54 protein-coding genes and 2 tRNA genes (1 of these 56 running past the window's edge) are annotated in these 57,671 nt (G+C 41.0%); 35 read left to right on the top strand and 21 right to left on the bottom strand.

The genetic code is table 11. The features are described 5' to 3' along the window. A protein-coding gene (gene mtgA, locus ACK4EX_RS09675) for a monofunctional biosynthetic peptidoglycan transglycosylase (protein WP_409772244.1) crosses the window boundary here: on the top strand, positions 1-437 show its 3' portion. It extends 262 nt beyond the left edge of the window; only the last 437 of its 699 coding nucleotides appear in the window; its start codon lies off the left edge, out of view; the stop codon is at positions 435-437. Between the two features lie 33 nt (positions 438-470). Here mtgA and ACK4EX_RS09670 read toward each other — a convergent pair whose 3' ends face one another. Genes ACK4EX_RS09670 through ACK4EX_RS09630 form a run of 9 tightly spaced genes read right to left on the bottom strand, consistent with a single transcriptional unit; the run spans position 471 to position 9,025 of the window. Next, positions 471-1,247: an MBL fold metallo-hydrolase gene (locus tag ACK4EX_RS09670; protein ID WP_409772242.1), complete on the bottom strand. Its 777-nt coding sequence runs from the start codon at positions 1,245-1,247 to the stop codon at positions 471-473. A 6-nt stretch (positions 1,248-1,253) separates the two neighbouring features. Further along, a complete protein-coding gene (gene ribB, locus ACK4EX_RS09665; protein WP_409772240.1) occupies positions 1,254-2,399 on the bottom strand; it encodes a 3,4-dihydroxy-2-butanone-4-phosphate synthase in 1,146 nt (381 codons plus the stop codon). Next, a complete protein-coding gene (locus ACK4EX_RS09660) occupies positions 2,365-3,540 on the bottom strand; it encodes a glycosyltransferase (RefSeq protein ID WP_409772238.1) in 1,176 nt (391 codons plus the stop codon). The genes ribB and ACK4EX_RS09660 overlap by 35 nt, the downstream gene beginning before the upstream one ends. Before the next feature lie 4 nt (positions 3,541-3,544). After that, positions 3,545-4,489: an isopenicillin N synthase family dioxygenase gene (locus ACK4EX_RS09655; RefSeq protein ID WP_409772236.1), complete on the bottom strand. Its 945-nt coding sequence runs from the start codon at positions 4,487-4,489 to the stop codon at positions 3,545-3,547. After that, positions 4,467-5,168 carry a hypothetical protein gene (locus ACK4EX_RS09650; protein WP_409772235.1) on the bottom strand — a complete coding sequence of 234 codons (702 nt, stop codon included), beginning with the start codon at positions 5,166-5,168 and terminating at the stop codon, positions 4,467-4,469. Before ACK4EX_RS09650 ends, ACK4EX_RS09655 begins: the two co-directional genes overlap by 23 nt. Positions 5,169-5,181: 13 nt before the next feature. Beyond that, positions 5,182-5,991 carry a M48 family metallopeptidase gene (locus ACK4EX_RS09645; protein ID WP_409772232.1) on the bottom strand — a complete coding sequence of 270 codons (810 nt, stop codon included), beginning with the start codon at positions 5,989-5,991 and terminating at the stop codon, positions 5,182-5,184. Continuing rightward, on the bottom strand, positions 5,988-6,926 hold the full coding sequence (locus ACK4EX_RS09640) for a hypothetical protein (protein ID WP_409772230.1): 939 nt from the start codon (positions 6,924-6,926) through the stop codon (positions 5,988-5,990). The genes ACK4EX_RS09645 and ACK4EX_RS09640 overlap by 4 nt, the downstream gene beginning before the upstream one ends. Before the next feature lie 50 nt (positions 6,927-6,976). Further along, the gene (locus ACK4EX_RS09635; protein WP_409772228.1) at positions 6,977-8,005 is read right to left on the bottom strand and encodes an endonuclease/exonuclease/phosphatase family protein; all 1,029 of its coding nucleotides are present in this window, start codon (positions 8,003-8,005) and stop codon (positions 6,977-6,979) included. 12 nt (positions 8,006-8,017) lie between these two features. Continuing rightward, positions 8,018-9,025, bottom strand: a complete 1,008-nt coding sequence (locus ACK4EX_RS09630; RefSeq protein WP_409772226.1) for a tetratricopeptide repeat protein — start codon at positions 9,023-9,025, stop codon at positions 8,018-8,020. Between the two features lie 202 nt (positions 9,026-9,227). Here ACK4EX_RS09630 and ACK4EX_RS09625 point away from each other — a divergent pair, with 202 nt between their 5' ends. The 8 genes from ACK4EX_RS09625 (at position 9,228) to ACK4EX_RS09590 (ending at position 14,838) form a co-directional block, all read left to right on the top strand. After that, a complete protein-coding gene (locus ACK4EX_RS09625; protein ID WP_409772456.1) occupies positions 9,228-9,662 on the top strand; it encodes a SufE family protein in 435 nt (144 codons plus the stop codon). Positions 9,663-9,674: 12 nt separating this feature from the next. Next, the gene (locus ACK4EX_RS09620; RefSeq protein WP_409772224.1) at positions 9,675-9,998 is read left to right on the top strand and encodes an SUF system Fe-S cluster assembly protein; all 324 of its coding nucleotides are present in this window, start codon (positions 9,675-9,677) and stop codon (positions 9,996-9,998) included. A 15-nt stretch (positions 9,999-10,013) separates the two neighbouring features. Further along, on the top strand, positions 10,014-10,517 hold the full coding sequence (locus ACK4EX_RS09615; protein WP_409772222.1) for a DUF2480 family protein: 504 nt from the start codon (positions 10,014-10,016) through the stop codon (positions 10,515-10,517). A 176-nt stretch (positions 10,518-10,693) separates the two neighbouring features. Next, complete coding sequence (locus tag ACK4EX_RS09610; RefSeq protein ID WP_409772220.1) at positions 10,694-11,467, top strand: alpha/beta fold hydrolase; 774 nt, start codon at positions 10,694-10,696, stop codon at positions 11,465-11,467. Next, positions 11,464-12,069, top strand: coding sequence for an SIS domain-containing protein (locus ACK4EX_RS09605; RefSeq protein WP_409772218.1), 606 nt, complete (start codon positions 11,464-11,466; stop codon positions 12,067-12,069). The genes ACK4EX_RS09610 and ACK4EX_RS09605 overlap by 4 nt, the downstream gene beginning before the upstream one ends. Before the next feature lie 112 nt (positions 12,070-12,181). Next, a complete protein-coding gene (locus ACK4EX_RS09600; protein ID WP_409772215.1) occupies positions 12,182-12,580 on the top strand; it encodes an START-like domain-containing protein in 399 nt (132 codons plus the stop codon). Positions 12,581-12,652: 72 nt separating this feature from the next. Further along, the gene (locus tag ACK4EX_RS09595; RefSeq protein ID WP_409772212.1) at positions 12,653-13,192 is read left to right on the top strand and encodes a phosphatase PAP2 family protein; all 540 of its coding nucleotides are present in this window, start codon (positions 12,653-12,655) and stop codon (positions 13,190-13,192) included. Continuing rightward, the gene (locus tag ACK4EX_RS09590) at positions 13,189-14,838 is read left to right on the top strand and encodes an ArnT family glycosyltransferase (protein ID WP_409772210.1); all 1,650 of its coding nucleotides are present in this window, start codon (positions 13,189-13,191) and stop codon (positions 14,836-14,838) included. Before ACK4EX_RS09595 ends, ACK4EX_RS09590 begins: the two co-directional genes overlap by 4 nt. Before the next feature lie 3 nt (positions 14,839-14,841). On the opposite strand, the gene ACK4EX_RS09585 is transcribed toward ACK4EX_RS09590, so the two are convergent. From ACK4EX_RS09585 to ACK4EX_RS09565, 5 genes are all read right to left on the bottom strand, one after another. Further along, positions 14,842-16,884 carry an ATP-binding protein gene (locus ACK4EX_RS09585; protein ID WP_409772208.1) on the bottom strand — a complete coding sequence of 681 codons (2,043 nt, stop codon included), beginning with the start codon at positions 16,882-16,884 and terminating at the stop codon, positions 14,842-14,844. Between the two features lie 36 nt (positions 16,885-16,920). Then, positions 16,921-18,681, bottom strand: a complete 1,761-nt coding sequence (locus ACK4EX_RS09580) for an ABC transporter ATP-binding protein (protein ID WP_409772206.1) — start codon at positions 18,679-18,681, stop codon at positions 16,921-16,923. A gap of 102 nt (positions 18,682-18,783) precedes the next feature. Further along, on the bottom strand, positions 18,784-19,716 hold the full coding sequence (mdh, locus tag ACK4EX_RS09575) for a malate dehydrogenase (RefSeq protein WP_409772203.1): 933 nt from the start codon (positions 19,714-19,716) through the stop codon (positions 18,784-18,786). A gap of 97 nt (positions 19,717-19,813) precedes the next feature. After that, a complete protein-coding gene (locus tag ACK4EX_RS09570) occupies positions 19,814-21,079 on the bottom strand; it encodes a DASH family cryptochrome (protein ID WP_409772454.1) in 1,266 nt (421 codons plus the stop codon). After that, complete coding sequence (locus ACK4EX_RS09565) at positions 21,079-21,225, bottom strand: DUF2256 domain-containing protein (RefSeq protein ID WP_409772200.1); 147 nt, start codon at positions 21,223-21,225, stop codon at positions 21,079-21,081. The genes ACK4EX_RS09570 and ACK4EX_RS09565 overlap by 1 nt, the downstream gene beginning before the upstream one ends. 127 nt (positions 21,226-21,352) lie before the next feature. Here ACK4EX_RS09565 and tsaE point away from each other — a divergent pair, with 127 nt between their 5' ends. The 9 genes from tsaE (at position 21,353) to ACK4EX_RS09520 (ending at position 28,903) form a co-directional block, all read left to right on the top strand. Beyond that, on the top strand, positions 21,353-21,775 hold the full coding sequence (gene tsaE, locus ACK4EX_RS09560) for a tRNA (adenosine(37)-N6)-threonylcarbamoyltransferase complex ATPase subunit type 1 TsaE (RefSeq protein ID WP_409772197.1): 423 nt from the start codon (positions 21,353-21,355) through the stop codon (positions 21,773-21,775). Then, positions 21,768-22,976 carry an alanine dehydrogenase gene (locus ACK4EX_RS09555; protein WP_409772195.1) on the top strand — a complete coding sequence of 403 codons (1,209 nt, stop codon included), beginning with the start codon at positions 21,768-21,770 and terminating at the stop codon, positions 22,974-22,976. Before tsaE ends, ACK4EX_RS09555 begins: the two co-directional genes overlap by 8 nt. A gap of 41 nt (positions 22,977-23,017) precedes the next feature. Continuing rightward, on the top strand, positions 23,018-24,157 hold the full coding sequence (locus tag ACK4EX_RS09550; RefSeq protein ID WP_409772194.1) for a glycosyltransferase: 1,140 nt from the start codon (positions 23,018-23,020) through the stop codon (positions 24,155-24,157). Positions 24,158-24,161: 4 nt separating this feature from the next. After that, positions 24,162-24,629: an ATP-dependent zinc protease gene (locus ACK4EX_RS09545; protein WP_409772192.1), complete on the top strand. Its 468-nt coding sequence runs from the start codon at positions 24,162-24,164 to the stop codon at positions 24,627-24,629. 14 nt (positions 24,630-24,643) lie between these two features. Then, positions 24,644-25,549 (top strand): 30S ribosomal protein S6--L-glutamate ligase, encoded by a 906-nt coding sequence (gene rimK, locus ACK4EX_RS09540; protein WP_409772190.1) that lies wholly within the window; start codon positions 24,644-24,646, stop codon positions 25,547-25,549. Continuing rightward, positions 25,549-26,244, top strand: coding sequence for an RsmE family RNA methyltransferase (locus ACK4EX_RS09535; RefSeq protein WP_409772188.1), 696 nt, complete (start codon positions 25,549-25,551; stop codon positions 26,242-26,244). The genes rimK and ACK4EX_RS09535 overlap by 1 nt, the downstream gene beginning before the upstream one ends. Before the next feature lie 182 nt (positions 26,245-26,426). Beyond that, positions 26,427-26,500: transfer RNA gene (locus ACK4EX_RS09530), tRNA-Asp, on the top strand. A gap of 129 nt (positions 26,501-26,629) precedes the next feature. Further along, positions 26,630-28,351, top strand: coding sequence for a lysine--tRNA ligase (lysS, locus tag ACK4EX_RS09525; RefSeq protein ID WP_409772185.1), 1,722 nt, complete (start codon positions 26,630-26,632; stop codon positions 28,349-28,351). A gap of 96 nt (positions 28,352-28,447) precedes the next feature. Further along, complete coding sequence (locus ACK4EX_RS09520) at positions 28,448-28,903, top strand: DUF962 domain-containing protein (RefSeq protein WP_409772182.1); 456 nt, start codon at positions 28,448-28,450, stop codon at positions 28,901-28,903. Here ACK4EX_RS09520 and ACK4EX_RS09515 read toward each other — a convergent pair. Together ACK4EX_RS09515 and ACK4EX_RS09510 are read right to left on the bottom strand one after the other, a co-directional pair. Beyond that, positions 28,897-29,748 (bottom strand): lysophospholipid acyltransferase family protein, encoded by an 852-nt coding sequence (locus ACK4EX_RS09515; protein ID WP_409772180.1) that lies wholly within the window; start codon positions 29,746-29,748, stop codon positions 28,897-28,899. The two genes, ACK4EX_RS09520 and ACK4EX_RS09515, sit on opposite strands and share 7 nt — an antisense overlap. 15 nt (positions 29,749-29,763) lie before the next feature. Continuing rightward, entirely contained in the window at positions 29,764-31,230 is a 1,467-nt protein-coding gene (locus ACK4EX_RS09510; RefSeq protein WP_409772177.1) for a GWxTD domain-containing protein, read from the bottom strand. 127 nt (positions 31,231-31,357) lie between these two features. Here ACK4EX_RS09510 and ACK4EX_RS09505 point away from each other — a divergent pair. From ACK4EX_RS09505 to ACK4EX_RS09495, 3 genes are all read left to right on the top strand, one after another. Next, positions 31,358-31,446 (top strand) — tRNA-Ser (locus ACK4EX_RS09505). Between the two features lie 64 nt (positions 31,447-31,510). Continuing rightward, positions 31,511-32,239: a hypothetical protein gene (locus ACK4EX_RS09500; protein ID WP_409772174.1), complete on the top strand. Its 729-nt coding sequence runs from the start codon at positions 31,511-31,513 to the stop codon at positions 32,237-32,239. Further along, a complete protein-coding gene (locus ACK4EX_RS09495) occupies positions 32,236-33,132 on the top strand; it encodes a hypothetical protein (RefSeq protein WP_409772172.1) in 897 nt (298 codons plus the stop codon). The genes ACK4EX_RS09500 and ACK4EX_RS09495 overlap by 4 nt, the downstream gene beginning before the upstream one ends. On the opposite strand, the gene ACK4EX_RS09490 is transcribed toward ACK4EX_RS09495, so the two are convergent. Both ACK4EX_RS09490 and ACK4EX_RS09485 read right to left on the bottom strand, forming a co-directional pair. Beyond that, the gene (locus ACK4EX_RS09490; protein WP_409772169.1) at positions 33,127-35,334 is read right to left on the bottom strand and encodes a PKD domain-containing protein; all 2,208 of its coding nucleotides are present in this window, start codon (positions 35,332-35,334) and stop codon (positions 33,127-33,129) included. The genes ACK4EX_RS09495 and ACK4EX_RS09490 overlap by 6 nt on opposite strands. 71 nt (positions 35,335-35,405) lie before the next feature. Further along, a complete protein-coding gene (locus tag ACK4EX_RS09485) occupies positions 35,406-35,864 on the bottom strand; it encodes a hypothetical protein (RefSeq protein ID WP_409772166.1) in 459 nt (152 codons plus the stop codon). A 145-nt stretch (positions 35,865-36,009) separates the two neighbouring features. Here ACK4EX_RS09485 and ACK4EX_RS09480 point away from each other — a divergent pair, with 145 nt between their 5' ends. The 5 genes from ACK4EX_RS09480 to ACK4EX_RS09460 all read left to right on the top strand — a co-directional run bounded on the left by ACK4EX_RS09480 (position 36,010) and on the right by ACK4EX_RS09460 (position 42,111). Beyond that, positions 36,010-36,723 (top strand): hypothetical protein, encoded by a 714-nt coding sequence (locus tag ACK4EX_RS09480; RefSeq protein ID WP_409772164.1) that lies wholly within the window; start codon positions 36,010-36,012, stop codon positions 36,721-36,723. A gap of 55 nt (positions 36,724-36,778) precedes the next feature. Continuing rightward, on the top strand, positions 36,779-37,912 hold the full coding sequence (locus ACK4EX_RS09475) for a lycopene cyclase family protein (protein WP_409772163.1): 1,134 nt from the start codon (positions 36,779-36,781) through the stop codon (positions 37,910-37,912). A gap of 173 nt (positions 37,913-38,085) precedes the next feature. After that, entirely contained in the window at positions 38,086-38,985 is a 900-nt protein-coding gene (locus ACK4EX_RS09470) for an OmpA family protein (protein ID WP_409772161.1), read from the top strand. Positions 38,986-38,987: 2 nt separating this feature from the next. After that, positions 38,988-40,232, top strand: a complete 1,245-nt coding sequence (locus ACK4EX_RS09465) for a bifunctional folylpolyglutamate synthase/dihydrofolate synthase (protein WP_409772160.1) — start codon at positions 38,988-38,990, stop codon at positions 40,230-40,232. Then, entirely contained in the window at positions 40,222-42,111 is a 1,890-nt protein-coding gene (locus tag ACK4EX_RS09460; RefSeq protein ID WP_409772158.1) for an HAD-IIIA family hydrolase, read from the top strand. Before ACK4EX_RS09465 ends, ACK4EX_RS09460 begins: the two co-directional genes overlap by 11 nt. A 330-nt stretch (positions 42,112-42,441) precedes the next feature. On the opposite strand, the gene ACK4EX_RS09455 is transcribed toward ACK4EX_RS09460, so the two are convergent. Further along, positions 42,442-43,557 (bottom strand): TolB family protein, encoded by a 1,116-nt coding sequence (locus tag ACK4EX_RS09455; protein ID WP_409772156.1) that lies wholly within the window; start codon positions 43,555-43,557, stop codon positions 42,442-42,444. A 112-nt stretch (positions 43,558-43,669) separates the two neighbouring features. Here ACK4EX_RS09455 and ACK4EX_RS09450 point away from each other — a divergent pair, with 112 nt between their 5' ends. From ACK4EX_RS09450 to ACK4EX_RS09425, 6 genes are all read left to right on the top strand, one after another. Further along, a complete protein-coding gene (locus tag ACK4EX_RS09450) occupies positions 43,670-44,851 on the top strand; it encodes a glycosyltransferase (RefSeq protein WP_409772153.1) in 1,182 nt (393 codons plus the stop codon). Then, positions 44,826-46,088: an ABC transporter permease gene (locus ACK4EX_RS09445; RefSeq protein ID WP_409772151.1), complete on the top strand. Its 1,263-nt coding sequence runs from the start codon at positions 44,826-44,828 to the stop codon at positions 46,086-46,088. The genes ACK4EX_RS09450 and ACK4EX_RS09445 overlap by 26 nt, the downstream gene beginning before the upstream one ends. A gap of 3 nt (positions 46,089-46,091) precedes the next feature. Next, on the top strand, positions 46,092-47,252 hold the full coding sequence (locus tag ACK4EX_RS09440) for a glycosyltransferase family 4 protein (RefSeq protein ID WP_409772149.1): 1,161 nt from the start codon (positions 46,092-46,094) through the stop codon (positions 47,250-47,252). Further along, positions 47,249-47,854, top strand: coding sequence for a ribonuclease HII (locus ACK4EX_RS09435; RefSeq protein ID WP_409772146.1), 606 nt, complete (start codon positions 47,249-47,251; stop codon positions 47,852-47,854). Before ACK4EX_RS09440 ends, ACK4EX_RS09435 begins: the two co-directional genes overlap by 4 nt. A gap of 181 nt (positions 47,855-48,035) precedes the next feature. Then, positions 48,036-48,509 (top strand): RDD family protein, encoded by a 474-nt coding sequence (locus ACK4EX_RS09430; RefSeq protein ID WP_409772143.1) that lies wholly within the window; start codon positions 48,036-48,038, stop codon positions 48,507-48,509. Then, positions 48,506-49,471: a hypothetical protein gene (locus ACK4EX_RS09425; protein WP_409772141.1), complete on the top strand. Its 966-nt coding sequence runs from the start codon at positions 48,506-48,508 to the stop codon at positions 49,469-49,471. Before ACK4EX_RS09430 ends, ACK4EX_RS09425 begins: the two co-directional genes overlap by 4 nt. Positions 49,472-49,903: 432 nt before the next feature. On the opposite strand, the gene ACK4EX_RS09420 is transcribed toward ACK4EX_RS09425, so the two are convergent. Further along, positions 49,904-52,978, bottom strand: a complete 3,075-nt coding sequence (locus ACK4EX_RS09420) for a DUF2723 domain-containing protein (RefSeq protein WP_409772138.1) — start codon at positions 52,976-52,978, stop codon at positions 49,904-49,906. 464 nt (positions 52,979-53,442) lie between these two features. Then, positions 53,443-54,837, bottom strand: a complete 1,395-nt coding sequence (fumC, locus tag ACK4EX_RS09415) for a class II fumarate hydratase (RefSeq protein ID WP_409772137.1) — start codon at positions 54,835-54,837, stop codon at positions 53,443-53,445. 159 nt (positions 54,838-54,996) lie between these two features. On the opposite strand from fumC, the gene ACK4EX_RS09410 reads away from it, so the two are divergent. The 3 genes from ACK4EX_RS09410 to ACK4EX_RS09400 form a co-directional block, all read left to right on the top strand. After that, positions 54,997-55,443, top strand: a complete 447-nt coding sequence (locus ACK4EX_RS09410; protein WP_409772136.1) for a DUF2214 family protein — start codon at positions 54,997-54,999, stop codon at positions 55,441-55,443. A gap of 16 nt (positions 55,444-55,459) precedes the next feature. Further along, positions 55,460-56,137 (top strand): endonuclease III domain-containing protein, encoded by a 678-nt coding sequence (gene nth / locus ACK4EX_RS09405; protein ID WP_409772133.1) that lies wholly within the window; start codon positions 55,460-55,462, stop codon positions 56,135-56,137. A 65-nt stretch (positions 56,138-56,202) separates the two neighbouring features. Next, positions 56,203-57,671, top strand: a 1,469-nt coding sequence (locus ACK4EX_RS09400; RefSeq protein ID WP_409772131.1) for a hypothetical protein, incomplete at its 3' end; no start/stop codon positions are given.

Below are 57,671 nucleotides of genomic sequence, written 5' to 3'. Positions count from 1 at the left end.
TTGAAAAGGCTATTGAACATAACAAGCGCAATATTCGTCGAAAGCGTGGAGCAAGCACTATCAGTCAGCAATTGGCTAAAAATCTTTTTCTTTGGCCCGGTCGAAGCTGGATTCGCAAAGGATTAGAAGCCTATTTTACTGTACTCATTGAGCTCTATTGGCCAAAAAAGAAAATTCTTTCAACTTACCTAAACGTCGTTGAAATGGGTAAAAACACTTTCGGGATAGAAGCTGCCGCTCGTAAATACTTCCGAAAGTCAGCAAGGCAACTCACAGCCGTCGAAGCCGCACAGATCATCGCCATACTTCCGAGTCCACGCCGATGGAGTGCAAATCCACCGGGGCCGTATGTTCAGCGTCGGGCAGCCTGGATACAACGACAGATGCGATTGTTTGGCGGGCTGATGTATCTTGAGCTAAATGAATGTTGTTATTAAACAACTGCCGATAATTTCTCGTATTGAACTCACTCAGCACTCTACAATCAAACCATCATATGCCAAAGATATATTAGCTGGAAGTAAGCGACTTACCTCTTCCTCCAGCCCCATATCGTGTGAAATGTGGGTTAGGAAAGTATGACTTGCCCCTACCCTCTTTGCCACATCGACTGCCTCATCGAGGGTAAAATGTGAATAATGTGGCTCTTTTCGCAGTGCATTGAGCACCAAATATTCAGATCCTTTTAAAAGATCATATGTCTTATCGGGAATTTGATTGGCATCGGTTATATAGCTAAAATTACCCACCCGGAAACCTAAAACAGGCCAATGACCATGCAACACAGGCAAGGGAATGACCAGAATTCCCTCTATTTCAAAGGGCTTCTGACCATCGATCTCTACCGCTGTGAGCTCAGGAGCTCCCGGATAGCGCTCTGCATCAGAGGCAAAAGCATAGGGAAACTGTTGGCGCACGGCTTTTAATACTCTACTTGTACCATACATCGGCATCGGCCTTTTTTGATTGAAAATCAATGGCCTGAGGTCATCAATCCCTGCGAGATGATCCATGTGTTCGTGGGTGAGAAGCACAGCATCTACCCGATCAAGCTGGTTTACCAGCATTTGCTGACGAAAGTCTGGACCAACATCGATTTGGAGATGAATATCGCCCACAACCATATGCACCGACGCGCGGGTTCGACGGTTGCGCGGATTGTGAGAGGTGCAAACGGGACACTTACAACCAATTACGGGTATTCCTTGCGATGTACCCGTACCCGTAAAAATGACCTTGCACCTCATCAGCGATTAAACATCAAAAGTTGTGTTATCCACAATTTCGAGCCCGTAGCCTACTACGCCGACGCGTTTTATGGGGTTGTTGGTCAGTAGTTTAACTTTTCGAATTTTTAAAAATCGCAATATCTGAGCTCCGATGCCAATATCGCGCGCATCGCGCGTAAAAGAGGGTTTGGTGTGCTCTGATTTTTCTTTGTAATATTTTATTACATCCAGAAGGTTATGCGTTGGATTGTTTGACTGATTTAAATAGACTATGGCACCTTTACCTTCTTTTGAAATGCGCTTAAGCGCTTTGTGCAACTGCTGAGAGGGATCAGCAAAAATGAGCGAAAGCAGATCAGCACCTGCAAGAGCTGAATGTATACGCACCATTACAGTTTCATCTTCTGTCCACTGGCCCATAGTGAGAGCCATGTGAATTTGGTGATTGGTGGTTTGTTCAAAAGCATAAAAGTGAAAAGGCCCGTATGGAGTCTGAATGTCAAAATGGTCGATCAATTGAATAAGCGACTCGTTTCTCATTCGATAGGCCACGAGATCTTCGATCGAGATGATTTTCAAATCGAATCGCTCAGCTATTTTTATCAACTGGGGCAGCCTAGCCATCGTGCCGTCGTCGTTCATGATCTCTACGATTACGCCGGCAGGTTTAAGCCCTGCTAATCGAGCTAAGTCTATAGCTGCCTCGGTATGACCCGTACGGCGCAATACGCCTCCGGGCCGTGCACGAAGGGGGAAAATGTGACCCGGGCGGGCAAAGTCTTCTGGCTTGCTGTTTTCATCGACCAGTGCGAGGATGGTGCGTGCCCTATCAGCAGCCGAAATCCCGGTGGTATTTCCACGTCCTTTTAAATCGACCGAAATGGTAAATGCCGTGTGATGTGGGTCAGTATTGTGTGTAACCATAGGAGGTAGGTCGAGCTCGTCGCAACGACTGTCAAGTAAAGGCACACAGATCAGGCCTCTGCCATAAATGGCCATGAAATTGATCATTTCAGGAGTTACCTTTTCTGCTGCCGCCACAAAGTCGCCTTCGTTTTCTCGATCCTCATCGTCCACCACGATCACTACTTTTCCCTTGCGAATGTCTTCAATAGCCTCTTCTATCGTATTTAACTTAGGCTTGGTTTCTGCGGGTGGGTTGCCAGACATTAGATTTTACGCCTTTGATATATTGAATAAGTCCTGTAAGCAGAGCAAAGTTCATATTCACAAAGTGATAGATAAAGACTGCAACTGCGAATTTTTGTTTCTTTTTTGAAAAAATCCTCCCCAAAAGACTAAAAAGTAAAAAAAGAACAGCCATTAACAGCGTAACACTGTAAAGTTTTTTTGTAGTAAAAATCACCAAAAGCAAATTGGAAGCCAGAGCTAGTAAGAACAGCACAGGTGTAATCCACCTCAAACCTTTATGCGACCAAAACACAAAGGCTAAATGCGCATTTGAATGAATGCATCGGAAAAAGTGGAAGAAATTCTGAAAATTGCCAATTGAAATTCTTTTCTTGCGTTGAAATTCCTCCTCGGGAATTGTGCTTACATCTTCATATCCAATAACTTCTGGGTGTAAATACGCTTTAAAGCCGTTGCAATATAAATGGAGAGTTTGAAAAAAATCTTCCATGTAGAAGTTTTTGGGGATTTGCTTAAAAAGTTCCTTTCTTATGGCATAAAACCCTCCTTCCAGACCCATCGGCAGTTGCCATAAAGCTGATTCGCGGTGACGAACAGTATTTTCCCAGGTTCGATAATAGTTTTCCTGCAGAGCTATGCCATGGGCGCTTTTTACCACAAAATGCAATGTACCCCCTACAGCTCCCAGTGTGGGTTGAGAAGTGAGCAGTGCCACAGCCTTTTTTATTGAGTCAGCCTCATGCAAAACATTTGCGTCTGTGCATACCAGTATATCAGCTGTACTATCAGCGGCAAGTTTATTAATGATACCGGCCTTGCCGGTACGCTGCTCAAAACGCACCAGTCGAATGGAAATGCCGTTTTTTTTACTAAATTCTTCAACAATTTCATCGGTGCGATCAGTAGAGGCATCTGAGCCAACCGTCACAGTGAGCAGCTTAGCAGGGTAAGTAGTTTGAATTAGAGACTGTAACTTTGATGCAATTACAACCTCTTCGTTGTGTGCTGCAAAGATGACTTCTACCTTTGGCCATTCTTCACATTCGGCCAATTCAGCAATTTTTTCAGCTGGTAAGATTTTCAGCAGCCAGCTGTATCCTTTGTAAGTGTAAAATACAGAGGCTAACGAACCCCAAAACAAAACTTCCGGCAGCCACATCAGGCTATTTCTTCAATCCGATTTCGCGCAAGCGCTCATCGAGATATTCACCTGCAGTGATGTCGTCGTAAGCCTTGGGACGATCGTCAGAAATACACTGAGGTAAACAATTCAGTGGCATTGACGATATCGGATGCAGAAAGAATGGGATCGAATATCTTGGCTCGTGCCACTCTTCTCTTGGTGGATTTACAACGCGATGTGTCGTGGAGCGCAGCACATTGTTAGTAAGCCGCTGGAGCATATCTCCAACATTTACAATAATTTGTTCCGGCAAAGCAGTTACAGCGATCCATTCACCTTTTTTATTCAGTACCTCAAGCCCAGCAGCAGAAGCCCCCATCAAAAGGGTAATAAGATTGATATCCTCGTGTTGGGCTGCGCGAACAGCATCTTCAGGCTCTTGTGTGATTGGCGGATAGTGAATAGCTCTAAGAATGCTGTTTCCATTGTGTACATATCGATCGAAGTACGTTTCTTCTAAACCTAAATAAAGTGCAATAGCCCTTAAAATTTGTATGCCTGTATTTTCGAGCGTTTTATACACTTCACGTCCTACCTCATTGAATCCTTCAATTTCGGTCACTTCTACATTCGGTGGGTACACTTCACCCTCTACCGGCTCAGTAATCCATTGACCAAACTGCCAAAATTCCTTTAAGTCCCCTTTATTAAATCCCTTAGCATGCTCTTTGCCAAATGGGGTATAGCCACGTTGCCCCGCCAAACCAGGGATTTCATATTTTTTTTTGACCTCTTCAGGCAGCGCAAAAAAGGCCTTTACTTTTTCATAGAGTTTGTCGCGCAGCTCATCGCTAAGTCCGTGATTTTTAACGGCTACAAAACCGATTTCTTCGTATGCCTTGCCAAGTTTTTCGACAAATGCTGCCTTTTGAGCCGGATTGTTAGATAAAAATTCTGCTAAATCAACTGTCGGAATTGCTGTCATACTTCGATGTTCCATTTAAAGCGTGTTCATCTAAATCGATATATCCAAATAGAAAGAGCAGCAGGCTCAACCCATAAAACAACATCGCTAAAGGCACCAAAAAGGGAACTTTTTCTCGAAATGTGCAGAATCCCAGTAAATGATTTGAGATAGACAGCCCAAAAAGCCCCCCGATTATGTAGAATTTTTTCTTTAACTCTGATCTATAGAGAAAAGTGGTAAAAGACATCAAAACAAAGGAAACGACAAAGATGATAAATATGAATCGGTTTGATTGTAAACCTTTTAAGATATAGAGATAAGACAAAAAACCGTTTATAACAGCGACAATTATTCCTGTTAAAACGTTTTTCTTTTTCCATTCAGCGCGGATCAAAGGCAAAATAGCCAGAAACAAAAAGGCTGCAGAATACGAAAACATGGGAATATCAAACCTACAAGGATCGTACTGCGGACTAATCATCATTAGTACATTTCCGAAGAGAAAAAATGTAAAGGATGACGAGAGAAAAATGTTTATTAGCGTATTTTTATTAAAGTAAAAATTGTATAACAAAACAGACAGTGGAATTAGTAATTTGGTAAAAAACAGCAATGAAAAATCTTTAGCTACAGCTTGGGCCGCCACATGAGCAAGCAGCACTGCTGCGTAGATCTTAATAAAATCCTTGATTTTCAATGACTACTGAATTTTAAGGTTTATAATATTTCATAGCTTCAGGAATCTGAGCATTTATATCTCTGATTCTCCGTTCGTTTGAAGGGTGGGTACTTAAAATCTCAGGAGGTTTCTGACCACCGCTTAGATTCGACATGCGTTCCCAGAATTTTGGAGCTTCTCGCGGGTCATATCCCGCCATAGCCATAAAGATGAGCCCCAATCGATCAGCCTCACTTTCGTGCAATCTAGAATATGGAAGTATCGCACCTAAAGTTGTTCCAACACCATATGCACCTAAAAAGATGGCCTGTGTCTCAGCTGGTTTGTCACGCAGCGCAACAGCGAGCGCCATGCCCCCAAATTGCTGTAGCATGGCTTGTGACATGCGTTCATTGCCGTGCTGAGCAATGGCATGGGCAACTTCATGCCCCATCACCACTGCCACGCCTGTTTCATCTTTACAAATCGGAAGAATTCCGGTGTAAAAAGCTACTTTGCCTCCTGGCATGCACCACGCATTCACTACATCGCTTTTTATGAGAATAAATTCCCATTCAAATCCATTTAAAAGCTGTGACTGGCCATTGGCATTTAGATATTCTTCTACAGCTTTCTGAATACGGCGACCTACGCGCTCTATCATCTGGGCTTCAGGTGTGCCTTTGATTACTTGTTCTTTTTGTTTAATCTGCTGATATTGTGAAAAACTCAAAGCATTAAGCTCCGAGGCAGGTAAGAAAGCTAATTGCTTCCTTCCGGTAAGAGGCACTCTTTTACAAGTAACGGTAGTAAGAACGAGAATCAATATCCATATAGGTACCTTTTTGATGCGTTTTTTCATCGAATTCGGGTTTGATAAGAGTTTTCTAATCGAATTTGCTGATCGCCGTCTTCTTTTCTAAATACCATAGTCACTACATACAGATTGGCAGCTACCTCTGAAGCCGGAGTTTTGGGAAGTTTGAATCTCAAAGGTGTTTGCTGCAAGCCAAAAATGTCGCCGGCATCAAAACTTCTGCCGAAAATATTGATGGTATCGAGCAGGAGACCCGGAGCAAAAGCCACTGAATCAGTTGAGAGCAATACCCGATAGTGCATCACGGGATCCCCCTTACGCACTACTACACGCGATGTATCTCTCAGCGATTTAACGTCTAATGCATAAGAAAGTCTTCCATTTGAAATTTCAGTAACCCCTGGAAGTGGCTGTGTGCTGAAATTTACTCCACCTCCGTAATCTTTTGGTTCAAAATCGCCTAACAAATAAGATGTGATGTAAAAGGAAGATGTGTAGAAAAAATCCAAAATTTTCACCTTGGCCCGCACTTCATAGTAATCGCCCTTATCAGCCACCAAGTGATTTACTCCAACATTGGGAGAACGGTTTGAAACAAGGTCAATTTTTTCGGCCAGATCTAAATCGACAAATTCATTGTTGAGATGTAAAGCTGGAACAGGAGGTTTTTTGAAAAAAGTATTGATAACGCTGTCAGTCACTCCGGCTTTGTAGGCTACATTATTTTGAGAGGGAATATTCATCATGAATATCCTACCGGGCAGATAATCGTTGTAAACTTGAAAAAGAGCAGCAGCGCCTCCAGAATTCGGATCATTCGGACCAAAAGTATTGGTAAGTAAAATAAAGGTCTTTTCTTCAATCGGCAGGCTTAATAAAGGATCACCATTGGCATCGTCATTTGAGCTTTCTCTTTTACAGCTTGTAAGAATTAGTAAAAAAGAAAAAAATAATAATGATATTTTCGTGACAGATTTCATCTATAATGCGTATTTAAGGCAAAAATGCAACACTGAAGCAATTTTACAAATCATTTTTTCAATATCACATCAATGTAAACAGGCAGGTGATCGCTAAATCCTCCATTGAATTTAAAACCGATAAATTGCCTGTAAGGCATTTTGCCTGGATAGCGATTGTCATCTTCCAGCAAAAAATCAGCTTTAAAAACATTTGCCCTGCCTTCAGCCACTTGCAGTTTTCCTAACCCATCCATCAAAGGCTTAGAAACGATGATTTGATCCAAGAATCCCCACCTGCCTTGAAAACGGTGGCTGCCCTCCCCTGCCGGCATATCAAGCATGAGGTTAATCAATTGTACTTCCCGATCAACCTTTCTACCAGCACCTAAAATTTTCGACAAACTGATATCTTCAGGCTCGTCATTAAAGTCGCCCATTATCAATACATTGGCACTCTTTACCACAGCCATTATACTGTCAGTTTTAGTGCGAAGCGTACGGGCAGCGGCAATTCTGTTGGGTTCACTGGCGGAAGCACCCCCCAATCTAGATGGCCAGTGGTTTACAAAGATGTGCACGGTATCAACTCCGGCCAGTAAGCCTTTTACATATAAAATATCTCGTGTTGCGAAATCAGGCTTGTTATCCACTCGTACTCTCAAAGGCTCTGAATACAAAAGTGTAAAAATTCCGTCGCGATAGAAAAGACCAACATCAATACCCCTGCGGTCAGGCGATTCATAATGAACTACCTGGTACTTACCGTCACGTATGATGGGATGACGTGCCAACTCTTCTAAGACCAATCGATTTTCAATTTCACAAAAACCAATAATAGCTGGCAACTGACCTGCGCCTACAGCGCGAATCACTTTGGCAATTTTAGAGGTCTTCTCCCGCCAGCGGTATTCCGTCCAACGATAGTTGCCTTCTGGTGTGAAGTCGTTGTCGTTCTTCTCTGGGTCGTCATATGGGTCAAAAAGGTTTTCAACGTTGTAAAACATGACCCTGTACAGTTCACCCCGTGCTGCCTGGCCGTAAGAATTGAACGCAACTACGACCAGGCTGATAAAGAAAATAAGATGCTTTTTTCTCACCTACTTTTTCTTTTAATATCTGCCAAATCGCTTAAGGCTTTCAGCCGCTGGGGTGTATTCTGGATTGAGCGTAAGTGCGTGCGTGTAGTCTTCGATTGCGGCTTTCGCATTGCCAAGCATTTCATTTGTATAACCACGGCCGTAATACGCCTTAAACGACTCCGGATTTGCTTTCACTGCTTTGTCGAAATATTCACGCGCAATGGAGTAATTTTTCGTCTCTACATGAATAAATCCCATGTTAAAGTAGCTATCTTCATCTTTAGGATTAATCATTGTAGCCTTAGTAAACATATCCATGGCCTCATTAAACTTTCCAAAGCGCATGTAGGCGTAACCAAGTTTGTAAATCAGGTCATGTCTATTTGGGCTGTAATCCAAAGCATTCTGTAAATATTTGATCGCTAGCGGATCACCTTTTGCTGTAAGAAGCACTCCCATCATATCAAGCGCGTCAACATAATCTTCTTTGATTTCAATAGCTCGCTGAATCGACAGCAGTGCGCGGTCTGTATCACCATATAAATCTCTAATTACTACACCCATCATAAAGTGTGCATTCGCATTCGTCTTGTTTTTTTCTAAAACTACTTTAAGGTGTTCCATAGCAGCTTCTAAATCTTTTACAGCAAGGTATAGTTCAGCTAATCGCATCCTGCACACTTCGTTATTTGGGTCCTGCTCCACACACTTAAGCCAGCTGTCGCGCGAAGCGCGCGTTCTGTTGAGCACGTAATACACATCTCCCCGTATCAACTGCACTCTTATGTGATTAGAATCGAGCAGCCAAGCTTTGTCGATATCTTCAAGTGCTTCCTTAAACTTTCGTTCATCCAGATACATGGAAGCCCTCTCGGCCAGATACACGGCATTTTCTGGATTTTTTTCAATCAAAGCCGTCAGACTATCAATAGGAGTTTTCGGTTGTACAACAGTCTCTTCAGCTGTTTCATGATTGCTTTTGCAAGCCTCTATCGCAAGAACAACAAGTGTACTCGCTAGTAGCAAATATCGATTCATATTACAAAGTTCTCGACTCTAAAAAAAACAACAATATCAATATATAGATTTTAAAACTTTCTTATCAATAGTCCGAATTTTGAAATTATTCAAATTTTATCCTACTCAAACCCGATAAGACAATATTTCTTACCAATTCTTTTGTGAATAATGACATTTGGGACAATCAGGCGACCGACCTATTTTTGTAGAAAAATTCGACATGCCCTCCATTGCTGAAGTTCAAGAAGAAATAGTTCAAGAGTTCGAAATGTTTGACAACTGGGAACAGAAGTACGAATACATCATCGAGCTCGGCAAAGAACTTCCTCTCATCGACCCTAAATACAAAGTTGACGAAAACCTCATCAAAGGCTGTCAAAGTCGCGTGTGGCTACACGCCTACCTCGACGATAATGGTCGAATCCGCTACACAGCCGATAGCGATGCAATAATCGTAAAAGGCATAGTAGCCCTTCTGATACGCGTTTTCGACAATCAATTGCCTCAAGACATAGTAGATGCAGACATTCACTTTATAGAAAAAATTGGCCTTAAACAGCACCTATCACCTACACGAGCCAATGGTCTATTGGCAATGATCAAGCAAATGAAATATTACGCACTAGCTATCAGCCAACTCACCCAACCTAGCTAAATCAATACTGCTATGCTTACCGACGATCAAATGCAAGAGCTTGCCGACCAAGTGGTAGAAGTTTTGCGAAACATCTACGATCCCGAAATTCCTGTCAACATATACGATCTGGGTCTCATTTACGACCTTAAAATAAGCGACCACGGCGAAGTGGACATTCTCATGACACTCACCTCGCCAAACTGCCCGGTAGCTGAAACATTACCTACAGAAGTACAAGAAAAAGTACGTACCCTCGACGTGGTTACCGATGTAAAAGTGCAAATCACCTTCGATCCTCCCTGGCACAAAGACATGATGAGTGAAGAAGCCAAGCTCGAACTCGGAATTTTCTGAAGTACAAAACCACCTATGGAAATAATTCAAAATAAAGTAGCCGAGAGTGGCCTGATCAATCTCAGCCTCAAAGAACTCCTCTATCAGGCTGATGTCCAAGTACTCGACATCGCCGGGTGGCTTTATGAAGGCATCATTTTGCGCGAAGACGACTTTAAGTCACACATTCGATCATACCTTTGGTCTCGACATTCAGGTCGCACAGTAGTGCTCACTTGCAGCTCCGATGCTATCGTGCCTATGTGGGCCTGGATGCTCATATCCAGCAAATTAGAAGAGCATCAAGCGCGCTCGATTTACTCCGACCCACAAGACCTTGAAAAAACCAAACTGCTCGCTGCTATCGCCGATCTACCTTTAGAGCCCTATAGAGGTCAACGCGTGCTCATTAACGGCTGTCAGCATCCCGCCATCACGCCGGCTGCTTTTGCCGCCATTACCCAAAGACTACAAACAGTCGTTCGCTCTCTTATGTATGGCGAGGCTTGCTCCAACGTACCAATCTTCAAAAGAAAATAAATTTTTTCTAATTTCATTTAGGCGTGCCATTATTAAAGCGTATACGCGCTCTCTTATAAATCCGGTTTTAGTTACACAAGACGGATTCAGCTGGCTTCGTCTGGATTTATCCAACTTCCATTACTCCCCGCAAGGCTCACTGCGTTCGCCATTACATTTGCCCACCATTCTTTTCAATGATGAAACTTTACAGCAAAATTTATGGGTCAGGCAAAGCTCAAAAGCTCATTGTTCTGCATGGCCTATTTGGAATGGGCGATAATTGGGCCTCTCTTGCGCGTCGTTGGGCAGAAGAAACGCAAATCGAAGTACACCTACTTGACATGCCTAATCACGGTCGATCATACAAAACCGAACACTTCGACTACGAAACTATGGCTGCCGACGTATTGGAATACCTTGAAACAAATCACTTAACACCCTCCAACTTACTCGGTCACTCAATGGGCGGCAAAACCGCCATGCTTCTGGCCACCTTGCGCCCAGATGTAGTGGAGCGACTCATCGTGGTGGATATAGCCCCGCGATACTATCCCGTACATCACACCCTCATCATCGATGCTCTGCGTTCGCTTAATCTCAAAACCGATAGCCGCTCCGATGTCGAAGAACAACTCGCACAAAAAATTCCCCAACCCGACATCCGGATGTTTCTACTCAAAAGCCTACACCGCACCCCCGATGGCTTTGAATTTCGATTCAACCTCGACGTGATAGCTGAAAAAATCGAAGAAGTAGGCCGCGCCTTACCTGAATACGCAATTTATCAAGGCCCTACCCTCTTCATTCGCGGCAACCGCAGCGATTACATTCGCGACGGCGATATCCCCCTCATTTCGAAACATTTTCCTAATTCCCGAGTTGAAACAATCAGCGATGCCGGTCACTGGGTTCATGCCGAACAACCCGATAAAGTTTTTAACTTAGTTGCTCAATTTCTTACGGAATGAACAAAGACATCCAAACATATTTACATAACTCCCTAAATGCTATAAATCTAATTCCTCTTGATAAGGTAGCTGATCTGGCCGAAGCCATCTTGTACACTTACAACGAAGGGAGTACTATTTATACAATGGGCAATGGCGGTAGCGGTGCCACAGCTTCACACGTAGCAGGCGATTATGTAAAAGGGGCCTCCTTCGGCCTGGAAAAACGTTTCCGATTCATTTGTCTGAACGACAATATCCCAGCCCTAATGGCTATTTCAAACGACATCAGCTACGAAGCCATCTTCGAAGAGCAACTCAAAAACTTCGCTCGACCCGGCGATTTAGTGATAGGTCTCTCAGGTAGTGGCAACTCAAAAAACGTTGTAAATGCACTCCAATGGGCCAAAAATCAAGGCATAAAAACGGCTGCACTCACCGGTTACAAGGGTGGACAATGCGCCCAAATAGCCGATATCAGCATTCACATTCCAGTTGCTGACATGGAAATTGTTGAAGACCTCCACATGATGACGTTTCATGCCATAAAGCGATATATCACTAACACCCTTCTTGGCGAAAATCCGGGCATGGGCGCTGTTTACGACCAGCGAATCAAATAAATATTGATTTATTCACATTTTTTTGACCCAGGTTATTGTAGATTTTTTGATTTTTCTATATTCGGCCGATTTTTAATACCAAAACTAAACTGTTTTTAAAAAAAGTTAGTCAATGGCTGAAGCTCAAAAAGTAAAATTTGAACTCGAATTTCCCGTGAAATGCTCAAAACCACTGCTGTTTCAATATCTCAGTACTCCCAATGGTTTGGCTGAATGGTTTTGTGACGATGTCAATAACAAAGGAGATAACTATACCTTCATTTGGGGCGATACAGAACAAAAAGCCAAAATGATCGGTAAAAGACCTGAACAGTTTGTTCGCTTCCGCTGGGAAGAAGACGAACAAGCAGGTAATAAATACTTCTTTGAGTTCAAACTAGTAGAAGACGAAATAACCAATGACCTCTCACTCTGGGTAATTGATTATGCGTACGAAGACGAACTCGAAGAGTCTAAAAAGCTATGGAACAGCCAGATAGGAGACTTACTTCACCTTCTTGGCTCCAACTAAATGACCTCACAACTCAAAATACCAATCTCATTTCTGGTTCCTTCGGCGGTCTTTATCGCAGTCACTCTTTTCTTGTCCCTTTTTTTCGACAAGGTCGAATTGCATCTGGCACTGAATAGCTGGAAGCATCCTCTTTCCGACGTTTTTTTTAAATTCATCACACACCTTGGCGATGGGCTTATCTTTCTGCCTTTTATCCTGTATTTTGGATTAAAAAAAAACCGGGAATATTTCTTGCTTTACTCCACTGCAGCAGTTATCACACTGATTGTAACAGCCCTTGGAAAATCCGTTCTTTTTCCAAACATTGATCGCCCCATTCTGGAAATTGGTGCTGATAAGCTTAAACTCGTAGAAGGAGTACGTATGCATAAAAAATACAGTTTTCCCTCAGGTCACACGATGGCCGCATTTGCATTTTGGAGTTTAGTAGCTGTAATCGCACCTAAAAAATTAGGCTATTTGTTTGCCCTCATAGCTATTTTGGTGGGAATCAGCCGGGTATATTTATCACAACATTTTATACCTGATGTGGCAGCTGGTGGTCTTTTAGGTATATTGATATCGCATTTTTGTGTGCGATTAGTCAACATTTTTAATCCAAAAGAATGAGATTTTTTAAAAATCTTGTTGTAGCTATTGCTGTATCATCATTGCTTTTCATTCCTTTTATTGGCAAAGTTCATTTATTTGATTGGGATGAAATAAATTTTGCAGAAATAGCCCGCGAAATGGTTGTTTCTGGCAATTATTTAAATGCACAAATCGACTTCCGACCCTTTACAGAAAAACCACCCTTTTTTATGTGGCTTCAGGCCATAAGCATGCATTTATTTGGAGTAAGTGAATTTGCGGCTCGTTTACCCAACGCCTTTCTTGGAATACTCGTTTCGGCTTTTTTGCTTTGGTTCGGAAAAAGAATTATTTCCCTTCAATTTGCTTGGATATGGGTTGTTATGTGGTGGGCATCTATTTTACCCCATTTGTACTTCAAAAGTGGAATAATAGATCCTTGGTTCAACTTTTTGATTTTTCTTTCTTTTATTAGCATAATTAGTCATTATCATTCCTATAATAAATCTTCAAAATCGATATCTAAACTTTTACTTGCAGGGCTGTTTAGTGGTCTTGCCATATTGACTAAAGGACCAGTCGCTTTACTTGTCATTTCTCTGGTAGCATTTGTTTATTGGATTTTTGAACGCTTCAGATGGTATTTACCGTTTTGGCATTTTATTGTCTATCTACTCACCAGCTTAGGTACATTTGGAGTTTGGCTCTTAATTGATTACAGCCTCAACGGACCCGAATTTTTAATTGAATTTACCATTCGACAATGGGAATTACTTACTACACCAGATGCCGGTCACAGAGGCTTCTTTGGTTATCACATTGTTGTACTTCTTTTTGGATGTTTCCCTGCCTCAGTATTTTTTACAGCCTGGTATTTTGACAAGAAAAACCGTCAAATATTTGACCTAATAACAAGAGATTATATTCGATGGATGTCTATATTATTTTTCGTTGTTTTAATTCTATTTTCCATAGTTAAAACGAAAATAGTTCATTACAGTAGTTTAGCCTATTATCCGCTCACTTTTATAGCTTCCATTCATATTTATCAAAACATTCGCCAAAAGAATTCATTTTCCTTATTTTCCAAGATATTATATGTTTTTATTTCAATGATCATTCTTATAACATCTTTAGTGTTTTCATTATTTCCTTATTTAAAATCTTTTCTCATTCTGAAAATTCAAGATGACTTTGCTAAAGAAAATTTACAGGCTGATTTCGTTCAATGGCCCTGGTTAGATTTTATACCTCCTCTGGCAGCTATTTTGTTTTTACTTTTAGGAATGCGTTTTTTAAAGAATAAGAAAAAAAAATATTTATATCTCACCTCTTTGTTACAAATAATTTGGATTCAAACAACCTTATATGCCTTTGTAGGAAACATTGAACGAATTTCACAAAGAGCAAATATTGAATTCTTTAAATCTCTTAAAAATAAAGATATATATGCAGCTACTTTCAAATACAAGAGCTATGCACAATATTTTTACACAGAGTGTAGCAAAGCGACTAATTCAAATAAATATAATCCCCTTTGGCTGGAAACGGGCAATGTAGATAAACCCGTGTATTTTTCCGTTAGAAAATACCACATCAAACAGTTTGAAGAATCGGTAAAAGATGCTGAATTTCTTTATTCAAATAACGGGTTTTATTTTTACGTGAGAAATCCTAAAAAATAAGATTTATTTAGGAAACTCTACCATTACGGTAGTTCCTACTCCAACAGTTGATTTTATGGAAATTTTCCCCCGGTGGTAGTCCACTATGCGTTTTACAATGCTCATACCTAAACCGTGAGAAGGCTCATTATTGGTTCCTTTTCTAGAAGCTTTGGTAAAGGCTTCAAACAGGCTGCCTAGCATTTTTTCTGGTATTCCAATTCCTTTATCTTCTATTTCAAGTTTTACTGCATCATCCATATTTTCTAATCTAATATCTATAGTGCTGTTATTTTGACTAAATTTTAAAGCATTACTCAGTAAATTTTGAATCAATCTTTTAAATAAAATTTTTTCAGTTTTTACATAGTTTTCACACTGTGTATAATTGATTTGTATTTTCTTTTGATCATAAATAAGTTTTAACTCTTCAATAGTTTGAACAATAACTGGATTTACATCAACATTCTCAAAATTTTTTTCGTTTCTGTTTAGCTCTGTTTTTACAAAATCAATAATGTCATTAATCACTTCATTAGAAGTATTTGTTAAGTCATTGAGATGGGTATCAAATTCTTCAGGTGTAATAGAATTATCTTTTCGCAATTCGTTTAATGATTTAATAGATAAAATAGGACCACGAAGATCATGAGCTACCATACCCATTATAGAAGATTTTTGAATGTTTGCTTTTTCGAGTTCATTATTAATTTTTTGTAGCTCTGAATTGTAGGATTCGATAATCACATTTCGCTGTTTAATTTTAGAATAGAAAAAGAGATACATTAAGATGGTAAATACCAAAACAGTGATAATGATGAGAAAAATCAATTTATTAAATTCTTCTTTTTGAAGTATCTTTTCTTGTTTTAACCTTTCATTTTCTAATTGAAGTGTATATTTTTGATCGATTAGGTCCATATATTTTTCAAAGAATTTTTTACTTCTGTTTATTTTTTCAAAATTTTTCGTTGCCTCTTCATAAATTTTAATGTAGTAAATCGATTTTACTTTATCTCTAGGCAGGTAATATTTTAATGCATTAAATGAAATATCAGCAATAATTTTGTGAATGTCATATTCCTGAATTTTATTGAAATACAGGTTCATGTAATTAAGAGCACTGTCGTATTGTTGTAAATTGAAATAAGTATTTATTAGATGGCCGGCGGTAATATAGGCATCCTTGTTATCAAATGTGGGTTGTATATTTATTTCAATGGATTTTTTTAAAAGTTCAATTCCTTCTTTTGATTTACCAGTCAAAATATATATCTGGCCTAAATTTCCGTAAAGTACGCCCTTAGCTTCATGTATAAAGCGAATTATTTCTTCATATTCATCTTCAAAATATCTACTTTTGTTTTTTAGTATGTATTTTTCAGAATTATCTATGTAATACTTACAAGTCAGAAAGTAATATTTTGCATTTTTATAATCGCCCATCTTCATGTAGCACAGGCCAATATTTGAGTAAATTTCTTGAAGGCGATTGAAAATATATGAAGAGTCAGGAAGAAAGAAGAAATACGGAATACTTTTAAAAAAGAATTCCGTTGCTTTCAGGTAGTTTTCTTGGCGATATAATATTTGTGCAGCCTGATAATTAGAAATAGAAAGTAACGAAGAATCTTGCATTTGTTCATAAGATGCGAATTTAAAAAATTCGTCAATGGCCTTATCTAAAGAATCAAAAAGTAAGAAGTAAATTCCGGTATATTGATTTTTTTGAATATCGAGATAATCATTATCAGTTATGAGCTTAGAATTTAAATCGAAGTAGTGAAATAATAGCGGTAGATTATTCTCTAAATAAGATTTTCGGATGTATAGAAAATTTTTTACAATTTCACGCTCATCCAAATAATCTGAATCTGGAATTTCATTAATTTTCTTAAGTAGCTGTTCAATTGACTTTTGATCACCAAAAGATCGAACAACAGAGATTCTTCTAATCAAATAGTTATTCAGACTATCATTGTTAGTAAGTCTATACTGTGCATTACTTGAAAAAGTTAATATATTAAGCAGAAAAACAATGTAAAAAGAATTTCGAAGACCTATCACATAGTTATTTTTTAAAAGTAATTATTGGTAAAAGTATTAAAACTTTTGAAGTTGAAACCATTTTTTATATAAACTATCGCCTTTTATTAATAGATCATCATGCTTACCTAGTTCTATAATTTTTCCACAGTCGATTACAGCGATTTTATCTACTTTTTTGATGGTAGATAGTCTGTGTGCAATAATGATCGATGTGCGATTTTCCATGATTTTCTCAAGAGCCAGCTGGATATAGTATTCTGATTCAGAGTCTAAGGAAGAAGTTGCTTCGTCAAGAATTAAAATAGAGGGGTTTTTTATGATAGCTCGAGCTATGGCAATGCGTTGTCTCTGCCCACCAGAGAGCTGAACACCGCGTTCACCCACTATTGTGTCCAATTTTTCAGGAAATTTAGAAATAAAATCCCATGCATAGGCCGATTTAGCAGCGTCAATAATTTCTTGATCCGTAGCATTAGGTTTGCCGTAAGCTATGTTTTCTCTGATTGTACCACCAAACAGCATTACCTCCTGTGGCACCACGGCAATGTGGCTGCGCACCTGCTGAGGACTGAGATTTCTGTAACTAATACCTTCGAGGGAAATCTCACCTTCGTAATTTTCATACAATTTGCACAGCAGAGCAATTAAGGTACTCTTTCCACCTCCACTACTGCCCACTAAAGCTACTTTTTCACCAGCGTGAATATCTAAATCGATGCCTTTAAGCACCTGTATATCTTTACGGCTCGGATAGGAGAAGGTGAGATTGCGAATCTGAATGTTACCTCTCACTGCTGCAGGCAATTGTACTATATGAGCTTTTGAAAAAGCATCTGTTTCTTTCTGATATTCAAATATTTTTAGCAATTCTTCAGTAGCTCCAATGGCTTTTTGGATGCGGGTATAGATGTCTGCCATTCCGCCGATGCTACCTCCTATAAAACCAGAATAAATCACAAAAGAAAACAACTGTCCGGTAGCGAGCTCGCCTTTAGCTATTAGTGTAGTACCCTTCCAGAGTACAGCCACCATCGCGCCAAAAAGTCCGAGGATGATAAAAGAGGCAAAAGCACCACGCCAAATACCGGTCTTAATAGCGGTATCGCGGGCATGATCTATTTCTTTGGAGTAGCGCTTCTCTTCAAACCATTCGTTTACAAACACTTTCACATTATAAATGCCTTGTAGGGTCTCTTCTAAAATGGTTTGTCCACCGGCTATTTCGTCTTGAACTTTCTTAGAAAGTGATCGTATATATCGCCCGAAATACATGGTAATTAATACAATAGGTGGCAAAATCGCGAGCATGAAAAGAGTCAATTTCCATGAAGTGTAAGTAAGCAATGCTACGCCTCCGATGATGATGAGCAACTGTCGAAGGAACTCAGCCAGTGTGGTCGTCATCGTTTCTTGCAGCACTACGATGTCGTTTGATAATCGACTGCTCAGCTCGCCTACTCTGCGTTCGTTGTAGAAAGATATTGGCAGAAAAATCAAGTGAGAAAAAGCTGCCTTGCGCAGAGCTGCAAGGGAGTATTCAGTAACTTGTACAAACAAAACGATTCTGAAAAATGAAAACAGCGATTGTAAAATCAATATACCCACCAGCAGCAAGCCAGTTTGGTTAATTGCCGTTGAAAAATCGGAGAGCTTAGAGGCATCGACTAAATCTCCAAGCAATTTCGGGAAAATCAGATTGGCACCGCTTGAAAGTACAAGAAAGAGCAGGCCTAACAGAAATCTCCAACGATAAGGACGAATATATGTGTAGAGTTGAAAAATTTTTTTAAAAGATGAGAATTTTAAAGCTTTCATAGAACCGATTCATCAACCTTTGTGAATAAAAAGATAAATGCAAATAAAAAAAGCCGCCAAGCAATATTGGCAGCTTTAAAAGTTGGTTTAATCTATCAAAATTTATGGATTCATATTGTCGAGTACGTCCATCATTTCCTTCACTGCATGGGCACTGGTATAGAGCAATTCCTTTTCATCTTCGTTCAGATTGAGCTCTATGATGCGCTCAATACCATTGCGACCGAGCACGACTGGTACGCCTACATAGATATCTTTTAGACCATACTCACCTTGCAACCAAGTGCATACAGGGAAAACTCTTTTCTGATTTCGCACCACAGCTTCTACCATCTGAGCGGCAGCTGCGCCTGGAGCATACCAGGCAGAGGTACCTAGCAATTTTACTATTTCTCCTCCTCCAAACTTGGTTCTTTCGATGATGGCAGTAAGTTTTTCTTCGTCGATTAACTCAGTTACTGGAATTCCACCTACCGTGGTGTAACGAGGCAATGGTACCATAGTATCGCCGTGTCCACCCATCAGCACTGCCTGGATGTCCTTGGGCGAAACATTCAGCTCAGTGGCAAGAAAAGCTTTATAACGCGCAGTATCAAGAATGCCCGCCATACCGAAAACCTTTTTGCTGTCGATACCCGCTGTTTTATAAGCACAATAGGTCATTACATCCAGCGGGTTTGACACTACGATGATGATGGTATTGGGGGAGTATTTTATGATGTTTTCAGTCACTGATTTTACGATGCCTGCATTAGTTGCAATGAGGTCATCGCGGCTCATGCCGGGCTTTCGAGGTAAACCTGATGTGATTACAACTACATCGCTATCCTTAGTGGCCGTGTAATCGTTAGTAACACCTGTAATTCGGGTGTCGTACATGTTAATAGGGGCAGTCTGCCACATATCAAGAGCTTTACCTTCAGCAAAGCCCTCCTTGATATCAAGTAAAACGATTTCTTCGGCTAGTTCTTTTTCGGCGCATACGTTAGCACAGGTAGCACCCACATTACCGGCTCCTATTACAGTGATTTTCATTTTCTAAAGTTTTAACGGATTTGCGCTCAAATGTAATTGAGGTTACACCTACAGGAAACGAATATTTTTTACATTTAACAAATTGTAAAAGACCTACCTATTCGAGCCAAAGTCGTTGATATGCTCCCTCGGGATCATACATTTCAGCTTGCCTTTTTACGTTAAACACCCGATTCCGTGGATCATTTCCGATGCCCGCCACATAGGTCCAGTTGCCGTAATTGCTGCATACGTCGTAGTCAATAAGCTGACTTTCAAACCACAAGGCGCCGAGGTACCAGTCTTGCTTTAAGTTGTGCACCAAGTAGCTGGCCACATTTTGCCTGCCTCTATTGCTCATGAATCCGGTGTAGAGCAGTTCTTTCATATTGGCGTTCACAAAAGGTTCATGCGTTTCACCTTGTCGCCATTTTTCAAAAATTTTGGATCTTTTTGGGGTATAATTTCTTGGAACTTTAAAAAATTTTCCCTTTGATTTCATAGCTGTGAAGAAAAAGAAATCACGCCAAAGCAATTCGAAAAATAACCAATATGTTGATGCATTAGATTCAACGTTTTCTTCATATTTTTTAATCTGCCAATAAATCGATCTGGCACTAATACAACCATGTGCCAAATAGGCAGAAAATTTTGACGAATAATCTATTCCAATTAATCCATTACGGGTCTCTTTATAAACCGATAATTTCTTTGTATTCCAAAAATAATGATTTAATCTCTGCCATGCTTCATGCTCACCACCTGCAAAAGGTAGAGCCGAGCGTTGGTCAAAAACGGCATTTTCGCTGATTCCAAGCTCACTAAGTATAGGAAGCTCTGTTTTTTCAATGTATTCGTCAGGAGTTTTGATAGTAGAAGGCTTAGATATTTCCTGTTTGATTTTGAGGTTTTTTTCTACTTTTTTTCGAAAGTCAGTAAAAACTTTTGGCAAATGAGAAATCGTAAAAGGCAAGTCAGTTAGGGCAATTAAAGTATGATCATCGAAACCAATCATTTTTATACCCAAATCAGCCACTTTCATTTCAATCTCCACCTCATCTTCTGTATAATATTTTGGGTAATAAATTGCAGATATTTTTGATTTTTTTTGAAGTTTTTGAATTTCAACTTCAGTAAAACCTTTGACGATATACAAATCGCTCCCCAATGCTCTGAGTGAATTGCGAAGGTTTTGTACTGATTCCAATAAAAATTTAGCGCGAAATTGCCCCATTCGGGGCCAACCCGTGTGTAAAGTTGAGTGATACCGGGAATCAAAACAATAAAAAGGCACAACCAGTAAACCGCTGCGAACTGCAGCATCTAAGGGTGCACAGTCAATTGTCCTCAAATTAAACCGATACCATATAAGTGCTATTTCCATCATTTAGCTACTGATTTTTTTGACATTCGGCAGCGATCGCTGCAGTATTTTACTTCGTTCCACACCTTTTCCCACTTCTTTCGCCAGGAAAAAGGTCTGTTGCAAACAGGACAGATTTTCGTTGGTAAACCGTGCTTTTTAATCATATATTCCGATACGCAATTACATCCATAAGGTTTAAAAATTTTAAATACAAAAACCGCGTTTTGTCGATTCACCTTCGTAAGTATTTTATACCGACCTTGTACCTTTGGGGCCTGCTTAAAAATTGGGATGATACATATCTATTCGCCCGAAGAATATGAAAAAGTAGCTGAAATCTTACTCACTACATACAAGCACATTAAGCTATGGTTATTCGACGGGCCGATGGGTGCAGGCAAAACGACCTTCATACGGGCGATAATGCATAAAGCCGGGGTAAAGGATGTAGTATCGAGCCCTACCTTTGCCATAATAAACGAATATGAAGGAGCCAATGGCGAACCTGTATATCACCTCGATTGCTATCGATTGTCTGGTACTGATGAGGCAGTACAAGCAGGCATCGACGAAATAGTGACCTCCGGAAAGTGGTGTCTGATCGAATGGCCAAAAATCATAGAACCTTTGTTTTGGGGCACAGCTCTTTTAATTACTTTTGAAAAAATGGACAATCACCGCAGTGTGCTAACCGAACTAAAGACGTATGAGTAATCCATCGCAGATGTGGGTTCCGGGATTTTCGATGATTCCTAAAGAAGAAATGCTCGAAATCCCATCCAAAGCGCAATCCTTATTTATAGGTATACCTAAAGAATCATGGCTTCAAGAAAAGCGAGTAGCTCTTACCCCTGAAGCTGTAAGGCTACTGGTAAATAATGGACACAGGATCCGCATCGAAACTGAAGCTGGTCAGGGCGCACGCTATAGCGATATGGATTTTTCAGAAGCCGGAGCCGAGATCGTATACGACGCCAAAGAAGTGTACGAGGCAGATGTAATTGTGAAAGTAGAACCCCCATCGCTTTCTGAAATTGAATTTTTCAAACCCAAACAGCTTCTAATTTCTGCCCTTCAGCTCAAAACGCGCAAACGCGAGTACTTCAAAAAGCTGATGGACAAAAAAATCACAGCTTTAGCGTATGAGCACATTAAAGATGAAGACGGCATAGTGCCCATAGTACGCTCCATGAGCGAAATAGCCGGTACCACGTCTATCCTCATTGCCTCTGAATATTTGAGCAATATGCGCGAGGGCAAAGGGTATTTGCTCGGTGGTATATCAGGTGTACCTCCGACCGAAGTACTCATCATCGGCGCTGGAACGGTAGGCATCTTTGCTGCAAAAACAGCTCTCGCTTTAGGGGCTATGGTTAAGGTTTTTGACAAGTCAATCACGCGTCTGCGACGTTTACAGGAAACGCTCAATCAACCTGTTTATACAAGCATTCTACAACCCAACATTTTGTCAAAAGCTCTAAAGCGAGCCGATGTAGCTATAGGTGCACTACGACCTGAAAAGGGCAGAACTCCCACCGTTGTAACTGAAGATATGGTCGAGAAAATGAAACCGGGCTCGGTAATCGTCGATGTAAGCATCGACAATGGCGGAGTATTTGAAACCTCTGAAATCACCACTCATGACAATCCTGTCTTTATTAAACACGGGGTAATTCATTATTGTGTACCTAATATCGCTTCACGCGTTTCGCGTACGGCTTCCTTTTCGCTCAGCAATGTTTTAGCTCCCTTACTTTTAGATATATCTGAAAAGGGAGGCTATCTCTCGGCGCTGAAGGCAAATCCCAATTTGCGTTCAGGTTTGTACCTATTTAATGGTATTGTGACAAATAAAGCCATAGGCGAATGGTACAATTTGCCTTACAGCGATGCTGAGCTCTTAATAGGATTTTAAGTAAACTTTCAAATTCCAAATCAAAGATTTTTAACAACTGGATGATTACAAATATAGAATGGTGGGTGCCTGCAGTGGTAATAGCACCGGCATTGTTGTTCCAATGGTATTTATTTTATGCTTTTTTTACTGCTAAGAAACGCTTTAGCAAGTCCAACTCCCATCTAAATTTACCCGTATCGCTCATCGTTTGTGCCCGGAATGAATTAGAAAACCTTCAAAAAAATCTACCCAAATGGGTAAGTCAAAAATATCCAGAACTGGAAGTGATCGTGGTAAATGACCGATCATGGGACGACTCAAGATTTTATCTCGAGGAGCAAGCCGCCAAGCATTCGAATCTTAAAATCGTTACAGTTCCAGATAACGATAATTATTGGACAGGTAAAAAACTGGCTCTCTCACTGGGTATAAAGGCCGCCAGGCACGACATTTTATTGCTTACTGATGCCGATTGTGCACCGGCTAGTGAACTTTGGGTTCAGCATATGGTGCAGGGCTACTCCGATCCAAATGTTGAGATCGTGCTCGGCTATGGAAGATACCAAAAAGAAAAAGGTCTGCTGAATCTTATAATTCGAATGGAAACCTTACAAACCGCTTGGCTATACCTCACGGCTGCCTGGGCCGGCTGGCCATTTATGGGCGTGGGGCGAAACCTATCCTATCGAAAAGAGCTTTTCTTCAGAAACAAAGGCTTTTACAAACACATGCACATAGCCTCAGGCGACGACGATCTTTTTATTAATGAAGTAGCCACCCGTCAGAATACACGAGTTATAATCCATCCTGAGGCAGTAACCATGAGCATTCCCAAAAAGACCTGGTCTGAATACATTTATCAACGTCGAAGGCATTTCTCAACCTCTTCGCACTATCGTACTGGCTCCAAAATTTTCTTAACTGCCTACCAGGTTTCAAGGCTTGTCATTTGGACAGTGACTGTTTTTTCCCTCGTATTACTTTCAATGGGAAATACCTGGTATGCAATTCCATTTGGTTTAGGCTTAACGTATTTTGTAAAACGCTGGTGGTCATTGATAAAACTTAGTAAACTCGGCGGTGAAGGAAAGCTAGGATGGTGGTACCCTGTGTTGTCTGCTATCATCTTTTTAATACAATTGCGTATATGGCTCCAAAATGTAATAATAGGAGTGCCAAAAGGCTGGAAAAAGGCATAATACAATGAAAGACAAAAAAATAGTACCATTACTTATTGGAGCTTCGGATCATATCGACCTCCCGGAATTTGAGCTTTACAACCTGGCATGCCGCATCGATACAGGTGCTGCTACCTCAGCTATTCATTGCCACAATGTGAAGTTGGTCAAAAAAAAGGGCCTTCCGGCAGTCTCTTTTATGCTGCTCGACCCTGAGCATCCATCTTACCAAGACCGCGTTTATTATTCCTTTGACTTCAAAGAAAAAATCATAAAAAATTCCTTTGGACAGATCGAAAAGAGGTTTTCCATTAAAACAATACTCATACTTTTCGGTCGTAAATTCAAAACAGAAATGACCTTGGCAGACAGAGAGGCGATGAAATATCCCGTGTTACTGGGTCGAAGACTCTTAAGAAGAGGTTTTATTGTTGATGTTCGATTAAAAGACCTATCGTACCGACAAAAAATCGCTAATTCATTGTGTGAGTAGATTGATTTCTTAGCATGAATATTCTCATTCTCTCCACCAATAGATTTTTATATTCTACCCGAAGATTAGTAGAAACTGCCCAGGCACGCGGGCACAATGTAAAGGTGATGAACCACACCAAATGCTATGTGGTGATGGAAACCAATAACCTCGATGTGTATTATGGCGATCACATAATTACGGATGTCGATGCCATCATCCCGCGCATAGGCTCATCTGTCACTTTTTACGGCAGCAGCATCATCCGGCAGTTTGAGATGAAAAAAGTTTTTACTACTCTCAGTTCGCTGGCATTGGTGCGTTCCAGAGATAAATTGAGAGCTCTTCAAATATTGGCTTCTAAAGGCGTACCAATACCCAGAACAGCCTTTGCAAAATATCCGAGTGATATCGACCATCTCATTAAGCAAGTAGGTGGACCGCCTTTGGTCGTAAAGCTCTTAGAAGGCACACAAGGACTAGGGGTAGTACTGGCCGAAACAAAGAAAGCAGCAAAGTCGGTAATCGAAGCCTTTTACGGTCTGGAAGCCAATATTTTAGTTCAAGAATTTATCGCTGAGGCCGCCGGGAAAGATGTGCGCGCCATCGTGGTAAATGGCAAGGTGATTGCCGCCTATCGCAGAGTAGGTAAAGAGGGAGACTTCAGGAGCAATTTGCACCGAGGAGGCACTGGCGAGCCTGTAAAACTGACCAAAGAGGAAAAAGAAATTGCCGTACTCGCTGCCAAAAGTCTCGGACTCTCCATTGCCGGCGTCGATATTTTGCAGAGCAATCGCGGACCTCTGGTAATGGAAGTGAACAGCTCGCCCGGCCTTGAAGGCGTGGAGCGCTACTCAGGCAAAGACGTAGCGACGGCAATTATTAAATTCATTGAAAAACAAGTAAACAGACCGGGCAAATCAGATAAAATCGGCGCCTGATGGAGTTGTTTGTTGCTGACGAAGTTAAAGAAGGACTTATTACACTATCGCCCGACGAAAGTCATCACATAGCGCGCGTACTTCGGATGCAAGTCGGCGATTCTATCGCATTGACCGACGGTAAAGGGACATTAGGAGAAGGAACAATCGCACTGGTAAGCAATAAAAAAGTAGATGTAGAAATTTTTTCTACCACAATCCAACCCAAAAATGAGCCCACCATACACCTATATGTATCGCCTACACGTACTACCGAACGCACAGAGTGGATGATAGAAAAAGCAACTGAACTGGGGTGCACCACCATATGTCTACTCATTTGCCACCGCACAGCCCGAAAAAACATCAACCTCGACCGATACGAAAAAATAGCCACAGCTGCCGCTAAGCAGAGTCATAACTGTTATTTTCCTGAAATTAAATTAATTACAAATACAGAAGAGGCTTTTCAATCTGCATTGGGAGTAAAATTCATTGCCACATGTTTTGGAGAAGACAGGCTACCACCTTCAGCCTGGCCTATTACTTCCGGGGAATACAGTTTATTTATTGGCCCTGAAGGAGATTTTACAGCTGAAGAAACTGAAGCGGCAATTACTTATGGATGTATTCCAGTGTCTTTAGGCAATCTGAGACTAAGAACAGAAACAGCTGCTATAGCAGGAATTTCGCATTTAAGGTTGAAATCTTTTTAGGTGGTTTTAAGAAAAAAAAGTCGCTGAATTGGCGCAAAAAATTTGTTAAATACCACCTGACAACTTTTAAGTAATTGAAACATAGGATTAAAACTTTTCATCATTTGAAAGATATATTTTTGCAGAATTACATATGCACATATCTTTGCATCCGCTTATAGCAAGAAGGTCTTTCACAAGCTGGTCCGGTCGTTCAGTTGGTTAGGATGCCGCCCTGTCACGGCGGAGATCGCGGGTTCGAGTCCCGTCCGGACCGCTTTTATTTTTTAGTTTTCTTTTTTTTTCAATATTTCTTCCTCTTTCCACGTTTTGATCAAAATTCTAAAAATTTTATCCTCATTAAACTTCCTATTTTTGCAGCCGTTTTTTCAAAAACACGGTTCAAATGAGCGTTTTATCTGAGCAAGAAATTCAACGAAGAGAAGCTTTACAGAAATTAAGAGAACTGGGAATAAATCCCTATCCCGCTAATGAATATCCGGTTACGCACACTGCGGCTGAAATTTTAGCCAACTTTGACGATCAGAAACCTGAAAAATTTGCTCAGGTTTCGCTTGCCGGCCGAGTAATGAGCAAGCGTATCATGGGTAAGGCTGCATTTGCAGACCTAAAAGACTCCACCGGAAAAATTCAAGTCTATTTCAATCGAGACGAAATTTGCCCGTCAGAAGATAAAACGCTCTACAATGAAGTAATTAAAAAGCTTACTGACATTGGAGATTTTATCGGTGTTAAAGGTCATGTCTTTCGCACCCAGATGGGCGAAATTTCGATTTATGTAAATGAATTCACCTTTCTTAGCAAAGCACTTCGTCCGTTGCCTATTGTAAAGGTCGATGCCGATGGAAATGTGCACGACGCTTTTAACGACCCCGAGCAACGGTATAGGCAGCGCTATGTGGATTTGGTTGTAAATCCACACGTAAAAGAAATTTTTTTAAAGCGCACACGCATTATACAATCCATGCGCGAATACTTCAACTCCTTTGGCTACCTGGAAGTTGAAACACCCATTCTTCAACCAATTCCCGGAGGAGCTGCCGCTCGCCCCTTTGTAACGCATCACAATGCTCTCGATATTCCACTATACCTGCGGATAGCCAACGAATTGTATTTAAAAAGACTCATTGTCGGTGGTTTCGAAGGTGTGTATGAATTCGCAAAAAACTTCCGAAACGAAGGAATGGACCGCACACACAATCCCGAATTTACGGGCATGGAAATTTATGTGGCCTATAAAGACTACCATTGGATGATGCGATTCACTGAAAATCTGCTTGAACATGTGGCTAAATCAGTGAATAACGGCAATACACAAGTACAAGTAGGTGATAAATCCGTTGATTTTAAAGCTCCCTATCCGCGCGTGCGCATGTACGATGCCATAAAGCAATATACTGGATTCGATATCTCAGGTATGGATGAAGAGCAACTTAGAGGGGTGTGCATCCAACTGGGCATTGAAGTAACCCCTGAGATGGGAAAAGGTAAGCTGATTGATGCCCTGTTTGGCGAAAAATGCGAGCACCACTTTGTTCAGCCTACCTTTATTATCGATTACCCCGTTGAAATGTCGCCTCTGTGCAAGAAACACAGAGACAATCCGGAGCTTACAGAACGCTTTGAACTGATTATAAACGGAAAAGAAATAGCCAATGCCTATTCAGAGCTAAATGACCCCATTGACCAGCGCGAGCGGTTCGAAGAGCAATTTAAACTCAGCCAACGCGGTGATGACGAGGCAATGTTTATAGACCATGATTTTCTTCGAGCCCTTGAATTTGGCATGCCTCCAACAGCCGGGCTCGGTATCGGCATCGATCGACTTACAATGATGCTCACTAATCAAGCCAGCATACAGGAGGTTATTTTCTTTCCGCAAATGAAGCCAGAGCAAATCACTGCAGCTCCGAAAGATGAAAATTGGACAGAAATAGGTGTACCCGAAGCTTGGATTCCGCTTGCAAAAGAAGCTTTTGGAAACATTTCAACCTTGAGATCACTAAAACCTACTCAAGTACATCAGCAACTCAACGGTTTGAGAAAGAAAAAGAAACTCGACATACCCGCTCTTCAATTGGCTGAAGTAGAAGCATGGTATAAATAAGTGACTTACATTAAGAGTCTGCTGAAATTTTGAAAACCGGTCTCATGATTGGCCGGTTTTTTATTTTTGTCAAAAGTTAATAAAACTTAAAAGACTATGAAAACAGCTGATCAGTGGTTTGACGAATACGGACAAAGCCATCAAAATCCAACCAACAAAACCATCCATTGGATATGTGTTCCCCTAATTTTTTGGAGCATTTTGGGGTTGTTTTATGCAATTCCAGTTCCTGATACTATACCTTGGTTTAATTGGAGTTATATTTTAATTCTCATCAGCTTAATTTTTTATCTGCGTTTATCTCTCAATCTTTTTGTTGGAATAGTACTTTTTACCCTCTTTTGTTTATCGATTCATAAATATTTAGATGATGCAGGCTTACCAATTTTATATATATCACTTACTATCTTTATTCTGGCGTGGATTGGACAATTCATCGGTCATAAAATAGAAGGTAAGAAACCTTCATTTTTTAAGGATTTACAATTTTTATTAATAGGCCCGGCCTGGCTTATGCATTTTTTGTATAAAAAATGGGGAATCTCTTATTGATATACTCCTGGTCGCAAATGTTTCCAGCGCTTATGAGTCCATAGATAAATTTCTGGCTGCTCTCTGATGCTTTTTTCAAGGAGTTGATTGTATAAATCAGTGAGTTGATAATCTGGAAATTCTTGCGGATTTTCGGTTATTAAAACTGGTTTGAAAACATATCTTCCCCTGCTCAAACGTACACATTCTAAGTACACTAAAGCCATACCGTACATCTTTGCAATCTTCTCAGCTCCTACATGCGTAGGAGTATTTTCTACAAAAAATTTTGAGCGATGATGTATGCGGCCTTCGTGTGGACTTTGATCAGCAATGAAACCGTAAACCGCTCTATGATCTCTATTTGATTCGATGAATTTATATGTTTCTTTCATTGGAAAAAGGCCAAGGTTGTATTTAGCTCTTTTTTGCAGGATGAGTTTTTCGATGCTTTTATTATTTATCTCATTGTATACAGCATACACATTTTCTTGAAGTAATTCAGGAATTACACTAAGCCATTCAAAATTTCCATGATGGCCAAGCATAAGAATCACCTTTTTGTTCTTATTTGTTAGATTTTTTACCATTTCAGCATTTTCAATAAAAACGTGTTTTTTGTGGTCTTTCCAACTAGGATCAAAATCTTTAATATTCTCAGCGATGAGCTCAAAGAAGTATTTGTAAAATTTTCTCTTTAATTTCTCTCTTTCCTCTTCATTAAGATTAGGAAAAGCGATTTTTAAATTTTTTAAAATCACCTTAGAGCGATATCCCGAAACAAGGGATAACAAATAAAAAAAGTTGCCGAGGTTGTACAACATATTTAACGGCAACTTTGAAATTATTTTTATTAAAAAAGACATTAATCTTGTGACGGTTTACCAGCGGTTATAGCGTCCAAATTTAGAGGAGTTGATTATAATGCTGTTGTTAAATCGCGTACCCCAATCACCGGCTTGAGCTGGCAGTTCTACATCGTCTACATTAGGCGTCCACATATCGCGCTCCATGAGCAAATATTGCCAGCGTTCGTTGAAAGTTTCTCCGGCAGCAGTGCTGTGAATGAGCCGATAGGTGCCTGTATTAATCTCTCGATCAGCAAAGATGAAAATTCGATCTGTCTGCGCATTTGTTCCGTTCCATGGAATTAATCGATCGTATTGCCAAATTTCGTAAGGATAGGTGTTTGGCTCGTGTTTTCTGCTTTCTACTATTGTAGGAGCACCGTATAAGCAGTACACTCTTCCACGGTCAGTCCTATAGCCTTTTAGCAGCCGGGTGCCGTAGAGTTTATTTGCAGTATTAACTCTGCTGTAATAATCTTCCCATGTTATTCCAGATTTTTGTTTGCTGATCCAGAAAGAATTAAAGTATTTCATCATTAAGTCTTTGTTGTTTTCTGACAGTAGTCTGTCAATGGTTTTCTGTTCACTATAGGTAGCTATAGGAAGCATATACAGCAAAAAATCAGAAATACTGTCTTTCAAAATTTCTACTGGAATAATTGAATTGTCGAGACTAAAGTTTTCTAACATATCGATCGAAATAGAAACTGGCTGATAATCAGAAATTCTCTCAATCCTTACCTTTTTTCGCTCGTAAATTTCGTTTTTACGGTTAATTGACTCGATTACAAGGTTATAAACGCCAGACGGCAATTCTGTAATGTTGAGCCTTCCCAGAATAGGATGTACACCTTCGTTACGGATTTTTATTCTACCTGCAAACTTCTCCAACGAAATAGGGGACGACTGTGATTCGAGAAAATAATTTACAAAAAACGGTAATTCTTTTTCATCAAGTGATTGAAGATCATAAAACTCAATGTAAAAAAGCAATTCGTTTACATTTTTGTCATACAAGTACGTATTAGCAGATATGTAAGGGATAAAATCTTTCTTTGAAAACGCTCGATTTTCACTCTCGGGCATACCAGCGATCAAAATCACATCTGAGGCCTTAAATGCTTTTGGATCAGGCACTTCAATTGGAATTTCGAAGTGATAATTTTCAGAAGGATTGTTCTCGTCGAGGATATCAAGCTTTAAAATATTCCTGCCAGCCGGCAGTCTGAATTGCGATTTTGCTGTAAAACCTCTGTTGAAGTAAGATGTATCATTGGTTTCAGGCAATGATATCCGAATTTTTTCACCTTGAATAATTTTTTCGTCATGATAATATGTCATGGTGATTAGGACCGAGCCTGTGAATTTTCCAGCAGCATTTTTTACAGTTTTTACCGATTTTCCGTTCACATTGAAGTGGGTTTCGGTATAAATTTTTGTTTCTGGATGGTAAAAGTGATAGTAGGCAAACTTAAGCTCCAAATTACCAGCAAAACTCAATGATGATAACAATTTAATTATCAAAACATTACGTAAGAAATGCATTTTTCTTAATCAATTTTTAATTTAGGAAAATAAATATACGAAAAAACTTGTTCAAAAAACAAACCACTTTAATTTTGCTCCCGGAGAGATGGCAGAGTGGTCGATTGCGGCGGTCTTGAAAACCGTTGAGGTTAACAGCCTCCGGGGGTTCGAATCCCTCTCTCTCCGCCAAAAAGCCGGCTAAGAAAAATGGCCGGCTTTTTGCTTTTCTGCACTGTAAAGTTTAAACTTTCAAATGGCTCATATAAATAAATTTATTGTTCCCTTCTTTCTTGTATTTGCATCTTCTTGTGCCACTTACAAAGGAGCTGAAGTTCGTGTAGTGAGGAAGATGCCTGTTCTAGATTTTTATGAAGATGTTGTCATTTTGAATAATGCGGACCTACTTCCAAATCAGCGAACAGAAGTAGGCACGATCACAATAAGAAAATCGGATTATCACAATGTACCATGTGGATGGGTAGAACGGCTTACTGCAGCTACTTTAGAAGCAAGGAAATTTGGCGGTAATGTGATTGTACTTGACAAAATTTCGGGGAATATCAATCTGGCTACAAATAGCTGTGGAGACATTACAGGCTATGTATACAATGTAGAAGAACATTTGGTTTCACAATTAAAAAAATTTAGAGTAAACGGAGGGATTAAAAATAAATATGATATTGCAAGAGTAGTATTTATTAAACCAACATTTGCAACAAATTATTCTATCTATGTAAATGATGATAATCTTGGATTAATAAAAGGAGGTGAAATTGTAGAGTACAAGACGAAAAATAAAGAACCTTTGATAATTTGGGCAAAAACAGAGTCAAAAACACAATTGGTACTGAATGTAGAACCAGGATATGATTACTTCATCTTCTGTAACGAAATTCCATCAGGATTCATGTTACCGCAAGTTCAGTTTGTCACACTTCAGCCAGAAGTAGCTATTGACCTGATTAATAAAATGAAAAGATGAAAAAATTCCAGATTTTTCCATTTCTATCTCTTCTTATTCTGCTTCCAGCGATTTTATTTGGACAAGACAGAATAATTACTAAGAAAAATCAGAGAATTGAGTGCAAAATTTTACCAGTAAAAGACAAGGACTTTGTTTATTTTCAAATGCTTGAAGATGGGGAACTAAAATATACACTCTTACCCAAAAATCAAATCAAAAAAATAGACAAGAATTATTATAAAAAGCCAATACTTTCGATCGATTCAAAACCCAAAAACCTGAATTACAACAATTTCTTATTATCTGTAAGGGCTGGTATGGGTAGAATGTCGTATCAAATTGATCCCAATGCATCACCTCAATACAAAGATTTTCAAAATAGAGAGCGATATGGATTTACGTATGATTTAGAAGTATCTTATATGTTTTCTGAAGCATTTGGAATGTATGCACAGTTTCAAAGCTTTTCAAACAGTGTAAATAGAACATATCAATTTCTGAACCCAGGAAATCCCGGAAATCCATCAGAGCATACATTTCGGTCAAATCAATCGATGTTTTCTTATAATGTTGGGATTACGTATAATACAATTTTTAACGAAAAATCGCTCATGTCATTTGGGCTTGCTCTTGGGCAATTCAGATACAAATATTTCTCCGATCTCGACATCTTCTTTCCACCTACCACATATAATGGCAATGATTTGCACTATTCACTTAGAGTATTAGGACAATACAAATTAACTGAAAATTTGTATCTCGATGGAGGTATAAATTTTATCTCGGCTGCATTGTTTTCTGTTAAAAGAGATATGAATGGAACAGTAGAAACGTTAGACTTGTCTTCTAATCCTTGGAGTTTATCGAGATTAAATTTTTTAGTGGGTATTCGATATGGAATTTCGTTATAATATCAGATAAATATTTCCTCTTCTCACGTGTAAAACTCCGAGATAATCCACTGCGCGAATTACATATTGATAAACACCAGCTGGAACAACGCGTTGATGATGTTTACCGTCCCATGAATTTTTTGGATCATTTGATTGAAAAATAATTTCACCCCATCGATTAAAAATAGATATTTCGTACGATACCATTCCTGTAACTGAAACTTCAAATCGATCATTTATTCCATCGCCATTTGGGGTAAAAGCATTTGGAATAAAAAGCGTAATTTCAGGATATATCCAAACCGTAACCGAATCATAAGCTTTGCAGCCAAATTCATTTACCGATTCTAAAACGGCTGTATATCTACCAGTATCAGCAAAACTATGCTTATAGAGTTGAGTAAAATTTTGAATAATTGTACCATCACTTATATACAAAATTGATTGTGTGTTTGAAGTATTTTCAGAATTGTTTTTAAAAGTAATTTCCGGGAAAAATATGGAGGCTTTCATTGGTTTTGCTTCTAACACTGCCTGGGGTGAAGGATATACCTCTATGGGTGGAAGTGTAATTTCGGAAGAGTCAACACATCCTATTGCTGTGTACACTTTAAGTTTGGGAATATAAATACCAGGTTTTTGATAAAAGTGAATGGGATTGCACTGAATTGATGTAATTCCATCACCAAAATTCCATAAACAAATCAATGGAGTTTCAGCCACTGATTGATTAAAAAATTGAACGCCCTCACCAAGGCAAACCGACTGTGCGGAACCTGACGCATTGAAGGAAGGTGGAGCGTAAAATTGAACAAAATTTGAATATTCGCTTTTACAGCTGAAATCCTCAACTTCTACTTTTACTAAATGTGGACCTGGATTATTAAATACAATGGTGGGAGGTGAATTGCCTTGATAGAAAGAAAGTGAGGCTGCGCTTCCGAAATACCATTTGATCTTAGCCTGAGAAGATAACGGTGTGCCCTTTAATTTAAATTGTAAGGACGTATTCGGGAGGCACAGGCTTCCTTCAGATTCAAAATAAACCTGTACAGGATATCGCACTTCATATGTTTCGTATGTCGTGTCTTTACAACCATTACCAGCATCGATTACCAACATTACATTATAAACCCCAGTGTCAGAAAAGGTGTAAATAGGATTTTGAACATTTGCCGTATCAGCAGGTGCTTTGCCTGGGTCGTTAAATTTCCAGAAATAACTCTTTGCATTGTTGCTGTAACTGACAAAGGGAATCGTAAGGCCGGCGCAATAGGTCTGAGGAATAAGGTTTTGTGGGCGGATGGTGGCAAATTTTGACAAATCGCAACCATATACTGTAAACTGATAATCGCGACGATGGGTACCAAGCAAAACTCCGTTCCGCCACTCTTGTACACACACGGTTACGACGTGAATGCCGTTAACTGACGGATTGACAGAAAGTAGTCCTGTAAAAGGATTGATAGTCATAGGCGGATTGCCCATCATGGGATTAGCACCGCTGTATCCAGGAGCATAGGTAACAATGGGATATGGTGGTGGCAGAGGTGGATCGGGCTGGGGTGAAGTTGGTCCTCCGGGTATATTGTCGCGCCCGCCCCCATGAAAAGCATTACAAAGGGTATAAAAAAGCGAATCACCATCAGGATCGATGGCGTGATGTGGGTAATTGAATCCCATGTTACGGCAGAGTATGAGAGGAGGATGGTTAGGAAAAGCAGGAGAACTATTGCATGCCGTATCCATAGGAGGAATGGTAGCTAAATAGGTAGCTCCATTGAAATCAGGATTTACAAGATTAATAATTGTGGAATTTCGGCAACAACGTTGATACACAATTGTATAGCCCCCAGTCACTGGGGGTAAACTGACGGTGGTGACGTAAGTAGTGTGTTCGATGCAGGTATTTGGCGGTGGTGGCGCGCAAGGGCTAGGCGCTGAATAAGGCAGTAAAAAAGTACTCTGAAGAGGAAGGGCTAAGCGTTGAACTAAGGTGTTGTTGTTAAAAATGCCAATAATTGCAGGATTATCGAATGGAGCACCATTCAGCGAGTTACAATCGCGGTATATGGTAAGGCGAATTTGATACAATTTATTGCCGTTAGGTGCAGTGCCCTGACATACATATGAAAGTTCGCCTCCAACAATATGAAATGGTAATGCTGTAAATGGAGCAATAATAAAATAAACCCAAATCAGCAAAACCACTCTTTTCATTCTAACAAATGTAAATAAAAAAGCACGATTTTGTTCAAATAAATCGTGCTTTAAATGAATAAAATTCCTGGTTAAAAAGTGAATCGGAAACTAAGGTTAAAATTTATGAGGTCAAGAAAGGTTGGAACGAAGTTAAATTCCGGTTTAGCATCGAGCGAGATGTTAAGAGGCACCTTTTGAAACTTGTAATCGATACCGATAATTCCATCAACTCCGAATAGAAGATTATCATTAGCTGCAGGCACATTTGGTTTTCCGGTGCGATAAGTTCCTACATGTGCACCGAAGCCATAAAACCATGTCAAGCCAGGCTCACTACCTAGAGGGTTGTAATATTCGATAAGGCCGGTAATGCTCCATCCACCCCAGCGGGGAGAAAGAATAAATTCGTAAGCTTTAGAGCTTGACGCATAATTTCTGTAAGTGAGTCCATTATTAAATCCACCTCGAATACCAAGTGCATGCTTATCTTGTGCTTGCAAGGAAATTCCCAGTACAAAAAACAATAATAAAACAACTTGTTTCATCATTTACTTACTTTTTCTAATTGTAAGCAAAAGTATCCCAAAAGTTGTTTTTAGTGAAATCAAGTATTAAGCTCAGTGATTGAGTGCATAAAATAATTTTTAAGAAAAAAAACGTTTTTTAATTTTGAAATAACAAAAGCCAAAAACCATGAAATACGTAAAGCTCAACGAAAATTGGTACATAGACGGTTTGATTGACTTTGAATACAAAAGTTACCAGTTGTTGGGTTACCTACAGAAAATTCACACACTTTTTGCGCAGAAAAAAATTTATCCACAACTTGCTGATCTCATCAATCATTATAGAAATCTACTGGAAATCAAAGAGCAAAAAGAATCAGTACGCAGTAAATTCCCGCAATCGGTAACCGATATTAATTTTCAACGAATGGAAGTAATTTACGAAGATTTGTACAAAGACGACGATATTCTTAAAACCATTGACGAAATTATCGAGTTTGCTCTACCGCGATTTAGACAAAGCATTGAATCAGGAAAAGAACTCTTTGAATACGCAGCATCGATCATCGATCTTGAGCCGATCGGCATTGTTCCTTTGTATAGAAAGGAAGGATATTTCCTCCTTCGCGATAATAGCACAGATGATATTTTGATATTTTACTACCGAATCAAACTCATTCAGACAGATTCCGACCAATTCAGAGCCTTGGAGACAAGATATTTGGGCAGAGATAAACTCTCCATTACAAATACACCAGAAAACATCAAAATGCGTCTAATAAAGAATTTTAAAGAGTTGCCAAATCCAGCCAGTTACATGATCAGCATTAAACACTCCCTGCCCTTGTCAGCCACCTGGCTTCCGGTAGCTAAACGAATACTTCTAAAAGCAGTGAGTTAATTGAAAACGGTAAAAAATTAAAAAATAACAAAAATTTCATTTTAAAAAGACTACATTGGAAACATTTGATTATATAATAGCTGGAGCTGGTGCATCAGGCCTCAGCATGGCTTATTACATGGCTATTGATCCATTTTTCGACGATAAAAAAATCCTACTAATCGACAGAGAGCCAAAGACATCTTACGATAGAACTTGGTGCTTTTGGACAGAAAATGAACGTATTTTTCCGGATGTGGTTTGCAAAACTTGGAAAAAAATTCAAATTAAAACTCCAAAAAAAAACAATATATTTGATATATATCCATTTAGCTATCATCTGATAAAAAGCAACGATTTTTACGCATATGTTTTAAACATATTAAAATCAAAAAAGAATTTTAAAATACTCTATGAATCGATTGAAGAAATAAGAGGTCATGGCACGGTAGTGACTGAAAAATCTCTTTACAGAAGTGGATATGTTTTTAGCAGCATTGGTAATGCTATTCGATATAAAGAAGGTAATATTACACTTCTTCAGCACTTTAAAGGATGGCAGATCGAAACAGAGGAGTCCATTTTCGATGCAAATGTGGCAACATTAATGGATTTTTCAATCGAGCAATACAAGGATTGCAGGTTTTGTTACGTTTTGCCATACAGCGAAAAAGAAGCTATGGTTGAATATACTATATTTTCAGATAAAATATTGAAAGACGAAGAATATGAATATTTTTTGGAAGAGTATATCAAAAAAGTCTTCGGAAATATAAAATACACTATTAATCACAAAGAATTTGGCGTAATTCCGATGAGCGATATTGCATATACTTCAGACATTACATCATCTGTAATAAACATTGGAACTGTAGGAGGAGCCACAAAAGCTTCGACAGGATATACATTTTATTTCATTCAAAAACAAGCTCATTTTTATATTCAACAACTAAAGAAAGGAAAGATTCAAAAACTCTATCAACCAAGATATAAATACAGGTTGTACGACAGCGTTTTATTGCGAGTCATTCAAGAAAAGCAAATGCCAGCTTATAAAATATTTGAAGATTTATTTTTCAAACTAAAAATTCAGGAAGTTTTTAATTTTTTAAATGAAAAATCTAGTCTTTTGCAAGACATAAAGATCATGAGTTCGGTAAACATTCCTGTATTTTTAAGGGCTATGATTTCACAAATCCGAAAAATTTAATGAGTTTTCAACATGTAAATAACAATAATTAAACTGATGATTTACTCTAAAGAGTAGCGAAGCATCAGTACTTTTGAACGTTTATTACCTAACAACACATGAAATACGGATTGTATCTGATTTCCATACTTTTATTGTGCTCGTGCGTTTCATCCAAGGTTCATAAAAACCTGATGAACAATTATAAACGCCTCGATAGCCTACATATGGTATCCCTTCAAGAAAACAATCAGCTCAAGGCTGAAAACAGAGCATTGCTCAACGATGTAGCGGCTCTAAGCGCATACGTGGAAAAACTGAAGAGCGATTCGCTTGACTACTACCACAACATTATGAGCAAGGCTAGACAAATAGATGAGCTCAATCGCTCTTATGAGTTTCTTCTGGAAAATAACAAACTGCTAATGAATCAAAGCACAGCTGAAAACCGCAAGCTGATGCAGCGCCTTGAGAAAATGCAAGAAGAGCTACAGCAACGCGAAGACAGTCTGCGAACCGAACGGATAAAACTTGAGCATCTCTCAATGAAGCTGCGTGAGAGAGAGAAACGCGTTGGTGAACTTGAAACAACTTTGGCAAGAAAAGATAGTGTACTCAAATTCTTTTCTGATCGGGTTTCGAGAGCATTAATGCCCTTTCAGGGCAAGGGTTTACGCGTACAAATGCGCGATGGCAAAGTGTACGTGACTTTAGAAAACGCTCTGCTCTTCGAGCCGGGCAGCTGGACGCTGAACGAACGTGCCATGCCAGCCTTACGCAATCTTGCTAAAGTATTAGAGGACAATCCCGACCTGAGCGTTCTGGTGGAAGGACACACCGATAGTGACCCATACAGAGGTCAATCAGCCGTGAGAGACAATTGGGACCTTTCGGTAATGCGCTCAACAGCCGTAATCAAAGCATTGCTCTCACAAGGTAAGATCAATCCGTCCAGAATCTCAGCTGGTGGCCGCGGGGAGTTTCAGCCGGTGGCATCAAACGATACTCCTGAAGGAAAAGCTCAAAACCGACGCACCGAAATCATTATTACACCTGATTATTCGAAGTTGGTTGATTTAATTAACATAAAATAACCTTGATTGCGAATTATCAGGATGCATTGAGCTGGCTTATGAGCCGGCTTCCTTTTTTTCAGCGGCAGGGTGCTGCTGCCTACAAGCCCGGTCTTGAACGCACGCTGGCATTGATGCACTGGCTTGATCATCCACACAAGCGATTCCCAACCCTGCATGTAGGAGGCACCAATGGCAAGGGTAGCGTATCGCATTTGCTTGCAGCTGCGCTACAGACCAAAGGTTTGAAAACCGGACTTTATACAAGTCCACATCTTTATGACTTCAGGGAGCGCATTAAAATCAATGGACAAAAAATACGCTCTGAATTTGTTGTTGACTTTGTAAATCGATTCATTGATGAAGCACAAACCATCGATCCGAGTTTTTTTGAACTCACAATGGCAATGGCATTTGACTACTTCGCTCAAGAAGCCGTAGATGTAGCTGTAATCGAGGTGGGAATGGGCGGGCGTTTAGATTCAACCAATGTGATAACACCAGTAGTAAGCGTTATTACAAACATTGGATGGGATCATATGCAGTTTCTGGGAGATACTTTGCCAAAAATCGCCTTTGAAAAGGCTGGTATCATTAAACCGGAAGTTCCTGTGGTAATAGGTGAATTGCAGGAAGAGGTAGCAGATGTTTTCAAAAATGTGGCTCAGGCAAAGCATGCCCCACTATTCTTTGCATCTGAAATATATAAAAATCATTCATTTGAATGCGAGCTCAAAGGCTCTTATCAGCTGAAAAACACGAAAACTGCATATGCTGCCTTGCAGTTGCTGCCTGAAATGCTTAAGCCAACGGAAGAGCAGATTCGCTATGCCTTTGCTCATGTAGTACAATTGACCGGTTTGCGAGGTCGATGGGAAGTACTTTCTCAAAATCCGCTCGTAATCGCTGACACAGCCCATAATTTTGACGGTATTCAGACTGTACTGAAACAACTCGAACAGGTTCGCAAAGGCAAACTCTACATCGTGTGGGGGATGGTGAATGATAAGGATGCTATTAAGATTTTTACACTCATGCCAAAAAATGCGCATTACGTACTTACCACGCCTGATGTACCGCGCGCCATGCCATTGGAACAGTTAGAGAAATTAGCCACTGATTTTGAATTATCCTTCGAAAAAAAACCCGGTGTACCGGCTGCCTATCAAAGAGCTTTAGAATTAGCTCAACCCGAAGATACCATATACGTAGGTGGAAGCACCTTTGTAGTAGGCGACCTACTTAAACATCTCGACTATGGTAACTGATGCGTACATCCTTTGCGGAGGCAAGGGTACACGCATGGGGCAGTTGGCTTCTAACCTCCCTAAACCCATGCTGCCCCTAATGGGTAAGCCAGTACTGGAACACATCGTGCTTCAATGTGTAAAAAATGGCATAAAGCGCATTTGCCTGATTACGGGACATTTAAGTCATGTGATCGAAGAATATTTCAAAGATGGCAATGCCTGGAACGTCGAAATTAGGTATTTTAAAGAAGCAGAGCCTTTAGGTACAACTGGCGCATTCAAATTATTGGAGTCAGAATTGCCGGATATCTTTTGGATCTTTTATGGGGATGTGGTGTTTGACATGGATTTAAAAAGGATGTATAACTTCCACAAAGCCAAGAATGCCCGAATGACCATTGCCGTTCATCCAAACGATCATCCCTACGACAGCGATTTGATCGAAACCGATCTTTCGGATCGAGTCGTTCAGGTGCATCCCAAACCACATGCTGCTGATCTGAGGGTTAGAAATTTAGTAAATGCGGCCCTCTATTTGGTTGAAAAGGAGGTAATACACCACATACCAATCGGAAAGAGTGACTGGGGGCGACATCAATTGCCGAAGCTGTGCAAGACATTGCCCATCTACGCATGGCGCACTGCGGAATACCTCAAAGATATGGGCACTCCAGATCGCATTCAAAAGGTGGAAGCGGATCTCAAGTCTGGAAAACCCCAGCGAAGAAATCTGCAACAAAAGCAAAAAGCCATTTTTTTAGATCGCGATGGGGTGCTCAATGAAGACATCGATTTAATCCATCAACCCGAGCAATTGAAAGTTTTTCCGTTTGCTGCTGAAGCCGTGCGAAAAATCAATCAAAGCGACTACCTGGCCATTGTAGTAACCAACCAAAGTGTAGTAGCTCGTGGACTCACCGACGAAGCTGGCCTTAACCGTATTCATGCCGAACTTGACTATCAGCTGGCTGAGGGCTATGCCTATCTCGATGATCTCTACTACTGTCCGCACCACCCTGACAAAGGATTTGAGGGCGAAGTGGTAGAATTAAAAATTGAATGTGAATGTCGCAAACCAAAACCTGGTATGCTGCTAAAAGCTGCTGAAAGGTATAACATTGATCTAAACGGCAGTTGGATAATAGGCGATCGACAAGCCGATGTGGAGGCAGGCTTGAGCGCCGGGTGCACCACTATGGGAGTAATGACGGGAAATGGTTTAAAAAACACGCGTATTGCACCTGACTTTACTTTTTATTCAGTGGCAGAGGCTGTGGAGTACATTCTCAAAGAGCCACATAAACCAGTTGCCGAAAGCTTATTGCAAAGAATACGAACATCATCAAAGCGGCCATATGTATTGGCTATTGCCGGAAATACGGGTACCGGGAAGTCGACATTGGCAACCTATGTACAGCGATACTTCCTCCGAAATGGCATAAATGTGCTTAAAGTGGAACTCGACCACTGGATTTTGGCATCGGAAAAGCGCTCTTCAGCTCATGATTTACATGAGATTTATCAAATCAATCGCCTAGAAGAAGATTTAAAAAACTTCTTAGAAGGTAAATCGGTTACGCCCACTGGTTACCAGCGCAATCCTACCTGGAAAATTGAGCCTCCTAAATATAAATTGACATCTGAGACAGACGTAGTAATTGTAGAGGGCATTGTGGCTTTGATGCTTAAAAACCTTGTGGATAAGTATGATTGGAAGCTGTTTTGTACGGTGAGCGATAAAACTTTTTACAGGAATCTTTATCAACTCAACAGGTGGAAGGGTAGAACAGATGAGGAAATCAAACAAATGATACAGTTGCGTAAGTCAAGTGAATACAATGTGATAGCAGAGCAAGGCACCTTGGCTGATGAAGTGATTTGGAACGATGCAATTTGAATCAGGTAAAAATAGGAATCTCAATAGTCATTAGTTCAAAGAAAAGATTTCTAAATGCGATTTGATAAGAAAAAAGATTTATATAGCACTGAGAATCGATCAAATACAATTGCAAAAACAACAGAAACTGGATTTTTAAAAGAATTTTGAAGGACACTTCTCAGAAGCACTTCGCGTGAGGGATGCGAAAGGCGCGCGAAAGCGCGGTGCGGAGGCTAAGCGAAGCGGTGCCGAAGCACGGGAGCGAAGCGTACCCTGTAGTACGCCGACCCTGACGAAGGCGCCTGGTGCGCCTTGTCAGGGGCACGCCCAAATAAAAAAAGAAAAAAATTATTTCATCTTTCGCCTAAAAAACTTTTGGGAATCACCCTTTTCGTCCCAATCGCAGATAAAGACGTTGGTATCGCGAGTGCCTCCGTTGTTTCGGTTGGAGCTGAAAACGAGCTTTTTGCCATCCCAGGAAAACATAGGGAATGCATCGAAAGTAGGATCGAAGGTGATTTGCTTCAATCCGGTGCCGTCTTCGTTGATCATAAATATATTGAAATGGTAACCGCGCGGGCTGTGGTGATTGGAGGAAAAGAGGATGCGCTTTCCGTCGGGGTGGTAGTAGGGCGCCCAGTTTGCCTTGCCTAGATTAGTAACCTGCCGCAAGTTGGAGCCATCGGCGTTACAGACAAATATTTCCATATTGGAAGGTTTTACAAGACCTTTTGCAAGTAGGGCCTTGTATTCGGCGATTTCTTCGGGAGTCTTGGGTCGGCTGGCGCGGAAGACTATTTTGCTGCCGTCAGGTGAGAAGAAGGCTCCCCCGTCGTAGCCGAGTTCATTGGTGATTTGCACGGGATTAGAGCCATCGATATCCATCACCCACAGCTCGAGGTCGCCGGAACGGTCGGAGGTAAATACGATCTTGTCGCCACGCGGTGATACAGTGGCTTCGGCGTCGTAGCCCTTGCGATCAGTGAGTTTTTTTACGATATTACCCTTCAAATCAGCTACGTAAATATCATACGTGTCGTAGAGGGGCCAAACGTAGCCAATAGAGCGGTCGGGTTCGGGAGGGCAATCGTCGCCCCCTTCGTGTGTGCTGGCAAAGAGGATAAGCGTATCGCCGGGTAAGAAGAAGCTACATGTGGTGCGCCCGCGGCCGGTGGAGACCATTTGAGGGCGAGATTGAAAGAGATTGTCGCGACGAATGTCCCACCAGAAAATCTGGTCACATTTAAGACCCCATGCCGGATTGTTGCTTTGCATGACGAGCTTGCGGTTGTCGAAGCTCCAGTAGGCTTCGGCATTATCGCCTCCGTTGGTGAGCTGGCGGAGGTTTTTGAGGTGTACTTCACCGGGATATGTTATAGCTTTAGACTTGGGAGATTGTTGAGCAACGACTGAAAATGCAAGAATGGAAAGAAAAAGTATTTTGACTAAGGGAATATTAACCATTTGAAAAAGCATATTTTTGGCAAAATAAAGTCACAATGCCCATCAGCTTAGTATGGGCTTGACTTTTTTAAGAAACACAAAACGATCGCCAAACCGCTGAATTGCCCCCACTATGAAATACGTAGAACTATTGCTCTTTGTACTCATTGGCATACAGGTATTTTACTTTTTCATTTTTGCCGTCGCCGGGCTTGCACCACATGAGTTGATTATGAAAAAAGGTCAGCCTCTCACGCGCTTTGCCGTGCTCATACCAGGATACAAAGAAGACAAAATCATTGTGGATACAGCCCGACAAGCGCTGGAGGTTGATTATCCGCGGGAGTTGTACCGAGTGATCGTACTTGCTGACACCTTTCAGCCCGAAACCGTGCAAAAGCTCAGAGAAACAGGCGTAGAAGTGTTGGAAGTAAAATTTGAGCACAGTACCAAGGCTAAGAGCATAAACAAGGGACTGGAATATTTAGAAAAAGACCCCCCGGAAGCCGTAGTGATACTGGACAGCGACAATGTGATGGCGCACTTTTTTTTACGGAAAGTGTCAGATGCTTTTCGAAACGGTTATCACATCATACAAGCACACCGCACTGCAAAAAATAAAAATACGCCTATGGCCATACTGGATGCGGCCAATGAGGAGATCGGCAATCACATCTTCCGCAAAGGACATAGAAACATGGGCCTTTCATCGGCTTTAATCGGGTCGGGAATGGTTTTCGAGTACAATCTGTACAAAAAGTACATGGCCCAAATCACTGATACCGCCGGTGAAGACAAGCTGCTCGAGATGCTGTTGCTAAAAGATGGGCAAACCATTGAATTTTACGAAAACGCATATGTATATGACGAAAAGGTATCGACCACAAAAAACTTTGGTAAGCAGCGCACGCGCTGGCTTGGAGCGCAGTTTTACTTTTTCAGAACCTATTTTCTGGATGGACTGAAGCATTTGATTTTAAAAGGAAATATTGACTATTTTGACAAGTGCTTTCAGATGGCACTTATTCCCAAAGTGCTTCTAATTGGGCTCATGGGTATAGTGGGTGTAGTAGATTACTTTACAGACTGGTTTACGTACAATTGGCTTTTGCTCGCTGTATTGTACTACTCCGCCATGCTTATATCGGTACCCGCCAGCCTATACAACATAGATCTGCTGCGCGCCATAGCACACATTCCGGTAGCTATGGTGGCATTGATCGGCTCCATACTGCGAATCAATAAAAAGACTGCCACACATTTTGAAGTGACTGAAAAAGGCAATACAAGTGAATCCAAACAAACTACTCGCTAACCTTCCGCTGCTGCTCGAAAGCATTCACACCGGCATAAGGTCGCTGAGTGTCAATAAGTTTCGCACGCTGCTGTCGCTGCTAGGCATCACAGTGGGGATCTATTCGATCATCACCGTGTTTGCAATGGTAGATTCCCTTGAAAGAAATATTCGCGAATCGGTGCAGCAGCTCGGCAATAATGTAGTGTACATACAGAAATGGCCCTGGGGCGGTGGTGGTGAATATCCGTGGTGGAAGTATCTCAATCGCCCTGAGCCCCGCTATGACGACTTCGAAAAGCTCTCGCGCCTTGTGCGCAATTACGACAAAATGGTGTATGCCTTTGGAATTTCAGCCACAGCCAAAGCTTTGGGCAATCAGGTAGAAGGGGCTACTGTGCTTTTTACTTCACACGACTATCTGGCTCTTTGGAACCACAAAATCTGGCAAGGACGCTTCTTTACCGAGCAAGAGTCGCGTTCGGGAGCACCAGTATGTGTATTGGGATACGATGTGGCTGAGGGACTTTTTCCGCAGATGAATGCCGTTGGCCAGCGCATTCAGCTCAAGGGAAAAAAACTCACTGTGATTGGCGTATTTGAAAAAACGGGCAGAAGTCTGGTGGGTAATGACAACGACCAAAACATTGTAGTTCCGGTGAATTTTGGGAGAAAGTTTGTAAATGAAAATGCCATAAACGGCAGCTTCATCATGGTGCGCGCACCCGAGAATGTGACGTTGGCCGAGTTTAAAGACGAGCTACGCCAACACATGCGCGCCATTCGACGGCTGAAGCCAAGGGTTGAAGACAACTTTGCCCTGAATGAAATCTCCCTCATCAGCTCAAGCCTTGATCAGATATTTCGGATTGTAACTGTAGCGGGCATTTTCATAGGCGGATTTTCCATTTTGGTGGGCGGGTTTGGTATAGCCAACATTATGTTTGTGAGTGTAAAGGAGCGCACCTCAGAAATCGGTATCCGCAAAGCCCTTGGTGCCCCGCGCCGATTCATACTCGGACAGTTTTTGACAGAAAGTGTTGCCCTATGCTTAGTGGGCGGATTAATTGGCCTTGTCCTGGTCTTTGCCACACTGCTGATCGTAGCCGGTATTCTGGAGTTTCCATTTTACCTTAGCACAAAAAACGTTGTACAAGGCGTAGTGATCAGTGTGGTCATTGGGCTTATCTCAGGCTACGCACCCGCGCGCTCAGCCAGTCTGCTCGATCCTGTGGAGGCCATTCGACAGGGCAACTGACAGATGTGTGATAAACTTGCCAAAAATTTCCAGGTGCGAATAGCTGTCAATACACGCTTCCTACTCCCCGGCCGGCTTGAGGGCATAGGCTGGTTTACCTATCATACTCTGAAAATACTCACCGATAAATATCCCGACGTGCGGTTTACCTTTCTGTTCGACCGGCCGTGGGATGAAGAATTTGTGTTCGGCCCTAACGTCACACCTGTTAAGCTCTTTCCACCCGCGCGCCATCCGCTGCTTTGGTATTGGTATTTCGAGCATTCAGTGCATACTTACTTACAACGACATCCACACGATGTTTTTCTAAGCCCGGATGGCTATATGAGCCTGCGCCACTGCTCTACCCCACAGATTGCAGTGATCCACGACATCAACTTTGAGCATCACCCTGAATTTCTACCTCCCCTTGTGCGGAAATATTATCGCTATTTTTTTCCCCGCTTTGCGCACAAAGCAAAAAAAATTGCTACTGTAAGCCAGTGGTCAAAGAATGATCTAACAGCTACCTATGGTGTGCCTTCGGATAAAATCCATGTGGTGTACAATGGTGCTTCAGAAATTTTCAAGCCGATAAGCGAAGACGAAAAACGAGCTGTTCAAACCAAAGTGAGCCAGGGTAAGCCGTTTTTTATCTTTATCGGCGCTTTCAACCCACGAAAAAATATTGAAGGACTGTTCCGGTCGTTTGACCTCTTCTGCTCGAAATACATGGAAGACTACCGGCTGGTGGTCGTGGGCGAGAAAATGCATTGGACACATCACATGGATCAGACATACCTTGCTATGCAACATCGCGAAAAAGTACTGTTTGTAGGACGAAAGCAAGGAGAAGAGCTTAATCAGTTACTTGCATCAGCCGAGGCTCTGTGGTTTGTGTCGCACTTCGAGGGCTTCGGTATTCCGGTGGTAGAAGCCTTTAGGGCAGGTGTTCCGGTGATTACTTCTACAGCCACATCTCTGCCGGAGGTGGGTGGTGATGCAGCCCTGTATTGCAGCCCCAATGATTATGAACTGATTGCACAATCGATGTACAGAATTGCTTCAGATGAAAGTCTGCGTCGTACTCTTATTTCTAAAGGCTTTGAAAGAGCTGAGCTTTTTACATGGAAAAATACAGCTGACCGCTTGTGGAATACGGTACTTGAAGCCGTTGAAAAATGAGAGAGTTGATTGAGTTTTATCAGACTGACGTACCCGAAGCCGGTTGCGACGAAGCGGGTCGTGGCTGTCTGGCCGGCCCTGTAGTAGCTGCAGCCGTTGTTTTAAACCCCGAAAAGCCCATCTCACAGCTCAACGACAGTAAGAAGCTCACTGCCAATCAGCGCGAACGGCTTTTTGACGCAATTTGCGAAAAAGCGAAAGCATGGGCCATCGCTGAAGTATCGGTCGACGAAATCAACCGCATCAATATCCTAAATGCCTCTCTGTTGGCCATGCAAAAAGCCATAGAACAGTTAAGTGTCGCGCCCGGATTGCTGCTCATCGACGGCAATCGATTCCCCCGCTGGCATATACCCCATCGTTGCATAGTGAAGGGCGATGCGCGCTACCAAGCAATTGCCGCGGCCTCCATACTGGCTAAGGTATACCGCGACCGGCTTATGCTGCAGTTACACGAAGAATTTCCCTACTACCACTGGAATCAAAACAAAGGCTACCCTACCCGCACCCACATCGAAGCCCTTCAGCGCGAAGGCATATCGCCCCAGCACCGTCGAAAATTTGTAAGCAAATTCATCGAACCTGATTTGTTTAGAAGATAAGATAATCTTCAGAATAAAGAAGGAAACCTTTTTAAAACTTGAATGAAAATATGCAGTTTACGACCTATCACTCATCTAATTTAAGCAAATTAAACCTTCGATACAAATAAACAATTAATGTTAATCTTTTCTAAAAAAAATCAAGAACATACATAATTTCGCGCCTAAAAAAAGAGAATTTATGGAAGAAATTCACTTAATGAATAATAAACCATTAAAAGCTGAATGGTGGAGGAGACTCTTCGGCTATGTCATTGATACATTTCCAATATTGATTTTTTCTATGTTTATTGCTTCAGAAATTTCACCAGGAGAGTCATTTAAAGATATATATCCTACGATTTTCATGTTCATTTTTTTACCCTATGTTTTATACTTTGAAGGCGTATTTAATAGAACTTTTGGTAAGTTTATTACTGAAACCATAATAATCGACAGAAGAACATTTAAAAAACCATCTTTCGAACAAATCGTTGGGCGTATGTTATCAAGATTAATTCCTTTTGATGCCTTATCCTTTCTTTCATCAAGACCAAGAGGTAGGCACGATTCAATACCAAATACAATGGTAACAACCACAAGATCTCTAAATCCATACAAAAGTAAAAAAAACAAGGAGGTAATTTTAGTAATTAAAAAAGATCAAAATGCATGAGAAAAATTTATAAAAATTTCTTCTTGAAAATTTTCCCTGTTCCAACAATTGTCCTGATATTCATTTTTGCTTGTAACAATCAACAAAAAGAAGAAGAAATTCTATTAAAACAAGCAAAGGCTATCCTAATAAATCCAGAAAAATCTTCAGCTTTACAGATAGAAAACATTATTTCATCGATTAAAACATTTTTAGCCGAAAATCCAGATACAAAACGCTATGAAGAATTCACCAAATATATCGATGAATTATATCGACATTTAGATATTTATAAAATAAGCGAATACAATAGCAAATTTGAAGAATTATCTACAAAAACGTATCACAACATAAATGCAGCCATAAAGGAACAAGATGATTTTTTGAAAGAATTTAATACTATATACGGAAGTCAACTGCTCACAAGACATCCGGAAATAAATACTTTGATAGAAAATGTGAAAAATATCAAGGAAGAATTTAAGTCTATGAAATTGTTATTTGAAAGTGATTTTTATGATCTGGAAACATTCAATACTGAAGTGAGTTTTAATGCACATATATACAAAAACAGCAATTATGAAACAGTTAGAAACAGCTTTGATAAAATTGCTGACAATCAAAGAAATTTACAAGCCACAAAAGATTTAAATAGAAAAGTTGCAAACTTTGAAGAATATTTGAGAAATGATGCAGTAAAAATATGCAACCAACTATTCGATGATTTTGTACTCGATAACAGCAAGGGAGTTCAAACAATCAGCATAGGAAACCCATATCAACACACCTTATTTACAACACGAGCATGTGATGGCATTTTTCGTGTATATCTAAAAGGCGCATTTTTAGGATGGGATCGTGGATCTGTCAAAATTTATGTGAAAGGTTTGCTTTATGTGGCAACAGATGAAAATCAGATGTTTTCAAAAGTAGAATATAGAAATCTCGATTATCAAATCCTTGAAACCACTGGAGATTTATAGAATTAATTCACAAGAGCATTTTGCCTTTTTAACTAGTATAAATTTGCTTATATCCTATACAATAATTTAAGCAATAATTATAAACATTAATTTAAGTGATTCTACCTTCTTTGTTCACTTCATTTCGATCTGATAGTGGGCATTTGTAGCTTTATATGCTTTTACTAGTCAGATTGAAATTTCCGTATTTAACTTGATTTTTAAACAATTAATTAGCTTTAATTATCTGATATATTATTACAGCAAACATTAAAGAAGTAGATAAAATAAACATTGCTCGATTTTAAACTGTGTATTGTAAATGATTTAGATCAAAAGATTTGCATATTTTAATATTAAAAAGGATTGTGGACGGAATTATAAAATAAGTTATGGAATAAAAAAAACCGCCCATAATCCCGGGGCGGTTTTTATTCAGGTTGAAGTATTTTTTCAAATATTTATTCCAGCAGAGGATTTTTCAAACCGCTGATAAAGCTGGCTTTTTGAAAAATCGTTTGATTTCAGAATGTACTGCATTTCAAGCTGTGCGAGGAAGCGGTAGAATTGCAGGCTGTTTTGCAGCTCTTGTTGAATAGCCTTGCGCTTATTACCCCTGAATTGGTTGAAATATCGGATTTCCTGATCGAGCTGATCGGCAAACTTGTTCATGAGTTCCATGGCCTTGTCGTTGGCTCCGGCTTTCAGGTAGCCTTCTATGATACCGAACATGAAGTAGTTGAATTCAAATTTTTCTACAGGCATCTTTTCCATACAGAAATCGAGGGCTTTTATGGCCTTTTCATTTTGGCCTTCGGCCGCCAACTCAGAGGCAAGGCGAGCGTAAATATTTCTAAAGTTATAGCTGAGTCGTCGATTGGTTTCATCCAGATATACATCGGGTAACTCCATATTTCCAAATTGAAACTTATTCATCAGATTGTCGTACATGATTTCGGTGTCCACTTTTCCGAATTCAAATCGCTGACCTTTTTCTGCCATCTTCATAGGCACAAACCGATAGGCAAGGCCTTCAAGGCGGAAGTACTCGGTGAGAAAGAAGTACGAGCGATCGGTACTGCCTACGGTGATGGAGAAATAGATAGGACGGCTCCAGTCGTTGTTGGCCAGAAGGTCGAGCACCATGATGTCACGTTTGGCAAGATAGTCCATGTCGAGATCTACGTCGATGAAGTCAAGTATCCTGGATGTGTCAGCCTCACGAACTACTTTATTGCGAAGTACTGCCTCTTTATCGACCGGGAAGCGAAGGCGCTTTACCGGATAGTACTGAAACTCGCGCTTACCGCCATAGGCTTGGAAGCGGGTGATTGGATCGTCACTTTTAATCCACTTCATAAAGTCGTCGGCCATCCAACGGGCATTAGCGGGAGCCACATTTGGCCGCTGCTGGTAGTAGAGCACATCGCGGGTACCTTGCTTGTATTGGTTCCATTCGAGCGAGAAGGGCACAGGATCGCTGTCGTATGCCTTGCGCTTCATCTGGTCGATGTACCAGTCGGTATTCAGCAAACTTAAATTGACAACACGCACATCGGTTCGATAGCCCTCTACTTCTTGCACGTACCAGAGTGGGAAGGTGTCGTTGTCGCCATTGGTAAAGAGGATGGCATTTGGTGCACAGCTGTCGAGGTATGCTTTGGCGATGTCGCGGGCTGTATATCGATTGGCGCGGCTATGGTCATCCCAATTCTCCTTAGCCATAATGCCCGGAACCAGAAGGGTGCACAAGGCTGATACGGCAAGCGCATGTAAAGGCTTATTGAACTTATCGCGCAGCAAATCCAGAATTCCAAACACACCCAAACCAATCCACATTGCATAGGCATAGAACGAACCCACGACGGCATAATCCCTTTCACGAGGCTCAAAGGGTTTCTGATTGGTATAAACAATTACTGCTACTCCGGTAAAAAGGAAGAAAAGCAAAACAGCCCAGGCATCTTTTGGATTCTTTTTAAAATGATACCACAAACCAAAAATGCCAAGAATCAGAGGAAGAAGATAGTATTTATTGCGGGCTTTGTTGTTTTTCATATAGTCTGGCATGTTCTTCTGCGGACCAAGGCGCGCATTGTCGATAAAAGGTATGCCTGAGATCCAATTTCCTTTGGTGAGCTCATAGCGGCCCTGGTCGTCGTTCTGGCGGCCGGCGAAATTCCACATGAAGTAACGCCAGTACATATGGCCTAGCTGATAGTCGAAGAAGAATTTAAGATTTTGACCTACAGTGAGTTTTTTCTCAGGATTGCGAATGTTGGCTATGCGTTTGTAATTTTCAACGTGTTCAGGGTCATCACTCCACATGCGCGGGAAGAAACCAATAGTTGATTTATCCCAATTGCGCTCTGAATATTTAGCGTCGTAAGAAATCACGTAACGACCAGCCTTCTCATCACGCACATAGATGGGTTTACCGTCTTTAAAAGGGTTATTTCTGTCGAGTTGTGAATTGAAATACTGACCGTAGAGTATCGGAAAGTCTCCATATTGCTCCCTTTTGTAGTAAGCTAAAAGGCTTAGGGCATCTTCTGGATTGTTTTCATCAATTGGTGGATTGGCATTGGAGCGAATCGCCAGGGTAAGGAAGCTCGAATAGCCCAGAATAATGTAAAAGACCGAGAGAGCGATAATGTGTAGGTAATAATACCCCTTCTCTTTTGCATACCACAATGACCAGACAAATACACCGGCAAGAAGTAAAGTAGTAAATATTGTTCCTGAGTCAAATGGAAGACCGAATGTATTAACCATTGTAATCTCCATAAATCCGTACAAGCGGAGCAGAAAGGGGATGATCACGACGAAAATTACACCGAGTATTCCCACTCCGATTACATTGGCTATGATAAAATTCAGGGTTGTAACCTTCTGATATTTTTTGAAAAAGTAAATCATGGTAATGGCCGGAACGGTAAGGAATACCAGAATGTGTACGCCAACAGAAAGACCTACAAGAAAAGCTATCAGGATGAGCCAACGGTCGGCACGCGGATTCCAGTCCACTTCGCGCTCCCATTTCAGAATAGCCCAGAAGGCAATGGCAGTAAAGAAAGATGACATGGCATACACTTCACCTTCTACAGCCGAAAACCAGAAGCTATCGCTGAAGGTGTATGCAAGTGCCCCTACGACACCACTTCCAAAAATGGCAATCATGGTAGTCTGATCATCGCGGCCGAGGCTTTCTGCCAGTTTGCGACCAAGGGCAGTTATTGTCCAAAACAAAAACAAAATGGTAAATGCACTGGAAAGGGCGGATAGCGTATTGACCCAAAAAGCCATTTGTGTCCAGTCGCCAAAGGCAAAAATGGCCATTACAGCGCCTAGTAATTGAAAGAGAGGTGCTCCCGGCGGGTGGCCGACTTGAAGTTTAACGGATGTAGCAATGTATTCGCCACAGTCCCAGAAGGATACAGTCGGTTCGAGAGTGAGCATATACGTAAGCAGGGCTATGCCAAACACAGCCCAGCCGATGATGTCGTTCCACTTTTTGTAGTGTTCCATTTTTTGAGGTTAAACTTTTTTTTTGTTTGTGGGCGAAAATAGGACAAGCCGTTTATATGGGCATAAATTTTATATGGTGTAATTACGGCTTAACCTTCGGATGATCGAAAATTCAATTATGATTTTAATGTTGCGATTTTATTTGGCTTGAATTATTTCGCACAAATGGTTCTATTGACCTTGCGCTCCTACGGAGCTATGAAAATTTTGCACCGATTGCTATTAATATTACGCTCCTACGGAGCTATTAATGTTTAAACCAAAAAAATAGCTGCAGCGCAGCTAAAGATTAATAGTCCAATTGTCCAAAAGATGTGGATAGCTCTGTAGGAGTGAAACCAAAAACACCGTTCTCGATTACACAACGTTTAAATTTGATATGCGGATAAAAAAATTAAACAAGGTGTCCGGGGATCTTCAGACACCTTGATTCCGCTTGATTATTGGAAATTTTTATTCAAACATCACTTCGGATGGATCATATCTTCCGGGCGCACCCACTGGTCAAACTGCTCGGCGGTGAGCAAACCTAACTCTACAGCAGCCTGCTTCAGCGTCTTGCCTTCTTTGTGGGCTTTTTTCGCAATTTTAGCAGCATTTTCATACCCAATGTGTGGATTGAGGGCTGTAACGAGCATCAGACTGTTGTCGAGATGGCGCTTTATTACGGGTAGGTTGGGTTCAATACCCACAGCACACTTGTGATTAAAGCTCTCACAGGCATCGCCCAGAAGGCGGGCGCTGGTCAGCACGTTGTATGCGATGACGGGCTTAAATACATTGAGCTCAAAATGACCATTGCTGCCGGCCACAGCTACGGCCATATCGTTTCCGATCACCTGTGCACACACCATTGTAAGGGCTTCAGGTTGGGTAGGATTGACCTTACCGGGCATGATGGATGAGCCGGGTTCATTGTCAGGAATCAGGATTTCGCCTATGCCACAGCGCGGTCCTGAAGAAAGCATGCGGATGTCGTTGGCAATCTTCATACAGCTCACTGCCACGCGCTTGAGTGCTCCTGAGAGTTCGACCATTGCATCATGGGCAGCCAGGGCTTCGAATTTATTAGGTGCTGTAACAAAAGGCAGGCCTGTAAATTCTGCGATCTTCTTTGCCACAAGCACATCGTAGCCTTTTGGTGCATTCAGGCCTGTACCCACAGCCGTACCGCCGAGGGCCAGTTCGCGTACCATCTCCAGCGCATTGTGCAGGGCACGTAGGCCGTTGTCAAGTTGTTGTACATATCCGCTGAATTCCTGTCCGAGGGTAAGCGGAGTAGCATCCATGAAGTGTGTGCGACCTGTTTTTACGATGTCTTTAAAGGCTTCTGATTTGGCCTTAAGCGTGTCGCGCAGCATTTCTATTTGCGGGATGGTGCGGGTCACTACCAGCTTGTATGCTGCGATGTGCATGGCCGTGGGAAAGGTATCGTTGCTCGACTGCGACTTGTTGACATCATCGTTAGGGTGAAGCACTTTCTTTTCGTCGGTGAGTTTACCGCCGGAAATCACATGGGCGCGATTGGCAATCACTTCGTTTACGTTCATATTGGACTGCGTGCCAGACCCCGTCTGCCAGATTACCAGGGGAAATTCGTCGTAAAGCTTGCCTTCGATGATTTCCTCGCACACGCGCGAAATCAGGTCGCGTTTTTCGGCAGGAAGCACACCCAGTTCGCAATTAGCATGAGCTGCTGCCTTTTTCAGATATGCAAAAGCTTCAATGATTTCTCTGGGCATGCTGCCTTCGGGACCGATCCTGAAATTGTTGCGCGAGCGCTCTGTCTGAGCACCCCAATAGCGGTGGGCCGGCACCTGTACCTCGCCCATTGTATCGCGTTCGATGCGGTATTCCATACGCTTACTGTGTTAGAATGCCGCAAATATTGCCTTGAATCAGGTTAACAAATCAATAATCCGGAGAATTTGTTTTTAAACAACATAATATCTGTATCAATCCCATACCCAAACCATCCCTACCTTCGCTTTGTTAAAATTCAACATATCATTACTCTTATGACTCTCGAGATCGCAGCCCGCTACCTGCACTTCATCAGCATATTTGCCATCGTAGCATCCCTATCGATCGAAGCCTTCAGCGTAAAGCCGGCCATGACCCGTGCCGAAATCGGCCGGATCAGCCGCATCGATGGCATCTATGGCATTGCCGCACTTACGCTGCTTGTAGCTGGTTTTACCCTTTGGTTCTGGGTAGGCAAGCCCGCCGAATACTACAGCAAAAACTACCTTTTTCACACTAAACTTGCCCTGTTTACAACAGCTGGCATTTTATCTGCCTGGCCTACCGTATTTTTTCTAAAAAAGCGAAAAGGAAATCCGGAAGACATCGTAATAGTACCCCGACATATCCGCCGTATAATCGCCCTTCAGCTCATTCTGATCGCCTGCATACCTTTACTGGCCGGCCTTATGGCCAAAGGCATCGGTTTTTTTGGCTCCTGAAAAAGAAAACCTCAAAATGACCAAACGCGAAAAAGTCAAATACCTGATTACTGAGCTCGACCGTCTCTATCCCGAAACACCTGTACCCCTCGACCATCGCGACCCCTACACACTGCTCATCGCCGTGCTGCTTTCGGCCCAGTGCACCGACGAGCGCGTCAATCGCATCACACCCCTGCTCTTTGCTGAGGCAGATAATCCCTACGACATGGTAGCCCTTGGCCTTGACCGCATCGCAGAGATTATCCGACCCTGCGGCCTTACGCCCATGAAATCGAAAGGCATCTATGAGCTCAGCAAAATCCTCATCGAAAAATATGATGGCAAGGTACCTGCCGATATGGAGGCCCTTGAATCACTGCCAGCAGTGGGTCATAAAACCGCTTCAGTGGTGATGGCTCAGGCCTTTGGTGTACCGGCTTTTCCGGTAGATACGCATATCCACAGGCTAATGTACCGATGGGGCCTATCCGACGGAAGTAGTGTACAGCGTACAGAACGCGATGCCAAAGCCCTTTTTCCAAAATCCAGATGGAACAAACTCCACCTTCAAATCATCTTCTACGGTCGTGAATACTCACCTGCCCGCGGCTGGGATTTAGATAAAGACTTCATTACCTGTACCATTGGCCGTCGTGACCTGATCAAAGCTTGGTTAGAAGAAAAAAGTAAAAAAGTTAACAAACAGCCTTAACTTTTTCATAAAATATCCTTGTAAGTTTTTAAGATAGTGTACTTTTGACACTAAAATTTTCTGTTATGAAAAAATTACTATTTTTTAGTGTTTTATTTCCGTTTTCCATATATTCACAAATTACCATAAATGGAAATGGAAATTCGGGGTTTGGAAGTCCAGTTGGAAATGGTTCGTTGCAGATATCTTCAAGTGGTTCGAATATTACGTTTACGATCACAAGAGGCACTGGAAATTTTAATGATTTCCTGGTTATTTACATTTCTAATGGCGCTGTCGGAAGAAGAGCGATAGATGGAGATCTTAGTGATAATAACGACGCACATAGAAGAGCTATATCTCTTCGAGGTGGAGCTGGAGTAACTTTTTCTGGTGGATTTAGGGCAACGCATGCAATCGCTATGAATGCTGGTTCTGGAAGTTTTTGTGGATTATGGAGTATTCCTGCTACTGGAACAGTCGGCAACGGAGATTTAGGTTATATCACTGGCGTTTCCGGCCCCACATCAAATACTTTTACGAATTTTTCTTTTACAATAACATATTCAAACATTGGATTATCATCTGGTGATCCTTTTGATGTAGTATGTGTTTACGGTAATCCCAACGATGGTTCGGAAATGTTTCTTTCAAATGAAATGATAGGAACCAGTTTTTCAGGATCGAATCCAGGAAAATCGATGATTACACTGTCAAATTACAGAAGATTTCCGACAAACGAAGTTGGAGGACAGGCTTCGACTGCAGCAGCAGGAAACTGGAATAGTGCCACAACTTGGAGTAATGGGAACGTTCCACTCTCTAGAGATGAAATTACAATTGGGCATAACGTCTCTTTGAATCAGAATGCTACAATCAGCAGTTTAACCATAAACTCTGGTGCCACATTTACTGCAAGTGATGCTTCACCTAGAACATTAACTATTCGCAGAGACCAAAGTGGATCTGGAACTACCCTTAGCAACTCCGGGACCTGGTCAAATGGTACAGGGGGAAGCACTGTAATTTTTACAGGCTCAACCTCCGGAAGTGATGCCATTCATGCTGTTTCTGGCTCAATTGAATTTAATAATGTAATAATTAATAAAATAAGTGGCACACCAAACGTTGGAGTTAATTTTGGAACAGGAGGAAAACTTGCCACTAATGGAAAATTAACTATTGAGGCAGGTGGATATGTTTCGAGTATTCCCAGTGATTTCTATACAGCCAATACGAATACAACCCTTCAATTTAATACAACAGGAGGTTATACAGTAAATACAGGAGATGTTACCTGGCCAGCCACAAATCCCCCATCGAATATTCAAATTTCTACTAATACAGTTACATTAAATGCCACGCGCTCATTGACAGGAAATTTAACTTTAGATGGAGGAAATCTTACAATTAATGCAACAAGGGCGCTTACAGTTAATGGCACTCTATCCAACAATAACTCTATTACCCTTGAAGCGACTTCAAAAACCGATTATGCCCGGCTGATTTATGGGGCTGTATCGGGTACAGGTACCGTAAATCATCAGATGCGTCT

This window comes from Thermaurantimonas sp., from assembly GCF_046299575.1.
Taxonomy (GTDB): domain Bacteria; phylum Bacteroidota; class Bacteroidia; order Flavobacteriales; family Schleiferiaceae; genus Thermaurantimonas.
This window is presented reverse-complemented; position numbering and strand designations above follow the sequence as displayed.

Bases quoted from the DNA above. Each gene is read 5' to 3' on its own strand.
- ACK4EX_RS09430 (WP_409772143.1), top strand. From the start codon at position 48,036: ATGGAAGAAATTCACTTAATGAATAATAAACCATTAAAAGCTGAATGG.
- ACK4EX_RS09610 (WP_409772220.1), top strand. From the start codon at position 10,694: ATGATGAAACTTTACAGCAAAATTTATGGGTCAGGCAAAGCTCAAAAG.
- ACK4EX_RS09630 (WP_409772226.1), bottom strand. From the start codon at position 9,025: ATGAATCGATATTTGCTACTAGCGAGTACACTTGTTGTTCTTGCGATA.
- fumC (WP_409772137.1), bottom strand. From the start codon at position 54,837: ATGGAATACCGCATCGAACGCGATACAATGGGCGAGGTACAGGTGCCG.
- ACK4EX_RS09460 (WP_409772158.1), top strand. From the start codon at position 40,222: ATGGTAACTGATGCGTACATCCTTTGCGGAGGCAAGGGTACACGCATG.
- ACK4EX_RS09565 (WP_409772200.1), bottom strand. From the start codon at position 21,225: ATGATTAAAAAGCACGGTTTACCAACGAAAATCTGTCCTGTTTGCAAC.
- ACK4EX_RS09435 (WP_409772146.1), top strand. From the start codon at position 47,249: ATGAGAGAGTTGATTGAGTTTTATCAGACTGACGTACCCGAAGCCGGT.
- ACK4EX_RS09545 (WP_409772192.1), top strand. From the start codon at position 24,162: ATGAAAGACAAAAAAATAGTACCATTACTTATTGGAGCTTCGGATCAT.
- ACK4EX_RS09550 (WP_409772194.1), top strand. From the start codon at position 23,018: ATGATTACAAATATAGAATGGTGGGTGCCTGCAGTGGTAATAGCACCG.
- tsaE (WP_409772197.1), top strand. From the start codon at position 21,353: ATGATACATATCTATTCGCCCGAAGAATATGAAAAAGTAGCTGAAATC.
- nth (WP_409772133.1), top strand. From the start codon at position 55,460: ATGACCAAACGCGAAAAAGTCAAATACCTGATTACTGAGCTCGACCGT.
- ACK4EX_RS09500 (WP_409772174.1), top strand. From the start codon at position 31,511: ATGGCTCATATAAATAAATTTATTGTTCCCTTCTTTCTTGTATTTGCA.
- ACK4EX_RS09615 (WP_409772222.1), top strand. From the start codon at position 10,014: ATGGAAATAATTCAAAATAAAGTAGCCGAGAGTGGCCTGATCAATCTC.
- ACK4EX_RS09520 (WP_409772182.1), top strand. From the start codon at position 28,448: ATGAAAACAGCTGATCAGTGGTTTGACGAATACGGACAAAGCCATCAA.
- ACK4EX_RS09670 (WP_409772242.1), bottom strand. From the start codon at position 1,247: ATGAGGTGCAAGGTCATTTTTACGGGTACGGGTACATCGCAAGGAATA.
- ACK4EX_RS09655 (WP_409772236.1), bottom strand. From the start codon at position 4,489: ATGACAGCAATTCCGACAGTTGATTTAGCAGAATTTTTATCTAACAAT.
- ACK4EX_RS09535 (WP_409772188.1), top strand. From the start codon at position 25,549: ATGGAGTTGTTTGTTGCTGACGAAGTTAAAGAAGGACTTATTACACTA.
- ACK4EX_RS09605 (WP_409772218.1), top strand. From the start codon at position 11,464: ATGAACAAAGACATCCAAACATATTTACATAACTCCCTAAATGCTATA.
- ACK4EX_RS09450 (WP_409772153.1), top strand. From the start codon at position 43,670: ATGAAATACGTAGAACTATTGCTCTTTGTACTCATTGGCATACAGGTA.
- ACK4EX_RS09555 (WP_409772195.1), top strand. From the start codon at position 21,768: ATGAGTAATCCATCGCAGATGTGGGTTCCGGGATTTTCGATGATTCCT.
- ACK4EX_RS09570 (WP_409772454.1), bottom strand. From the start codon at position 21,079: ATGGAAATAGCACTTATATGGTATCGGTTTAATTTGAGGACAATTGAC.
- ACK4EX_RS09455 (WP_409772156.1), bottom strand. From the start codon at position 43,557: ATGGTTAATATTCCCTTAGTCAAAATACTTTTTCTTTCCATTCTTGCA.
- ACK4EX_RS09580 (WP_409772206.1), bottom strand. From the start codon at position 18,681: ATGAAAGCTTTAAAATTCTCATCTTTTAAAAAAATTTTTCAACTCTAC.
- ACK4EX_RS09645 (WP_409772232.1), bottom strand. From the start codon at position 5,991: ATGAAAAAACGCATCAAAAAGGTACCTATATGGATATTGATTCTCGTT.
- lysS (WP_409772185.1), top strand. From the start codon at position 26,630: ATGAGCGTTTTATCTGAGCAAGAAATTCAACGAAGAGAAGCTTTACAG.
- ACK4EX_RS09640 (WP_409772230.1), bottom strand. From the start codon at position 6,926: ATGAAATCTGTCACGAAAATATCATTATTATTTTTTTCTTTTTTACTA.
- ACK4EX_RS09515 (WP_409772180.1), bottom strand. From the start codon at position 29,748: ATGTCTTTTTTAATAAAAATAATTTCAAAGTTGCCGTTAAATATGTTG.
- ACK4EX_RS09490 (WP_409772169.1), bottom strand. From the start codon at position 35,334: ATGAAAAGAGTGGTTTTGCTGATTTGGGTTTATTTTATTATTGCTCCA.
- ACK4EX_RS09495 (WP_409772172.1), top strand. From the start codon at position 32,236: ATGAAAAAATTCCAGATTTTTCCATTTCTATCTCTTCTTATTCTGCTT.
- ACK4EX_RS09425 (WP_409772141.1), top strand. From the start codon at position 48,506: ATGAGAAAAATTTATAAAAATTTCTTCTTGAAAATTTTCCCTGTTCCA.
- ribB (WP_409772240.1), bottom strand. From the start codon at position 2,399: ATGTCTGGCAACCCACCCGCAGAAACCAAGCCTAAGTTAAATACGATA.
- ACK4EX_RS09485 (WP_409772166.1), bottom strand. From the start codon at position 35,864: ATGATGAAACAAGTTGTTTTATTATTGTTTTTTGTACTGGGAATTTCC.
- ACK4EX_RS09620 (WP_409772224.1), top strand. From the start codon at position 9,675: ATGCTTACCGACGATCAAATGCAAGAGCTTGCCGACCAAGTGGTAGAA.
- mdh (WP_409772203.1), bottom strand. From the start codon at position 19,716: ATGAAAATCACTGTAATAGGAGCCGGTAATGTGGGTGCTACCTGTGCT.
- ACK4EX_RS09600 (WP_409772215.1), top strand. From the start codon at position 12,182: ATGGCTGAAGCTCAAAAAGTAAAATTTGAACTCGAATTTCCCGTGAAA.
- ACK4EX_RS09420 (WP_409772138.1), bottom strand. From the start codon at position 52,978: ATGGAACACTACAAAAAGTGGAACGACATCATCGGCTGGGCTGTGTTT.
- ACK4EX_RS09480 (WP_409772164.1), top strand. From the start codon at position 36,010: ATGAAATACGTAAAGCTCAACGAAAATTGGTACATAGACGGTTTGATT.
- ACK4EX_RS09660 (WP_409772238.1), bottom strand. From the start codon at position 3,540: ATGTGGCTGCCGGAAGTTTTGTTTTGGGGTTCGTTAGCCTCTGTATTT.
- ACK4EX_RS09440 (WP_409772149.1), top strand. From the start codon at position 46,092: ATGTGTGATAAACTTGCCAAAAATTTCCAGGTGCGAATAGCTGTCAAT.
- ACK4EX_RS09410 (WP_409772136.1), top strand. From the start codon at position 54,997: ATGACTCTCGAGATCGCAGCCCGCTACCTGCACTTCATCAGCATATTT.
- ACK4EX_RS09470 (WP_409772161.1), top strand. From the start codon at position 38,086: ATGAACAATTATAAACGCCTCGATAGCCTACATATGGTATCCCTTCAA.
- ACK4EX_RS09590 (WP_409772210.1), top strand. From the start codon at position 13,189: ATGAGATTTTTTAAAAATCTTGTTGTAGCTATTGCTGTATCATCATTG.
- ACK4EX_RS09625 (WP_409772456.1), top strand. From the start codon at position 9,228: ATGCCCTCCATTGCTGAAGTTCAAGAAGAAATAGTTCAAGAGTTCGAA.
- rimK (WP_409772190.1), top strand. From the start codon at position 24,644: ATGAATATTCTCATTCTCTCCACCAATAGATTTTTATATTCTACCCGA.